Raw genomic sequence first — 57,671 nt, 5'->3', positions numbered from 1 at the left:
GTGTGGCGTTGCAATGTAAATCACGTCGACGTTCGGGTCAGCAGCGAGGTCCTCATACGAACCATGGGCGCGGGGAATTCCATGGGTTGCCGCGAAAGCCTCGGCTGACGCGAGAGAACGCGACCCGACTGCCGTCACCCGGTGGCCGTGGGCGATCAGGTCTTTCGTGAACGCTCCGGCGACGCCCCCCGTTGCGAGGATCCCCCAGCCAATCATCCCGTCAGATCGTGGGAATGGGTCCCGCATCCTCACGACGCCGCCCGGTAATCGAGGACTACTTGCAGCGCGTCCTCCGGCGACGCGTCGAGCATCTTGAAGGCGGCAGGAGCGTCCTCCGCTGGCATCGTATGCGTAATGAGCGAGGTGACGTCGAGTTGGCCGTCGCTCACAAGTCGGAGCGCCGTAGTTGACATGCGTAACTCGTTCCAGCGGTGCTGAAGCGCTGGTGAGACACCTGAAATCTGGGATCCGATGATGGAGATGCGATTGTGGTGGAATTCGTTGCCGAGTTGAACGGGGGTCGCAGCGCCTTGGAAAAACCCTCCGACAATGACGCGCGAGCTGTATGCCGCGGTGCGTACGGCCTCGTGAAGTGCATGATAGCTGCCACTCATTTCGATAGTTACATCGGCCCCACGATTCTCCGTGAGCTGACGGACTCGCTCTGCCACGTCGTCGGCGGCCGGGTCAAGCGTGAGGGAGGCGCCGAGGCGCTCTGCGAGTTCTCGGCGCCCCGGGAGCAGGTCGACGGAGACCACGCGCCCTCCGTTGAGCCGAGCAAGTTGTGCCACGATTTGTCCGGGGACGCCGGCTCCGAATACGACAACAGTCTCGCCGACGTGGATGTCGGCGTCGAGTACGGCATTGAGAGCGATCGCTCCGATCTTCGCAAAGATGCCTGCGACGGGATCGAGTCCGTCTGGCATGAGGCGGTCCATGACCCACGGCATGGGGCGAACGACGGACGACCGGTGGCCCCACGTTCCCCATACGAGGCGGCCGATCAGCCCTGTGTCCACGCCGTCGCCGACCGCTGTGATGGTGCCAACCTCTTCATAACCCCAGGCATCGAGCGGGTAGGAGTGCGTCGAGTCGCCCGGTACAAACAACCGGCGGCGAGCATCCCATTCGCTGTTAAGATACGGGTTGCTACCGCGGTACGCGGTGAGCTCCGTGCCGGCGGAAATGCCGGAATACAGGGTTTCGAGGCGCACCTCGCCGGCGCCAACGGGAGCGTCCTCAAAGTCGACGACTTCTGCCAGGCCGGGTGAAGTAAAACGAACGAGCCGTCCCATGTTCAGTTCCTTTCGGTTGTGAGGTTGGTGAGTAAGTCTGCACGATCAACGGCGACAAGCCTGAAGAGCAGGGCCTGCTCTGGATACAGCATGGGCGCCGGGAGCCCGATACGACCGAGGACGCTTCCGGAGAGGGCTACGGGCTCCGTCCACCACGACGGTGCTCCGCCCTTTACGCGCATGAGAGCTGAAGCGGACAGCTCAATCGGTTCGATGCGGTAGGTGACTTCGTCGCGCAGACCGGGGATTCGGATGCGACCGGGGTGCACAGCCACACTTGTGGCGAGTGCGACGAATGAGATGATCGCGCGGTCTTGGTCGGGGGCGACGTAGCCGTGTGCCCAGTACGCCTCATCCGGGTAGTCGCTGTGCACGGCAGTGCCGGTATGAATGAGTTCCCGCTCTTGTTTGTAGAGGTCAACCCAGGCCGCGAGCTGGTCAAGCTCCGTGGTTGATGCGTCGCGGAGGTCCCACTCGATCCCAAAATGCCCAAAAAGCGCCGTGGCCGCGCGGAACGCGAGCGCGTGGGTGCGGTGGGTCGTGTGCGCCGTCGCTGCGCCGACGTGCGACCCAACAAGCTCCGGGGGCAGGAGCAGCCCCGTCCAGCGTTGGATCTGCTGGCGCTCGAGGGCGTCGATGCAATCGCTCGCCCACACGCGCTGTGTGCGCTCGAGCACAGCGAGGTCGACTCGACCACCGCCGGATGAGCACGACTCGATCTCAAGTCCTGAATGTCGCCGATGCAACTCGTCCATGAGCGCATACGTCGCGAGGGTCTGTGCGTGCACGCGTGGAGCGCCTGTCAGGCGATCACCAGCTTCCACGAGGTCGCGGTTGTGGTCCCACTTGATGTAGTCGATGTCGTACTCGTTTATCAGGGAACTTATCGACTCAAGAATGTATTCGAACGCCGCAGGGATCGTTAGGTTGAGAACCTGCTGCGAGCGGCCAGGGATGGGGAGTCTGTTACCTGGCGCGAGAATCCATTCGGGGTGCGCTCGGGCGACCTCTGAGTCTTCGTTGATCATCTCCGGTTCAAACCAGAGCCCGAACTGCATACCGAGGGAGCGCACGACCGTGACGAGGGGGCCGAGTCCGTCCGGCCAGATGTTGCGGTCAACTTGCCAGTCACCGAGCCCTGCTCGATCGTGGCGGCGGTGGGTGAACCAGCCGTCGTCGAGGACGAACCGCTCCACGCCTACGTGTGCACCGAGCTCGGCGAGCCTCGCCAGTGAGTCGAGGTCTTGGTCAAAGTACACTGCCTCCCAGGTGTTAAGTACAACCGGCCGGGGGCTCACCGGGTGCGACGCTCTTCCGCGAAGATGCTCGTGGAACGACGCGGCGATGTCGTCAAGACCGTTCCCATACGCCGCGTAAATTGCCGGGGAAGAATAAGTGGCACCCGGCTTGAGGATCATTTCTCCGGGCAGAAGAAGTTCACCGCCGCCGAGCACACGCGATCCGGTGATTCCTAGCTCGGCGAAGGTGGAGTGATTGCCGCTCCAGGCGGTGTGAACTGTCCATACCTCGCCGGAGCGGAAGCCGAAGCCCGGCGTGCCGGCTGCGAGAAGGATGCTCGCGTCCGAGCCAGTGCGACCGCGCCGTCCTTCCCGGAGATGCGTGCCGACCACGAAGGGATGGCGTTGGGGAGTACGCTCTCGAAGATGCCGACCCGCAAAGTCGAGGAGCTCGCCGGCTTCGGCAGGGACAGGGAGGACGACGCGGAGTGCGTCGACCGAGTAATCGCTGTCCTGTGCGATGTTCGTTAGACGCGCCTCGAGACGGAGCAGCCCGGACGGCAGGAGTGTGATCGTGGTTGTGAGCTGCAACTCAGCGACGGTGTCCGTTGCCTCGGCCACCAGGGATTGAATCGAGCCAGCCGATCCGTCGATGCGCCAGCTCGACGCCGTGAACGCCGTCGAGAAGGATGTGCCACTTCGATGCCCCTCCAGACCCGGGGTGCCCATCCATCCCGCTGACTGCTCGGGAAGCAGCGTCGGCGACCGTCGGGTCTCAAGCAGATCGGCCCCACCCTGGGTCTCGGCGAGGGAGCGGAGGAAGGCTTGGTCGGTGGAGGTCGCAGTGAAGGGAGCGCCCCAATGGAGGATGCGTGGAATGCCGGAGGACACGTCGATCATTACACACGTTCCGCTGGCCTCGAGCGTGACCAGCTGCGCCACGTTTACTGCTGTCGATACACTCATCCGCGCCCCATTTTCACTCTTTTAGATTCCATGCTGGAACTATTAAACCAAAGTATGGCATACTCAAACGGCGCGACCACGGCCGCGAACATGGCAAGTCAGATAATTCTTGGAGAAGATCGGAGTTTGGCGATGGACGGTGTCGAATCCGACGTCAGCTCGCTGCTCTCCGCGCCGTCGAAGGCCGTTGCGATTGAGGTTCTCGTGCATGGCGCCCAGTCTCGAGCTCGGCTCGCGCGCCGTATGGGGCTCTCGCCAGCGACCCTCACGCGACTCGTAAAGCCTCTGCTCGAAGGGGGCGTGCTCCTTGAGTCGGACGCCGTCCGTTCTCCCGGTCGAGGACGTTCCTCCCTTCCCCTTGATGTGGTCCCTGACCGGTACAAATTCGTTGGCGTGAAGCTCACCGAGGAAGCCATCTACGCCGTCGTCACTGACGTGCGGTCGCGCATCAGCGATCAGGTTCGTGTGCCGCTCGGCTCCCTTGACGTGTCGGATGTCGTGGCTGCCGTGCACGACATTGTCATGGACTTCCAGTCGGGCATGGACCAGCCCCTCGATGCTGTTGGCGTAACGGTAGGCGGCCGGGTCGATGAGGGTGAGATTGTTGCGGATTCTTCCTTCCTCCAGTGGCGCGATGTGCCCTTTCGCTCCCTATTGGGGGCGGCCCTCAGAGTTCCCGTTTACCTGGATAACGACGTTGTCGGCCTTACCAAGGCCCAGCAATGGTTCGGTCATGGCAAGGGGTACTCGAGCTTCGCTTTGCTTACTGTTGGTGCCGGAGTTGGATATGGCCTCGTCATCAATGACCTGATGATTCCGACTTCTCTAAACCCTCTTAGCCACTATCCCGTTGATCCGTCGGGACCGCTGTGTCCGCTCGGGCATCGGGGCTGCATGACGGCATTCTTGTCCTCGAGCTCGATCACCGCGGCGGTGTCTGCCGCACATGGCCGTTTCATCGAATACGACGATGTTCTCGAGATGGCCAGGTCTGGGGATGCGCCAGCTGTTCGTGTCGTCCAGGAAGCCGCTCGAGCCCTCGGCCGTGCAGCATCCGCTATTACGGCGTTTACCGGTGTGAAGCGGATCATTCTTTCGGGCGAAGGAATCCACCTCGCCGAGGCGGCGCGATCGAGCGTTGACGAGGGTCTGTCTGAATATGACACCGACAGTGCCCTCCACAGCGAACTCATTGTGCGTCCCATGGACTTCACCGAATGGGCAAGAGGCGCGGCCGTTATTGCTATTCAAAAAACGTTTCCTAGAAGTTCACCCGGTGGGACTGCGGGCAGCGAAGCAGTCGCCTCAGTAGCGTATTCGACAGCTGTAATCGACTCTGAGTAACCATCTGACCGGCATTAGTGTCGCACCGACAGTGGTTGCCGTCTCCGCGAGCGCGGGCAGGGGTCCCTCATTTTCAGGCGTGAACCGTCGTAGCTGTTTGCAGTGAAGGCCTGTGCGTGACGGTTTTAGTTTCATAATAAAACTATATCAAGAGACCGAATGGGCGTCTGAGGTTGCGCGCAACACGCCGAATTCGTCCCGTCGACCGTAACGGCTGCCCCAGTTCGAGGGTGCGGGGCGCCGAAGTCGCAGCGTCCATGACCGGGCTCACGCTGAGTGTGCTGAGACGCACAGGCGGATCTGATTTGATGCCCAGTGCTCCGGATGGCACAGGGCCGTTGGTGTAGAGGGAGGCCCTGTCATTCCTTCTCGACGAGCCGCAGCGTTCGCGCCGTCAGCTCGTCGATTGTTATGCGGTCGAAGTCGCGCACGGCGCTGCGAACGCGAACGGGTTCGCTGATGAGCAGGGACTCCGGGATGGCGGCCGAGCCATGCAAGGCACCGAAGACGCTACCGACGGTGGCCGCGTTGGAGTCGGTGTCACGGCCGCCCTCGATGGCAATGCCCACCGCGCTGAGAAAGTTTTCTCCCCACAGAAGCCCTGCCGTAATCTGTGCGGCGTTGTTGATTGTGTGCACCCAGCTATAGTGCCCGAGCTCCCGGTCGATCGTGTCGAGTGCGACGACGTGGGTCTCGCCCTGATTGTGGAGGTCAAGCATCCGGTGAAGCGCCTCGGCAAGGCGTGATCCGCTGGGCACGACGGTGAGGGAGCGGTCGAGCGCTTCGCGGGCGGATGACGCGGCGAACGCCGCCGCTACCAGGCCCGCCGCCCACATTGCTCCGTACATGCCGTTTCCGAGGTGCGAGAGTCGGGCGTCGGTGATGGCCAGTGCAGCGGCCGGCCCCGGATTTCCCGGATGAATGTAACCGTAGGTGTCGACGCGAATGAGGGCGCCAATCCATTCCCGGTACGGGTTTCGGTGGGTCGCTGTGGCGGGCGGGGCGAGGCCGGCGAGGAGGTTGCGGTAAGCGGCGCGCTCCGCAGTGTACGTCTGAGTGAACGGCATGCGGTCGAGCCAGAGAGCGGCGAGCTGGTCGGTGGTGAACTCGCGGCCGTGCTGTTCGAGCGCGAGCATCCCGAGGATCGTCCAGTCGATGTCGTCATCGCGGGGAACATCCTGGAACCGGCCCTCGGTTGCGATGGGAGCAGAGGGATGCAGGTGGGCGACACCGTCGGGCAGTGGGCTCAGAAGCGGGAGATATCCGCGGAGGGGCCAGTGACCCGCGGCACGCAGGTAAATTTCCACCTGGGTTCGAGCGAGACCCTCGATTGGCTTGCCGAGCGTGTTGCCGACCACACGTCCGAGCCACGCGCCGCGAATCCGTTCGGGCAGCACCGCGGCGTCGAACTCGGTGCGGGGTGCAGCGTCACAGAGTGCGTAAAGCACGTGCTCGTCCCGTGGTTCGTCGTACGGCCAGTCGGGCAGGGGCCGCAACTCAGCGAGCCGAACCTCGACCGCCGTGAGGTGTTCCAGATCACCGTCTGCTGCCGCCCGTTTGGCTTCCTCGAGGAGGTCCCCGACGGGATAGCCGCTCACCTGTAATTCTTCGGCCTCGTCAGGCACGAGGTCCCGGGGATCGAGTACGTTGTGCATTTCTTAACCTTTCACTGCGCCGGAGAGGAATCCCTCGGTCACTTGACGTTGCAACAGGATGAACAGGAGCACGACCGGCAAGATTGTAATGAGCGCCCCGGCCGCCAACGGTCCGATGTCGACGGACCGACCTCCGACGAAAAGATACAGTCCCGTGGTCAGCGGGCGGTATTCGCCGCTGGGCAGGTACAGGAGGGGCACGAGAAAGTTGTTCCAGTTCTGCAGGAACGTGAAGACTGTCAGGGTTCCGATCCCCGGGGTGGCCAGCGGCAACATCACTTGCGCGAAGATGCGTGCCTCCGACGCGCCGTCGATTCGGGCAGCCTGCTCGAGCTCATCAGGCAGGTCAGAGAAGAATGCGCGCATGAAGAAGGCGCCGAACGCGAGCCCGGTCGTGCTGAGCACAAGGATCGTGCCGACGAGAGTGTCGAGCATTCCCATGGTGCGCAGCTGGAAATACAGCGGAATCATGTAAGCGAAGAACGGCACGAGCAAGCCGAGCACCACCGCGTAGAACAGGATGTTTCGACCAGGAAACGGCAATCGGGCGAACGCATATCCCGCCATGGTGGAGAGCACAACTGTGAGCACGGTGCTCGGGATCGTGAGGAGCACGCTGTCGAGCAGGTGTGAGCCGAACTCGCCGACGGTCCAGGCCTGCACGATGTTCTCGAACGAGAACGACGAGAAGAGGCCGAACGGATTGACCTTAACATCCTGCTCGGTTTTGAGAGCGGTAGAGAGGATGAGAATCACCGGGAACAACGACAGGAGCGAAAGCACAACGAGCAGCAGGTGGTGCGAGGCGCGAGTCGCGCGCTGGCGAGGCGAGAGGCGGATCCTCGAAATACTCATACGGACTCCTGAAACGAGAGCCTACGCTGCAGGCGGTTGAGTGCCACGGCGAAGGGAATGGCGAGCACGGTGATCACGAGCGCGAGCGCCGTGCCGTAACTGATGCGGTTGAGCTGAAAGGCATTGCTGTAGGCATAGGTTCCCAGAACTTCCGTCGCGTTCGACGGGCCGCCACCGGTCATGATGAAAACGATGTCGAAGACGCTGAATCCGCCGACGAGCGTCAGCGTGACGATCATCAGGAATACTGGCATGATTTGCGGGAGAACGATGTACCAGACGCGCTGTAGCGAGTTGGCACCGTCCATCCGTGCCGCATCGAGCAACTCCGCATCGACGTTACGCAACGATGACAGCAACACGACGAAGACGAACCCTGTCGTCGCCCAGACCGCCGTGACAAGAACTGCGCAGAGGGCGGTGTTCGGGTTGCCGAGCCACCCTGTCGCGAGAGCATCGAGGCCGACCGATCGAAGCAATTGGTTGAGCCAACCACGCATCGGATCGTAGATCCAGCTCCACACCACTCCGGCCGCAACGGCGGGGAGGATATACGGAATGAAGAGAGCGACGCGGTACAGCGTGCTGGCCCGGCGCACCGTCCACATCAGTAGGGCCAGCGAAAGTCCGATGACCACCGGTGCTGCCGTGCCGAGAACGATCCAGATGATGTTGTTCATGAATGCTGGGCCGAGTGCGGGATCGGTGGCGAGTTCGACGAAGTTGCCGAGGCCTACGAACGCCGGCGAGGGGTCGACTCCGTTGTAGTCGAGCATCGAGTAGTAGATGGCGTTACCGAGGGGGAAGAGGAAAAAAACGGTTACGAACGCGAGCAGCGGTGCCACGAGGGCGACGCCCAGGCGGGCCTGCGCTCGCCTGGTAACGCGGGGTGCTGAGTGACTTCTGGTCGGTGGATTCATCGTTCTGTTCTGCCTCTTCCCCCTCACGTTCGTCAGTTTCGTGCCGCTACTTCGAGTTCCTCGGCGACCTGCTCGGGAGTCTTCTGCCCGGTGAACAGTGCCTGGAATCCGTCGTACATGGTCTGGTTGAAGAGATCACTGGCGACCACGTCGATGTTCGTTCCGAGATCACTGCTGCCCGCGGCGAAGGTCGCGGTGTCCTCGATCACCTGGGCGAGCAGCGGCAACACTTCGAGATCCTTGGTCTCGATCGGGAAAGCAGGGATGGTTCCAAGATTTTCCACTGCCCACTGGCCGTGCTCCTCCGAGACCAGGAAATCAATGAATTTGATGGCCGCCTCCGGGTTGTCGGTGTTTGCGGACACCAGTGGACCGGACCCCAAGCCGGCCGTGAAGATTCCAGCGCCGTCTTCGCTGGGAAATGGGATGTAGCCAACCTCGAAGTCGGTGTTGGCCTCGACCTCCGGGATAAACCAGCTACCGGTCGGTAACATGGCCGCCTCTTCGGAGTAGAACAGTGCGGCACCGCCGTCGTAGGAGATTGCAGTGGGGAACTCCGGCAGGTAGCCCGCGTCGTTGAAACCGGCCCAGAGCGCCAGCGATTCGATTACTTCGGGCGACGTCCATGAGGCCTTACCGTCGATTAGGTCGGCGACACCCTGAGACCCCACTCGGCTCGCGAGCGTCATGCTCAGCAAGTGACCTGCCTGCCAGCCTTCCTGGTCACTCACTGCGAATGGGATGACTCCGGACTGCTTGATGTTGGCGGCTGCAGCCTCGAGTTCACCAAGGTTTTCGGGCTGGTCGATGCCGAGGTCATCGAACATCGTTTTGTTGTAATACACCCCGACGGTCTCGATGTCGCCGGGAACTCCGATTATTTTGCTATCGACTGTGACGCGGTCCTTCGCGAAGTCGTAGATCTGCCAGTCGTTCTTCTCGTAGCTCTCCGTTAGGTCATACAGGAGCCCCGCGTCGGCGAGGCTGCCGGCGAAGGTGGGACCCGAGCCCCAGTTGAAAACATCCGGTCCGTCACCCGACTGCAGTTGAGTCTGAAGAACCGTGCGCATCGTGTCAAAGGGCATCGCGTCGATTTCGATGAGGATGCCGGGGTTTCTCTCCTCGAACTTCGCGATTCGGGCCTCGATCATCGGCAAGAACTCCGGGTCCTCCTGCTGCTCGACCAGGTAACGGAGGGTGCTGTCTCCCTTACCCGAAGAGGCAGTCGAGCTAGCCGGTGTGCATCCGCTGAGCAGCAGCGCGAGTGCGCCGAGGCCGGCGACAGCGGCGAGTGAATGTCGAGATGTCATTGTTGTCCTTCGAATGTTGCAAGCGGTGGCGAACGGATGTCCGGTTGCCCGGCGGCCTTCGCCGATAGTTTTGATTTGAAACTATTGCGACCGGATCAGGCTCTATATTCTGACTTATTTCTTCCTGGATCGGGGAGATTCGACATTAACAGAGGGTAAATAGTTTTGGACCAAAATTATTTAGAAGTTGGAGAACCCTTTACGCAGTGTCCCCGCATCCCCCCCGTCGAAGTTTGTTGCCCTTTAGCTCAGCCGTACTCTCGGTCGATCGCCGGGTATGCGCACAGGCCATCACCATTCCGGCGATGGTGGCGCGGTCGATCGTTGCGACCGGGTGACTGCGACGACTGACCCACCCGTTGAGCATCAGCAGCGGGAGCAACTGCGCTTCGTTCTTGACCGGCATTGGTAATGGTTTGGCCAAACCCGTGGTCCTGAAGACTCAACCGACGCTCAAGGCATCGCCGCAAACGAACGCATGACGCGCAGCGACCCCCGCCATGCGCTTCGCTCGGGTTGGCGGAGTCTTGGCTTGCCGGCAATGGCAACCCGAGTAGTTAGTCTGACTAACCAGCATGACAATATAATCATGCAACCCAATCCCTGGCTAGCCGATTGGATGCGCGCCGCCCTCGGCGTGCTCTGCACGCTCGCGCCCGGCTCGATCTACGGTACGCGATCGCCACCGCCCGGGAGTTTCTCGCCGATGCCGGCACCAGTGCCGCGGAATGCTTCGGCAGTCCCAAACTGCTACGCCGCCGAGCTCAACCTGCCGACCATTCCGCAACGCACCGTGAATAGTGGGGACTGCGGGAGGGTCTCGGACTGCTCGGACTCCTGGGGTTCATGGTTTCAGCTCTGCCTCTCGTGCAGGGTGAGCCGGTCAGCGTCGACCTGCCCACACTTTCGATGTTCGCGGTCGTGATCATCGGCGCGATGCTGATTCCGACTTTTTTGTCCTCCCTTGTGAGGGTGCGCCCTCGGCGCCTGGATGGTCGTGGTTGCCGTCTTGCGGGGCTTCGCCCTCCCCATCGTCCTGCGCCTGTAGACGGACTCTGCGCAGTCGCTCTTCACCGTGCCCGCGCTCTTTGGCGAGCCGCTCGAGTGCTAGGCGTCCGTGGCCGGGGAAGCCTCCACCGAGCCCGGAGTTTCACTCCGATGCAGCCGCCAAGCCGTGTGCTTGACCCCGATTTGAACGGCAAAGTCACGGGTCGGTGCTAACCCAGGACCTGATATCCGCGGAGAACGCCCAGCAGCGCACTCAGCCCGACAACCACGCCGAGCACGGTCAGCACCGCGGCGGCCATGGCCCAGTCGGTGCGGGTGAGGGGGATACGCCGCCAGGTGCTGCGCGGGGTCAGGCCGAGGCCGCGCGACTCGAGGGATTGCGCCATCCGCTCGCCCTTACGAATCGACAGCACCAGCAGGGCGAAGGCCGCCCGGCCGTATTGACGGAGGCTGCGAGGCGGCTTGCCATTGGCGCGGAGGGGAACGCGCACCGCGTGCGCGTGGCGGATAGTCTGCCACTCCCTCGGTAGGTCCTCGAGCATGCGGTAGCCCGCGAGCACGGCGTAGGTGAGGCGCGAGCCGAGCCGGGCGTGCTGGTGCAGGCTGGTCATGAGGGCGACGCCGTCGGTCGAGAGGACAAAGCCGATCGAGAGCACGCCGATGACGAGGGTGCGCAGGGCGAGAGCGGCACCCACGAGCAGCCCCTCGGTGGTCACGCGCAACGCGCCGGCCTGCCAGAGCACGTCTCCGGGACGGCTGAGGGCATTGACGATCAAAAGGCCGAGGGCGAATGCTAAAAATGGAATATGCGCCAAAACGAATGCCTTTACGGGAATGCGAGCGGTTGCAGCGATCGCACCCAGCGCGAGCAGGTACAGCACCAGTGGTGTGATCGGATCGAAAATGAACATGAGCACCAGGGACACGATGAACAGTAGCGCGAGTTTGATGGTCGGGTTGCGCCGTGAGAGCAGGTTGCCGGGCGGCCTCGTCGGGGCAGCGCCGGTTCGCGTGGTGATGAGTTCGGAGGTCATTTAGTGCCTTCGCCCGTGGTAACGGCAGCATCGAGCTGCCCGAGCACGCGCCGAATCTGCGCATCGGAGCTAAATTCTTCGAGCAAATGCCGAATCAGCGGCGGCAGCACGAGCCCGGCCCGGTTCAGTACCTCATTCAAGCGCAGCACCTCGAACACCGGCCCGTCGGCGATCACCGTGCGGTCGGCCAGCACGATCACCCGGTCGGCCAGGGTCGCAACGGTGCGCAGATCATGACTTGAAAAGAGGATGCTGCACCCCGCGTCGGCCGCCCGGCCGAGCGCTGCCAGGGTTGCGATGGTGTCACGTCGGTCGAGTCCAAAGGTGGGTTCGTCGGCGAGCAGCACCGGCCGATCATGGGCGAGCATGGCGGCAACGCTGAGTCGCCGCTTCTCGCCGCCGCTCAGCCGAAACGGGCTCTGCTCGGCGAGGTGCGTCAATCGGTGCCGCTGCAAAATGGCACGCAGTTCGTCATCGTCCAGAGTGAGCCCATGCCGGATCTCGGCGCGCACGGTGTGTTCCACGAATTGGTGCTCGGCATTCTGAAAAATCATGCCGGGTCGGGCGCCGGTGACGGTACCGGCCGATGGCCGGGACAGCCCCGCTAGCGTGAGTAACAGGGAGGTCTTGCCCGCGCCATTGCCGCCGAGCACCGCCACGATTTCGCCGCCCCGCAGGGTGAGGCTCACCCCGGCGAGAACCGGTGTAGCCGTCCCGCTCGGCGCGCGGACGCAAGCTCCACCTCCGCGATCAATGGTCAAATCCGTAGCGGTCAGAACGTTCCGGCCGAAGTTCTGGCGTCTCCCCAAAGCTCTGACCGGCTCGCCGAGTGACCGAATGCCGGCGCGCACGGCGGGCTCCCCCAACCCGCCGGAGCAACCGGTGACGGCGAGCAATTCAGTTTCGAGCGGCAGCCAGCATCCGTTTCGATTAAGCGACGGCCCGTGCTGGGCGAGCACGTCGACCGTGGGGCCATCGGCAATGACGGTTCCGGCCTCGCCGAGCACGAGGGCGCGCGGCGGCAGCCCAGCGATACCCCCCGTGCCTGCGAACTCGTCGATGCGGTGTTCGACCAGCACGACGGCCGGCCGGTAGGTGTCGACGGCCGAACGGATGGCGCGGCGCACGGCGCCAAGGCCCGCCGCGTCGAGCATCGAGGTGGGTTCGTCCAGCAAGAGCACGGCCGGTTCGGCGATGAGGGTGGCGGCGAGGGCAATGCGCTGGCCTTCCCCACCGGACAGCTGCGCGGTGGACCGGTGTCGCAGCATTCGTGCCTGCACAGCGTCAAGCGCGCGATCGATGCGAGCTGAAATGAGCGCCGGGTCGATACAGCGGTTTTCGAGCGGCAGCGCGAGTTCCTGTTCGACATCGGGCAGGCAGACCGACGACGAGGGGTCTTGCGCGACCACGCCGACGAGCCGGGACAGCTCGACGACGGAGGTATCGGCGGTGAACGTCCGGCCCAAGCGCACACTGCCGCCGAGGGAGGCCACGACCGAGTGCGGAATGACACCGGTGATGGTCTGCAACAGGGTTGATTTACCCGAGCCGGAGGCGCCGACCACGATGAGCTGCTCGCCCGGTGCGAGGCGCACCGACACGTCGGTCAGTACCGCATCCTGCCGACGCGGGAATCGCACCGATACGTCCTGCAGCGTCAGGATATCGGTCTCAGGCACGGGCGAGACGGTCGCGGCCGATCGCGAAGTTGTCGACGACGCCGGTCTTGTCGAGGGCATCGACGATGATTTTGGCGAACAGCCCGCCGATAATCACGCCGGAGATCAGCTGGATGGCGAGGCGCAGCAAAAAGATCTCCTGGCCGTACCAGCCAGAGCGAAATGCCGAGTAGAAGAACACCAGCCCGGCGCCGAGCAGCCCCGAGAGCGCGTAGGTTCGCCAGCTGTAGTTGCGGTATCGGGTGAGAGCGAACGGAATCTCGCTGCCGGCGCCCTGAATGGCGGCGCCGACGAAGAGCAGCGGCCCAACCATGGAACCGAGAAAGACGACCTCGATCACCGAAGCGATCACCTCCGCAAAGATGCCGGCGAACGGGCGTCGTACGATGGCGATCGCGATCGGGGCGACGAGCAGCCAGGAGCCGAGCAGAAAGTGCTGCGCGAGGTCGCCGGCCGGACCCATCGCGATCGACAGGGCGGTCCAGGCCTGCACGAAAATCCAGTACAGAAAGCCGAACACGACACCGAGCACGACGACAAGAACGAGATCTTTCAGGCTCCAACGCTTATTGTGAGCGGATGCCGGCCGGCTTAGGTCAGGACGCATTGGAATTCACGCTCGGGCTGTTGATGGAAATCGTCGCGTGGGTCGCCACGTGCTGCACGGTTCGGCCGGCCACGATCCAGCCGGCGGCGATGACCTGCAGCACCAGGGCGAGGTCGCCCTCGAGCCGGGTGACGAAGTGTTCGCTGTGCACAGCGAGCCCGGAGGTCTTGGCGCTGTCGATCGCAGCGTAGATGTCGCGCATGTGATCTGCGGAACCGGCGTCGTCTTCCAGTGGATAGAGTGCCCATTCCGCGACGGCGTGCACGCCGGTGGGGGCGAGGTCCACGACCTCGGCGAACAGTCCGCCGGTGGGCGGCAGGGCGCAGGTGACCTCGCCGGGGCATCCTCGGGAGAATTGCACCGTTGCCGTCACGTGGGCGCCGCTGCGGCTTGCGCCCGCCACGACCTGGCTGACGTAACGCAGCAGGTCGGGTTCGGCGCCCGATAGGTAGGTGCTGACGACGCCGGTCTGGGTGGTGAGCCCGGTGGAGTCGGCCGCCTTCAAAGCGCCGAGAATGACGGCGGCATAGTCGTCGCGCATGACGGCGAGGGTGAGGCGCGCGCCAATGCCGAATTCTGCCGGGGTGGCGGTGAAAATTGGAGTTGGAATGATCGTGCCCATTTCTTTCGTGGGGGCACGGGAATGACGAGTCAGCCTCCCTGCGCTGGCATGATCCAGATCAGGTTCGACGGTCGAAGCCTCTGCAGCTTCCTCTCAGCCCGATTAATCGGACTCCCGTGTTGATACAACGCAAGTATGGCATGCCCTAGCCGGGTCGAGGTCGCAAAGGTTGGTGGCCCGGGCTCGGCGCGCGAAAGCCGAGCCGGGCAGGGGTGCCGAGGCCATGGTTCGAGTAGACAGTCTGGCTAACTAGTGAGACTATGTAGTCATGCAACCGAAATCCTGGCCAGCCGAGTGGATGCGCGCCGCCCTCGGCCTCTGCGTGCTTCGCACGCTCGCGCCCGGCCCGACCTACGGTTACGCGATCGCCTCGGCGCTCGAATCCGCCGGCTTCGGCGTTATCAAGGGCGGCACTCTCTATCCGCTACTGACCCGCTTTGAAGCCGCGGGCTGGATCGCCGCCGAGTGGCGACCGGGCGCCGGGGGACCGGGCCGCAAATACTTCGCGCTCACCGACTCCGGGCAGCACGAGCTCTCTGACCAATCCGGTCAGTGGAAGCTCTTCGCTACCACCGTGCATGACCATTTGCAGAAAGGGCCGGCTGCATGATGACCAGCAACCACCACGATCACGACAGCAGCGATTCGGGCAGAACTGAGGGAGGCCCCGCTGGTTCAGGCGGCGCCGCTGCGAGTGACGTCGTTTACAGCACAGCTAACGAGGAGCGCGCCGTTGCTGGTAGTGCGGGCTCGATCAGCGGCCCGGCGGGCATCCGCTCGGCTGAAACCGAGCGCGAGAGCGCAAACGCGGCCTGGCTCGATGATTTCACGATCGAACTGCGCCTGCTCGAGGTTTCCGGCAGCCTCATCGGCGATGCCGTGGCCAGTGCGGGGGAGTTTCTCGAAGATTCCGGCACGACGGCCGAGGAGTCTTTTGGCAGCGCCCAGCGCTACGCGGCCGAGCTCGACCTGCCGGCCGTTGCGAAAGCCAAGACCAATGAAGTCTTGCTGATGAGCGGCATCGGGGTGATCGGGCTGGTCGTTCTCGGCCAAACTGCGTTCCCCCTCGCGGGCGGCGACGACGGCCTAGTTGTCAGAGTGTGGTTGCTCGTGTCCCTCGTGGCGATGGCTTTGATATTGTCCTTGATACCGAGAGCCATTCCGGTGCTGCTGCGCGCGCGTTCACGCCCCTTAGTGCTGGGGATGATCTTCGCCGGAATTGTGTTTGGCGGTGCCGGTCCCGTTCTGCTCAGCGTGTGGCAGGGCCAAACGGTGTTGTTCACCGTTCCCGCGCTGCCGGTTGCCATCGCCGCCGGAATTCTGCTGGTGGTGCCTGCCATTTGGAATCAGGTGCGTCACAATCTCAGTGACGACCCCATTCTGGAACCGGGCGCGGAGCCTGATCAGCGCCCATCGCTGGGGTCGCGCCTTTTCATCGTGGTCACGAACTGGATCCTCGTATTTTATGGCGCCGTCAGCATCGTCCTCGTCTTCGTCCTCTACCCGGACAACCAGTAATGCCCGATCTCGCAATCGAAAGGCTCGGCCCAAGCATGATGACCAGCACTTCACGCGATCATGAAAGTGGCCGAAGGGGCATCCGCTCTGAACAGACGGCCACCAACGATGCCACCTGGTTCGATGAATTCACGATCGAACTGCGGCTGCTCGCCGTGCGCGGCAACGACATTGGCGACGCCGTGGCCAGCGCCCGGGAGTTTCTCGCCGATGCAGGGTCGAGCGCCGAGGAATGCTTCGGCAGCCCTAAGCGCTATGCCGCCGAGCTCAACCTGTCGACCGTTCCGCTAAAAGCGGTGAACGGTCTAGGCCTTCGGGCCGGTCTGGGGGTGTTGGGGCTTTTCGGCTTCACGCTCTCGGCGCTGCCGCTCGTGCAGGGTAAGGCGGTAAAGATCGACCCGGCAACACTTGTGGTCGTTGCTGCCGTGGGCATCGTCGCGGTACTCCTCCCGACATTTCTCAAGGTGTTCGTGCGGATGCGCCTGCGCATCTGGATGATCGTGGTCGCGGCCGTCCTGGGTTTCGGTCCCTCCATTGCGCTCAGCCTGTGGGGCGGCGCAAGGGTGCTCTTCACCGTTCCCGCACTGCCAATCGTGATCGTTTCCACGCTGCTCGTGCTTGTTCCAGCGATCTGGAGCCAGATGCGCCACTCTCCGCACGATGACCCAATCATCGAACCGGGTGGGGCAGCGGAACTTCGCCCCACGGTATCGACCCGGCTGTTCCTCGGGATGATGACCTGGTCGATGGTGAACCTGTCGATTGTTGTCTGGCTGTTCGCGCTGTTGGGTGAGCCGCTCGAGCGCTAACGAGCTCAGGGGTACCCCACAAACCAGAGCAGCACAATCGCGACCGGCTGTAGCGCGACAGAAACAGCGAGCAGCCCACGCCGCAGCGGCTTCGACCTGGCGATCGCCGGGTCGCCGAGCAGCGGCGCGAGTGGCAGCAGCAGCCGAAACAGGCTTTGCTGCGGCAGAAATACGGCCACCAAATAGAGTCCGTAGCTCGCCGAATACGCGACGATTTCCGGTCGAAGCGGATGCAGCGCTCGCCGCGACAACCACCACCCAAACCCGGCCACGAGCACGAGCACCAGCACAGTGCCGGCCACGCCGAGGTACTGTCCGGCCATGAGAAACCACGGCGTGAGCGGCACGAACTCGACCCGGCCGACGAAACCGGTCCACCAGGACAGCTCCGTATCGAGGTACGCGTCGGACGCCCCGGTGACTGCGCCGGCCACGAGCGGCCAGGCCAGCCCGGCCGCGGCGATAGCCAGCCCCGCGACCACGATCGACCAGCGCTCGCGCCAGGCAAAGCGATCTCGCTCGCGCCAGCGCAGCACCAGCAGGATCGCGAGGGCGAGCGACAAGGCGAGCACGCCTGGCCGAGTAAACGCGGCCACCACCGCAAGCGGAATCATCAGCAGATAGCGCTTCGACAGCATCAGGCCCAGGCTCGCAAAGACCAGGAACAGAAACAGACTCTCGGCGTAGGCTACCTGCAAAATGAACGACAGCGGCCCGAAACAGAACAGGGCGACTGCCCACAGCGCGCAATGCTCCCCCACCCGCGGGGCGAGCAGCCGGTACAGCATGAGCGCCGCTCCGACCCCGAACGCAATCGCCACGAGCGTGCCAGCGACGTAGAAATCGAGGGCGGTCACCGCCGAGACGCCGCGCACGAGCCACGGAAACACCGGCAGAAAGGCCCAGGCATTCGGCTCGACCTGGCCGGCAGCATCCGTTGGCAGCTCGCTGGGATACCCGTGCAGCGCAATCTGCCGGTAAAAAGAGCTGTCCCAGGAACCCGAGAAGGTGAAGAAATTCGGGTCGCTCCGATAGCTCGCGAAGGGCCAGTCCAAACGAGTCGCGACGGCGAACAGGGTGGCTAGCAGTGTCGTTGTGAGCAGCCGCGAGCCGGCCCAGATCAGCAGCACGAGCCCCCACGGCGGTAGCCGGCCGAGCCAGGGGTGCAGCGCGCGCAGGCGCTGCACCCCTGCCCCCGTTCGTCATCGCCCCAGACTAGCGGCGCGGCGGGCGAGCGCGGGCCACCCGACCGACGTGCGGCTGGGTGGGCCGCATCCGATCAAGCAGCAAAGCTAGCAGCAGCGCCCCTGCGGGTTCTGGTCCTGCCGGTCGGTCTGATCCCGCCAGAATTCGCGCGCCGTCATCAGCGGATGCTGCGCGCCGTCAAAGTCGGCAGCATCCGTTTCGCAGCAGGCCGCGTGATGCGCCACATATTTCTCGTAGGCGTCCTCACCGAGGACGCCCTTGAGATACCAGATCACGCCGCGGGCGCCCTTGCGGACGCCCGCCAGAACGGTCATCAGCGGCCCTTGACCTTGATCTTCTTTTCGACCGGAAGGGCATCCCACTCTGCCTGCAGCACCTTCTCTGGCGCAGTCATGATGAATCCGGCCGGGGCGTAGATGCCGTGGTCAATCGACAGCGCCGCGACGAGGGCCATGATGGCCACGAGCGACTCCATGAGTATGCCACCGTAGCCGATGAAGCGAGTCTGGCGTTCCTTCTGAATGAGCTTGGGCGTGGTGCCAGAGGCGATGAGTGCGTGGAAACCGGAGAGGGCGCCGCAGGCGATCGTCACGAACAGAAACGGAAACAGCGTTCCTGCCACGACGGGTCCGGTGCCGGTGGTGGCGAAGCCGCTGACCGCCGGCACGCTGATTTCCGGACGAATGATGACGATCGCCACGGCGAGCATGCCGATCGTACCGATCTTCATGAAGGTTGACAGGTAGTCGCGCGGTGCGAGTAGCAGCCACACGGGCAGAATCGCGGCGATGAAGCCGTAAATGATGATGCCCCAGGCGATAGTAACCTTGTCGAGCAGCAGGTAGGTCTGGCCCCATTCGGTGCCGTTGACCATGCCGCCGCCAACGATGGCGGCGATCAGCAGCACGAAGCCGATGATGGAGATCTCAGTGATCTTGCCCGGGCGGAAGAAGCGCAGGTAGCAACCCATGAACAGCGCAATGGGGATGGTCATTCCGACCGAGAAGACGCCCCACGGGCTCTCGGCGAGGGCATTGGTGACAACGAGCGCGAGAATGGCAACGATGATGACCATAATCACGAGGGTCGCGATGAGGGCAGCGGTGCCGCCGATCACGCCGAGTTCGTCGCGGGCCATCTGTCCGAGGGAACGGCCGCCGCGCCGCATGGAAAAGTGCAGTACGAGGTAGTCCTGTACGGCGCCGGCAAGCACTACGCCGACAATGGTCCAGATCGTACCCGGCAGATAACCCAGCTGGGCGGCCAACACGGGGCCGACCAGGGGGCCAGAGCCGGCGATGGCGGCGAAGTGGTGACCGAACAGAACGTGGCGGTCGTCGGGGCGAACGATGTGCTTCTCGATGAACTTCGAATAGAAGCGGTAGCCGATGAGATAGGTGCAGATCGCGGCGAACACGAACCAGATCGCGTTCACGGTCTCACCGCGCACGACGGCGAGCATGACCCAGCTGAGGCCGCCGAGCAGAGAAATGACCGATCAGATCGCGTTCTTCAGCGGCGTCCACTGGCGATTGTGGGCTTCAAGTTCTTCCGGATTCAGGGCGACCGCGAGGTCGTGCGGAATCCGTTTCAGAGCGGTCGGTGATTCAGTCGTGCTGGACGTGGCGCCCATTTCTCCTCGTTGAGCCAAGACAGATACTGTCAATCTGCACTCTTACGTCACTGCGGCCGGAGCCCCGCCCAGAGGCGGCGCGGGAACGACGGGCGACGTGAGCGCGTAAAATGGACATCCGGGCACTCGCCCGCATTCTGCGCCTTCGACCATTGGAGCCACCGTGGCCGCACCCACTCATCTTGATTCCGTCATCGCCCTCGCCCGCCACCGTGGCTTCGTTTTTCAGGCCGGCGAGATCTACGGCGGTTCCCGCTCCGCCTGGGACTACGGACCCCTCGGTGTCGAGCTCAAAGAGAACATCAAGAAGCAGTGGTGGCGTTCGATGGTCACGAGCCGCGACGATGTCGTCGGCCTCGACTCGAGCGTTATTTTGCCTCGCCAGGTCTGGGAAGCATCCGGTCACGTTGAGGTTTTCAGCGACCCGCTGATCGAGTGCACGAGCTGCCACAAGCGTTTTCGCGCTGACCACCTCGAAGAGCAGTATGAAGAGAAGAAGGGCCGCCCGCCCGAGAACGGTCTCGATGACATTGCCTGCCCCAACTGCGGCAACCGTCACATCTGGACCGAGCCACGTGCCTTCTCCGGTCTGCTCAAGACCTACCTCGGCCCGGTCGATGACGAGGCCGGCATGCACTACCTGCGCCCCGAAACCGCGCAGGGCATCTTCGTGAACTTCGCCAACGTGCTGCAGGCGTCGCGTTCCAAGCCGCCGTTCGGCATCGGCCAGATCGGTAAGAGCTTTCGCAACGAGATCACTCCGGGAAACTTCATCTTTCGCACCCGCGAGTTCGAGCAGATGGAGATGGAATTCTTCGTCGAGCCCGGCACAGACGAGACCTGGCACCAGTACTGGATCGACACCCGGATGAAGTGGTACACCGACCTCGGTATCAACCCCGAGAACCTGCGCCTGTTCGAGCACCCGGCCGAGAAGCTCTCGCACTACTCCAAGCGCACAGTCGACATTGAATATCGCTTCGGATTCACCGGCACCGAGTTCGGCGAGCTCGAGGGCGTGGCAAACCGTGGCGACTTCGACCTGTCGACACACGCTAAGGCATCCGGTAAAGATCTGTCCTACTTCGACCAAACGAAGAACGAGCGCTGGACGCCGTGGGTGATCGAGCCCGCCGCTGGCCTCACTCGCTCGCTCATGGCTTTTCTGGTCGACGCCTATGTTGAGGAAGAGGTTCCGAACGCCAAGGGCGGTGTCGACAAGCGCACCGTGCTCAAGCTTGATCCGCGCCTGGCACCGGTCAAAGCCGCGATCCTGCCGCTGTCGCGCAACGAGCGCCTGTCGCCGATGGCGCGTGAGCTCGCGTCGAGCCTGCGCCAGCTCTGGAACGTCGACTTCGACGACGCCGGAGCGATCGGCCGCCGTTACCGCCGCCAAGACGAGATCGGCACACCGTTCTGCATCACGGTCGACTTCGATTCCCTCGACGATCAGGCCGTCACCGTACGTGATCGCGACACGATGGCACAGGAGCGCGTGCCCCTCGCTGAGCTTGAGGCCTACCTGACCGTGCGGCTGCGCGGCGCCTAGTCCGCTTTGAGAACGGATGCTGGCGGCCGAGTCTGGCCGCCAGCATCCGTCGGGCAGACTGTAAACCATGAAAGCGGTCTATTTCGAAGAATTCGGTGTGCTTCCGGTGCTGCGAGAGGTACCAGAGCCGCTGCTCAGCGCAGCCGGCGTGATCGTGCGGGTCGAGGCGACCGGACTCTGCCGCAGTGACTGGCACGGCTGGCTCGGCCACGACGCCGACATCGCGTTGCCGCACGTACCCGGCCACGAACTGGTCGGCGTGATCGATGCGGTCGGGCCGCTCGTGCGCCGATTTCGCATTGGTCAGCGCGTAACCGTGCCATTCGTCTGCGCCTGCGGCGAGTGCCCGGAGTGCGACGCCGGCAACGGGCAGGTCTGTCGCAACCAGACCCAGCCCGGATTCACCCACTGGGGTTCCTACGCCGAGCGGGTCGCGCTGCACAACGCCGACGTGAATCTCATCGCCATCCCCGATGCCCTCGACGCCGGCGCTGCCGCGCTTCTCGGCTGCCGGTTCGCCACCTCATACCGCGGACTTGTGCACCAGGCGGGGCTGCAGGCGGGTGAAACTCTCGTGGTCGTCGGCTGCGGCGGAGTCGGCCTGAGTGCGGTCATGATCGGGCAGGCGCTCGGCGCGATCGTCATCGCCGTCGACATCAATTCCGACGCGCTCGGAGCGGCGAGCCGGGTGGGAGCCGCTTACGTGGTCAACTCGGCCGGGCTGCCCAACGACGAGGTGGTCGCGCGCATTCGGGCGCTCGTATCAGGGGGTGCAGACGTGAGCCTCGAGGCGCTCGGCCGGGAGAATACGGTCGCCATCGGCATCCGTTCTTTGGCTACGCGCGGACGGCACGTGCAGATCGGCCTGCTTGCCGACGATCCGCGCCTGCCGCTCGGCACGGTGATCGCGCGCGAACTGACTGTGCTGGGCAGCCACGGCATGCCCGCCCGGGACTATCCGGCGCTGCTTGAACTCGTATTGAACGGACGATTGCGCCCGGGGGACTTGATCAACCGCCGAATCAGCCTCGCTGAAGCGCCGGAGGCCCTCGCTGCAATGTCATCGCCCGGGGCGCCCGCCGGAGTCACCCTGATCGAGGTCGCCAGCCCGATATGACCCAGTCCGGCCCGCGCTGTGTGGCTAATTCAGGCAATGCGGGTCACCGTGTGCGGTCGAGTGCCCTGACTCCTGGGTTGATCAGCCTGTACCGGGCCGATTTCCTGAATAGCCACAGGAAGCGCCGGTGACCGGTCGTCAGGGTGAGCTAGGAGGCGAGCTCCTCGGTGCCTCCGGCGTCCGCTGCGCCGGCGGCGGGCAGCGTAACGTCGATGCTGAACAGGGCATCGAGCCCGGTGAGGTAGGCCTTTTGTTCGCCGGCCCGGGCGAGCTCGCGGGCGCGCACCATGGGGGTGTGCAGTAGTACGCCGGCCAGGTGGCGCAGGGCCGACTCGGTCGCCTCGCTCGAGTCGCCGCGGTTGCGGGCCCGGGCGATTTCGGCGTCGCGCAGCTCGAACACATAGCTGCGCAGGGCGACGACAGCCGGGGTAAGGCTCTGTTCCTCGGCCACATCCGAGAACTTGCGGGCGGCCTTGCCAACGATTTCGCGGGCCTCGGTCGTGGCGTTCAGCTCTTCGAGCGGCGCATGGATGCTGATGGTCTCGAGGTCGAGCAGCTCGACGCCGGGCACCAGGGTCACGTCCGGCGCCACGTTGCGGGGCAGGCCGAGATCGATGATGAGCTGTGGCGGCGCTTCGGGGCCGGTATCGGCCGGGCAGAGACGGGCCGGGGCATCGGCGGTGGCGCCGGCAATCGCGAACGGATCCACGCCGATCTCGGCGCGGCCGCGGGTGATCAGGGCCGCATCGATGACGTGATCGTCGCGCAGTGTGCAGGTGACGACGACGTCGGCACGGGCGACTTCCGCGGCGAAATCGGCCGTGGCAACGGCGTCGATGTCATGGGAGGTGGCGAACCCGACGGCGCGACCGGACGGCGAGTAGACGCGCACGTTCTCGGCGCCGCGGTCACGCAGCGCGGCGAGGGAGGCGCCGGCGTAGCGGCCGGTTCCGACTAGCAATACTCGAGCGCTGGACCAGTCGCTGACCCGGCTTTCGGCTAGTTCGAGGGCGAGACGCACGATCGAACGCCCGGCTGAGCCGATGCCGGTGCGGTTCTTGACTCCGCGCGATGTTTGGGAAGCCCGCTGAAACAGACGCTCCAGTTCCGGACTCGTGGTGCCGTCGGCGCGAGCCTGCTCCAGCGCGCGGCGCACCTGGCCGGCGATCTCGACCTCGCCGACAACGACGGATTCGAGGCCGCTCGTTACGGCGAACAGGTGCTCGGCAACGCCATTGCCGTGCACGAGGGTGAGATTGTCGCGCAGGGTGTCTTCGGTGACGCCAGTGCTGGCGCTGACGGCCTCGATCGCGGCGTACACGGCGGGCAGCGGTGACACGCCATAGGGCTCATCGAGATCGAGGTAGGCCTCGAAACGGTTGCAGGTGGCGACGACGACCGCACCGCTGAGCGGACTGTACTGCTCGACCATGCGCATGGCCGAAGCGCCGCCGCCGACAGACAATTTCTCCAGCACATCGAAGGTGGAGTTTTTGTGACTGGCCGACAGAAGAATGAGCACTAGCCGATTCTACGACTTATTGCTGTACGCTCCCGGCACACATCGTCAGGGATGTTTGAGAGAATGGGCGGGATGATCCTCGACGCGCAGCATCCACTCTCCTCCGGCCTCACCGCCGACTCCCGCCTAATTCAGGCCTATCAAGGCGTTCGGCCCGACGTGACGCCGGTGTGGTTCATGCGTCAGGCCGGGCGATCATTGCCCGAATACCGTGAACTGCGTGTCGGCACGCGCATGCTCGACGTGTGCCTCGACCCCGAACTCGCGAGCGAAATCTCGCTGCAGCCGGTGCGGCGCCACAACGTCGATGCCGGAATCTTCTTCAGCGACATTGTCGTTCCGCTCAAACTCGTCGGTGTTGACGTGGCGATCGTGGCCGGCAAGGGTCCGGTGCTCGGCAAGGCGGTGCGCACGTCAGCGGATGTCGACGAACTCACCGCTCTGGACCCCGCCATTCTCGACGAGGCCCTCGCGCCGATTCGCGACGCAGTGTCCCGCGCGGTGTCCCAACTCGGATCGACCCCGCTGATCGGCTTCGCCGGCGCGCCGTTCACCCTGGCCGCATACCTGGTCGAGGGTGGTCCGTCGAAGGACCACATCCACGCCCGCACGCTCATGCACGCCGAGCCCAAAGCATGGGCGCGGCTTATGGCGTGGACCGCCGACGTTACCGGTCGGTTCCTGCGCGCCCAGGTGCTCGCCGGCGCCAGCGCTGCGCAACTGTTTGACTCGTGGGCCGGCGCGCTTTCGCTGGCCGACTATGCGGCATCCGTTGCGCCAGCTTCGGCGGCGGCGATCGCGCACGTGCGCGACCTGACTTACAGCGTGAACAACGTCCAAGGCAATGTACCGATCGTGCATTTCGGTGTGGGCACCGGCGAACTGCTGAAGGAAATGCACAACATCGGCGCCGACGTCGTCGGCGTCGACTACCGGGTGCCGCTCGATGAGGCCAACCGCCGACTCGGCGGAGCCGTTCCGGTGCAGGGAAACGTCGACCCGGCCCTGCTGGCGGCGCCATGGCCCGTGCTCGAAGCCCACGTGCGCGACGTACTCGAACGTGGACGCAGCGCGCCCTCGCACGTGCTCAACCTCGGTCACGGCGTTCCGCCCGACACCGACCCCGACGTGCTCACCCGCCTGGTCAGCCTCGTGCACGACGTGAGCGCGGCCGAGTAACCCGGTCCCACCATTTGCGGGCAACGTAGTATTCGTCCTGTAATTTTGGAGGGAGTCGCCGGGCGCTGAACAAGAAGGAACTCTGAAATGACCAGACCAATCGACGTTCTCGTCATCGGCGGGGGAGTGGCCGGCCTGGTCGCCGCCCGCGAATGCGCCCAAGTAGGCCTGGCCGTGACCATTATCGAAACAACGGATGCAGTCGGCGGCCCGGTCGTCGGCCATGTTCTCGACGGGCTCACCCTCGACAGCGGTGCCGAGAGCTTCGCTGTGCGCGGAGGCACGGTCGCGTCGTTCATCGAGGATCTCGGGCTCACCGACCAGGTCGTGGCGCCCAACGTCGCGGGGGCATGGCTGCACTTGCCGGCCCTCAAGCAAGCGGATGCCGCGGTGAGCGTTCCGCTGCCCAAAGCCGGCGTTCTCGGAATCCCCGGTTCACCGCTCGCCGACGATGTACGCCGGGTCATCGGCTGGAAGGGGTCGCTGCGCGCTTACGCCGACCGGCTCATGCCCGTGCTCACGATCGGCCGCGAGCACAGCCTCGGCGACCTCGTGAAGAAACGCATGGGCCAGCGCGTGCTCGACCGGCTGGTGGAACCCGTCGCGTCCGGCGTCTACACGACGAGCGCTGTCGACCTCGAAATCGATGTGGTCGCCCCAGGACTCAACCGTGCCCTCACCACGGCCGGCTCGCTCTCTGGCGCGGTTTCGGCCCTGCGCACTGGCGCCCCGGCCGGGTCCAACGTCGGCGGACTGCTCGGCGGAATGGCCAGCCTGCCCGCCGCGATCGTGGCCGCCCTGCAACGCCACGACGTGGCAATTCTGACCGGAACCACGGCCACAGCACTGGCCCGCTCGGGCACCGACGACACGCCGACCTGGTCTGTCACAGTCACCCGGCAAGCGGATGCCGCCCCCACCGACCCGCAGGTGGTCCCGACCGACGGCGCCGCGCCCACTGACGCAGGTGCGCCGACCGGCTCCACCGCGTCGCTTGCTCGACCGATCGCACGCACACACACCGACGGCACCGAGCCCGCCGCCGAGCTAACCACCGGCATCCTCACCGCCCGTTACCTCATCGTTGCGACCCAGGGCGCGCAGGCACTGCGCCTGGTCAACCCGCTCGGTGACCAGTTCGACGCCCTCGCCGAGCTCGACTGGCCAGCACCGACCGCCGTCACCCTGACCACGCTCGTGCTCGACGCGCCAGCCCTCGACGCTCACCCACGCGGCACCGGTGTGCTCGTCTCGGCCGATGCCCCCGACGTCACCGCGAAAGCGCTCACCCACGTCACGGCGAAGTGGGCCTGGGTCGCCGAAGCGGCCGGCCCCGGCCGCCACGTCGTGCGGCTGTCCTACGGCCGCGCCGGCCAGCCCAACCCGACCGACGATCTGAGCGATGAGGAGTTGCAGGCCCTCGCCCTGCACGACGCGAGCGCCCTGCTCGGTGTGCCGCTGGCAACGGCCTCGGTGCGCGCATTCGCCCGCACCGAGTGGCGTGACGCCCTGTCACCGGCCACGCTCGGCGCGCCAGAGCGTGCGCAGCAGGTGCGCGAGGCCGTCATGGCGACCCCGGCGCTCGAGATCACCGGCGCTTGGTTGGCCGGTACCGGCCTCGCCTCGGTCATTCCGCACGCTCTCGCCGCCGGCGACCGTATTCGGCACGCTGCGCTCGGCTTGACCATCGCTGCGCCGGACGCGTAGTCCCGGTACCGAACTGCCAAGATTCTTCCGTTGAGCAGCGCGGATACCGGTGTCTCCGCAGATACGCACAGTGCCCCCGAACGGTCGGCGCGCAGGTACCCCAAACTGTGCACTTCCTGTATTGACACGACCGGTGCAGACTTGCCGAACACCACCGAGACCGAAACGGCGAACCGGGTTACTCTGGGAAGACCTTACGAAAGTGGAGACTCAATGCGCGGAAAGCTTCTGTTCATCACGGGCGGACTCGTTGGTTATGTGCTCGGTGCACGCGCCGGCCGCAAACGTTACGACCAGATCGCCGCCGCCGCCAATGACCTCTGGAACGCCAAACCCGTGCAACGCCGGGTGACCGAGGTGCGCGACGCCGCCCTCGAACTCGTCGGCGACGTTCCCGTTGCGGTGTATAACGCCGGAAAGAAGGCCGTCACGCAGGCTGTCGCCAAGAAGAAGGCGGCTGCCCAGACCTCGACAACGTCAGCAAAAGCAGATGCTCTCACCCCCGCCGGCAAGGCCAGCACCACGACGAGCCGCGCGGCCGCCGCTAAGCCAACGCTGAGCGAGAAGCCGACGCTGACCGAGAAGCCGACGCCCAAGGCCAAGCCTGCGGCTGACGACGCCCAGTAGCTCGTAGCATTCCGACACTCGTTACACCGCCAGGCGCGACAACCCGGCGACACCCGAAGACAGGGAAGGCAATTCGTGACTAGCAGTGGATTCAACCCGAAGAGCAAACGTCCGTTGCTCGCGCTGATCGGGGAACTGCCCGGCCAGATCAGCGCCCTCGTGAAAGCCGAACTCGATGCCTTCAAGGCCGAGTTCACGGCCAAAGCCAAGAACTTCGGCATCGGTGCCGGCCTCTTCATCGTGGCCGGGGCTTTTCTGTTCTTCGCGCTCGGGGTGCTCGTCGCCCTCTTCGTGATCTTGCTGGCCCTCGTGCTGCCGCTCTGGCTTGCCACGCTCATCGTGCTGGTCGTGCTCCTGCTCATTGCCGCAGTCCTCGTGCTCATCGGCGTCAACCGGGTGAAGGCGGCAACGAAACCCGACCCGGAGGGCGTGCACGCGAGCATCCGTCACGACGTCGATGCATTCAAGGGAGTTGGCGAATATGACCACAAATGACCTGCGCGCCGAAGCCCGGCACGCTCGCGCCGAGCTCGCCTCGACGCTCGATGCGATCGAGTACAAGCTCAATATTCCCAAGCAACTGCGCATCAAGCGCCGCCGCCTGACCCACGCCTTGCGCCAGCTCGGCGAAGACAGCCCGGGCGCCCTCGTGGGCATTGCGTTCGGCGCGGCGACCGTCGTCGGTGTCATCGTCTGGTTCGGTGCCTCCGCGGTGGCCAAAAACCGGTAACCACCAGGATCGGTTCACAGCAACCGCACGGCTCATTTTGGTAGCGGGGGCAATACAGAGCAAACTAGACCCATGACTCACCCGGCTGCCGGAGAGGCAGTAACCAGCGTTCAGCCCACCACCCCCACCGATTCCGAGTTACCCGCGGCTTCGCCGCAAGGATTCACCCTCTTCACCGTGCTGCGAAGGGACCCGCACAATCCCGACGACCTCGACGGCCGCGATGTTCCGCACGCCGTGAACGAGCTCGACGACGTGGTGGCCTTGATCGAAGCCGAGGGCGTCACCGTGCGTGGCTTCTATGATGTCTCCGGCCTCAAGGCCGATGCCGACGTCATGATCTGGACCCACGCGCCCGAGGCAGAGACCCTGCAGTGGGCAAACCGTGAGCTGCGCCGCAGTCGCCTGCTCAAGAGCCTCTTACCGACCTGGAACGCCATGGGCGTGCACCGCGACGCCGAGTTCAACAAGAGCCACGTGCCCGGATTCCTGCGCGGACTCGAGCCCAAGGCCTGGATGACCGTCTACCCCTTCGTGCGCAGCTTCGAGTGGTACCTGCTACCCGACGAAGACCGCAGCCGCATGCTCGCCGATCACGGACGCAAGGGCGCCGCCTATCGCGGTGCGATCGCGAACACCGTTTCCGCCTTCGCCCTGGGCGACTATGAGTGGCTGCTGCCGATCGAGAGCGACGAGCTCACCGAGCTCGTCGACCTCATGCGTGGCCTGCGCGACACTGAGGCGCGTCGCCATGTGCGCGAAGAGATCCCGTTCTACACCGGACGCCGCATCTCGACCGCCGAGCTCGTAGAGGTTCTGCAGTAATGGCCCAGTACGACGCCGTTTTGCTGGCCGGTTTCGGCGGCCCAGAGGGCCAGGACGACGTGATTCCGTTCCTGCGTAACGTCACCGGTGGTCGCGGCATCCCGGAGGCTCGCCTCGAAGAGGTCGCCACCCACTACCGCCACTTCGGTGGCGTGAGCCCGATCAACGACCAGAACCGGGTGCTCAAGGCGGCCCTGCAGGTCGAACTCGACCGTCGCGGCATCAACCTGCCCGTCATTTGGGGCAACCGCAACTGGGCACCATATCTGCGCGACACAATCTCCGACGCCCACGAAGTCGGCCAAAATCGCCTGCTCGCGATCGCGACGAGTGCCTACAGTTCCTACAGCGGATGCCGCCAGTACCGTGAAGACTTCGCTGCAGCGCTGACTGACAAGGGCCTGAACGACACGGTCCACATCGACAAGATCCGCCAGTTTTTCGACCACCCCGGCTTCGTCACCCCGTTCATCACCGGTGTCACCCAGGGACTCAAGGATGTCGTCGCAGCCATGCCCGGTATCGACGTCGACACCGAGGTCGAGATTCTGTTTTCGACCCACTCGATCCCGATGACGGACGCGAACAAGAGCGGCCCTGCCGAGCGCGGCTTCGGCGAGGGTGGCGCCTACGAGGCGCAGCACCGCGCCGTCGCCCAGGTCGTTATGGATGCCCTCGTGGAACCTGGAGACGCGGCCACCCCGCTCAAGACGCAATGGCAGCTCGTCTATCAGTCCCGCAGCGGCCCGCCCAGCATGCCGTGGCTTGAGCCCGACATCAACGATGCGATCGCCCTGTTGCCGCGACAAGGTATCCGTGCTGTCATTATTGTGCCGCTCGGATTCGTGAGCGACCACATGGAGGTCATGTGGGATCTCGACAACGAGGCCATGGAGACGAGTGCGAAGTTCGGCATCCACGCCGTGCGGGTGCCGACCCCCGGAGTCTCGCCCGACTTTGTCAGCGGCCTCGTCGATCTGATCGAGGAACGCCTGAACGACACCCCGAGCGAAGACCGTCCGGCCGAAACCGACCTCGGCCCCTGGTACGACGTGTGCCGCCCCGGCTGCTGCGAAAACGTGCGGCTCGGCTTCAAGCCGGCCGTCGCGGGAATGGCGCCGTGACCGTGATCCGCGTGGGAACGCGTGCGAGTGCCCTCGCCTTGGCGCAGACCCAGACCATCGTGAACCGCATCGCGGCATCGGCCGGTGTAGAGGTTGAAATCGTGCGTGTCACCACACACGGTGACACCTCGACCGCGCCGCTCTCGAGCCTCGGTGGTACCGGTGTCTTCGCGAGCGCCCTGCGCGAAGCCCTCTTGAATGACGAGTGCGATGTCATCGTGCACTCCTTCAAGGACCTGCCTACCGAGCCTCACCCTGGCTTGCGTATCGGCGCAACCCCCAAGAGAGCGGATGCCCGCGACGTGCTGGTCGCACGCGCCGGCTTCACTCTGGACACCCTGCCCGAGGGTGCCCGGGTCGGCACCGGCTCGCCCCGCCGCGTCGCCCAGTTGCTGGAACGTCGCCCCGACCTGACCGTCGTCGACATTCGCGGCAACATCGACACCCGCATTGGGCGCGTCGCCGAGGGCGACCTCGATGCCGTCGTGCTGGCTGCGGCCGGACTCGGCCGACTCGGCCGTCTGGAATTCCTCGCGCCGGAGTTTCTCGAGCTGTCGGCCTGGCCGACCGCTCCCGGCCAGGGTGCGCTCGCGATCGAGGTTCGTGACGGCAAGCCGGAGTGCCTGCTCGGCGTGGCACTCGCGGCGATGAACCACGGCTCTACTCAGGCGACAACCACCGCCGAACGTACCGTGCTGGCCCGCCTGGAGGCCGGTTGCGCCGCGCCGATCGGCGCCACGGCCGTGGTTGACGATGGACTGCTCTTTCTCACCGCAACCGTGTATAGCCCGGATGGTTCCCGCAAGATCACCAGCTCGCACGCGGCGACGCCGGATTCCCACTCTGCCCTCCATCTCACTGACGCCGCGCTCGACGTGGCCGAACGTGTGTCCATAGATCTTCTGGCCGGTGGCGCGGCCGAGTTCGCTCCCCTGAAAGTGACTGAGTGACCACGTGACTAATCGACTGACCAAGCCCCTCGCGGGCTGGCGAGTTCTCGTTCCGCGAGGCGGCCCCTGGGGCGACCAGGTCGCAGCAAACCTGCGCGCCAAGGGTGCGCATCCCATCGTCGCTCCCATGATCAACTTCGCCGCGACCGACGACGCCCCAGCCCTCGACGCGGCGCTGACCCGCCTCGCCGCCGGCGACTTCGACTGGATGACGATCACCAGCGCGACCACCGTGGACGTTCTGTCGTCGCACCGCGCCGTTGTCGCGCCCGGAACCCGTATCGCTGCCGTCGGTGAGACCACCGCGGCCGCACTCATCGCGGCCGGCTACCACGTGGACATCGTTCCGTCGGAGGACAACTCGGCGCGCGGCCTGCTCGAGGAGTGGGAGACGGCCACCGCGGGCGTCATTCCCCTGCGCGTGCTGACCCTGCGCAGCGAGATCGCCAAGCCACTGCTCAGCGAGGGACTGCGTCGTGTCGGGCACGATGTGGAATCGGTCGTGGCTTACCGCACCATAGGTGTTCCGGTCAGCGATCAGGTCGTCGCCGACGTTAAGGCCGGCCTCGTGCACGCCGTGCTCGTGACGAGCGGCAGCGTGGCACGCCAGGTGCGCGACCAGTTCGGGGACATTCCCGAGCGCACTCTCGTGGCCTGCATCGGTCCGCAGACCGCCAAGGATTCCCGGGCTCTGGGCTTGCGCGTTGACGTTGTCGCCTCGGAACGTAGCGCCGAGTCGCTTATCGAGGCGCTCGTCTATGCGGCGCTCGCTGGGAGCACGCCGGCCGCGTGACCAGGGTGGCGGCATCCGCGCAGGCCGTGCCGCAGGCGTGTGCCGCCTTCTGGGGCGTAGAGGTAACGAGCGGATAACGAAACGCACAGCCTGGCAGCGTAGGCTGAACGGGTGACCAAACCCGTTATACGCCCACGACGTCTGCGCACCAGCCCCGCGCTTCGTCGTCTGGCCAGTGAGATTCGTGTCCATCCGGCGGAGCTCGTGCTCCCCATGTTCGTGCACGAAGGCGATGAGGCGCGACCAATCAGCTCAATGCCGGGCGTGGTGCAGCACAGCATCGACAGTGCCCGTCGCGCTGTGGTACAGGCAGCCGCAGCAGGCATCGGTGGCGTGATGCTGTTTGGGGTGCCCGAAGTGCGCGACGCGACCGGAACCGGCGCGACCGATCCGGGCGGCATCCTTAACCTGGCCACCCGCGCCCTGGTCGACGAGATCGGCGACGCGCTCGTGGTGCAAACCGACCTGTGCCTGGATGAATTCACCGACCACGGCCACTGCGGCGTACTCGCCGTCGATGGCCACGTCGACAACGACGCGACCCTTGAGCGCTACCGCGATATGGCGCTGGCCCAGGCGACGGCTGGCTCAGCGCTGCTCGGCCTCTCCGGCATGATGGACGGCCAGGTCGCCGCCGTGCGCGAAACCCTCGACGCCAACGGTTTCGAAGACACCGCGGTGCTGGCCTACTCGGCCAAGTACGCCTCCGCCTACTACGGCCCGTTCCGCGAGGCCGTCGCCTCCACCCTGGTCGGCGATCGCCGTACCTACCAGCTCGACCCCGCGAACCGCCGCGAGGGCGTGCGCGAAGCGCAGATCGACATTGACGAGGGCGCCGACATCGTCATGGTCAAACCGGCCGGCAGCTACCTCGACGTCCTAGCCGAGGTCGCCGCTATGAGTGATATTCCGGTTTGGGCATATCAAGTTTCCGGCGAGTACGCCATGATCGAAGCTGCAGCTGCACAGGGCTGGATTGACCGGCGCCGAGCCGTTGAGGAGTCGGTGCTGAGCATCCGTCGGGCCGGCGCCGGCGCTGTACTTACCTATTGGGCCGTTGAATTGGCCACTTGGCTCAAGGAGGAGCGAGCATGACCGACACGATGTCGAACCCCATGCAACACCAAGCCAGCCATAACGATGAGCTGTTCGATCGCGCTCGGCGAGTCATCCCCGGTGGGGTTAACTCACCGGTGCGAGCCTTCGGCTCTGTCGGCGGCACCCCGCTGTTTCTGGTGAAGGCCGCTGGTGCTTACGTCACCGACTCCGACGGCCGCGAATATGTCGACCTCGTCAACTCCTGGGGACCGGCGATTCTGGGCCACGCCCACCCCGAAGTCATCAAGGCCGTTCAGGATGCCGCAGCTCTCGGTTTATCCTTTGGCGCGTCGACGCCCGCCGAGACAGAACTGGCTGAGCTCGTCGCCGAGCGGGTCGGCGCGGTCGAAAAGCTGCGCTTGGTGTCGACCGGCACCGAGGCGACTATGACCGCCATTCGACTGGCCCGCGGCTTCACAGGTCGGGACCTGCTGATCAAGTTCGCCGGGCACTACCACGGTCACTCCGATGGGCTGCTCGCGCAGGCCGGTTCCGGTCTCGCGACCCTCGCCCTGCCCGGTTCGGCCGGCGTCACGGCCGCGACCGCCGCGCAGACCCTCGTGCTGCCCTACAACGACCTCGATGCCGTGCGCGCCGCCTTCGAGGCGCACCCCGGCCGCATCGCCGCCGTCATCACCGAGGCTGCCGCCGCCAACATGGGCGTCGTAGCACCGGATGCCGGCTTCAACGCGGCCCTGTCGGCGATCGCGCACTCGAACGGCGCCCTGCTCATCCTCGACGAGGTGCTCACCGGTTTTCGGGTGAGCCGCTCGGGCTTCTGGGGCCTCGAGACCAGCAGTCTCGAGTCGGCCGGTGAAGAGTTTTACACGCCTGACCTGCTCACCTTCGGCAAGATCATCGGCGGTGGCCTTCCCGTTGCCGCCCTCGGTGGTCGGGCTGACGTGATGGACTTTCTAGCGCCGACCGGCCCGGTCTACCAGGCCGGAACATTGTCGGGCAACCCAGTAGCCGTTGCGGCCGGCATCGCGACTCTCAACCTGCTCGAGGAGAGCGTCTACGACCGGCTCAACGCAACCGCCATCATCCTCTCTGAGGCTGTTTCTGCCTCGCTGGCCGCCGAGGGCGTCGCTCACCGGGTGCAGCGGGCCGGCAACCTGTTCAGCTTCGTGTTCGGCGAGGAGGCGCAGGGTTCAGCTCCGCGCACCTATGCCGACGTGCAGCGTCAGGAGGCTTTTCGCTACGCCCCGTTCTTTCACGCAATGCTCGATGGCGGCGTCTCGCTGCCGCCGAGCGTATTCGAGGCCTGGTTCGTTTCCGATGCACACGATGAGAGCGCGATCGGGCGCATCTTCGAGGCACTGCCCGCCGCAGCCAAAGCTGCAGCGGCTGCCCAGCCACAGTCCTAATTGAGCGTCACGATCGCGGCCCGGCCGGGAGTATGACGATTCAGTTGTGGAGTTCCTGCGCTGGGACGTTATTGCTTTGTGAGTTAAAGACAACGGGTTTTCGGGCCGGAACGGGCAGACTGGAACAATGGCTTCCCTGAGCGTGCATTCCGACCGGCTCGAGATCCACCTGACGCGCGCGGAAAGAACGCTCGCGCTGCGGCGCGACTCGATCGTGGTGCAACGAGAGAACATCCGCTCGGTGATCATCACCGCGGATCCGTGGATCTGGCTGCGCGGCATCCGCTCGCCCGGATCGATGATTCCGCTGGTTCTGGCGGCCGGAACCTGGAAGTTTCACGGTGGCAAGGACTTCGTCTCGATCAAGCGCCACCGCCCGGCCGTGGTGATCGACTTGGTCGACGAAGAATTCGCCCGCGTCATTCTGACCAGCCAGCACGCAGCCGACTTCGTCGACTCGCTCAAACTTCCAGCCTGACCCCCTCGGGCAGCACCCGGAGGGTCGACGGGGATTTAGGTGTCAAAAACGCTGCTTCATGTCTAACATCGCCAGCTATCAGTATCGGTCGAGCGCCGGCATGGCTCGACCAGTGTTTTCGTTGGTCCTAGTACGCGGTCTCGGCGACCAGTGCGGGGTGGAACAAGCGGGCTCCGCCAGATGCTTTGGCCTGATCGTCGTAGGCGGTGCCGTCGGGCGACGAAACGATCTCCAGCTGCATCCCCCACGGAGCCATGAAATAGCACCACGTGAGCCCTAGGTTGGGACCGGAATCATAGACGGTCGGCTCACCCAAGACCGTGACGTCGTTCTCTTTGAGGTAATTAATAGCCGCGGAGATGTCGTCAACGTAGAAGGCCAAGTGGTGTCCACCAATGTCGCTATTCTTCGGCTGGATCGGGTTCTGGTCGGGGGACTCGTACTCGAAGACCTCAAGGTTGCTGCCATTCCCTAGACGCAGATACCGAAACTCTTTGATGACGGCGCGCGGGTTGACCCGAAGGTGCTCGGCCATCCAGTCAGTGTCGTCGTTCCGGAAATCCGTTGCTGCAACAAAGAGCGTCTGAGCTCCAAGAATCTTCTCGAAGAAATCACACGCCTCGTTGATGTCGGGGACCGTAAAACCGATGTGTTCCATGCCGCGAATACCTGGGATTGCCATCATTAGCTCCTAGTCATGTTTCGTATTTGTATCAGAAGTAGCGGGTTATTTCCGGGCCACAGATGCTGCGTGCAATTCAGCAATTTCCGAGACGATCATCGAGAATGAGATTGCACCCGGGTCAGCAGAGCCGACCGATCGCTCTGCCAGTACCCTTGCTCGTCCAATGAGTGGCACGAGCGCTGCTGTGGCGTCCGCTGCGTCCTTAGACGTTTTGGCTGCTACCTTCCACGCATCGGATGCGGACGCGCCGTGCGCAACTGCCAACTCGAAGGCATCGGCAAACGGAACTTGGGCATCAACCATCGTTTTGTCACCGATGGATGCGCCTCCAAGCTGAATGATCGAGGCGACGAATGCCCGGATCGCGCGGGATTGGGCTGCAGCGTCCGGCAGCGCATCATCGCCCAGTGCGTTACCGGCGGCGGTAAGTGCGGCGCCCCACAAAGCACCTGATGCACCACCGGCTTGTTCAGACCAACGATCACCAGCGCCTACAAGAGCAGTCTGAGCGCCGGCACCCTCTGATACCAGCCACTGAACAGCCTCGGCGGCGGCGTGGGATCCCCGAGTCATACCTATGCCGTGATCGCCATCGCCCGCGATTGCATCCAAGTCACCGAGCATCTCGGCATTTTCGGCGATGAGATCTCTCACCCGACTAAGGCCTACGGAGATGAAAGCGGCGGCCGTGCAGGATTGGTTTCCTCCCCGCGTGTGTACTTTCAGCGGCTCCGCTGCTGTGTTGAAAATGCGGTCAGCGGGCAGCTGATTCGCTGTCATGGGGGAACGCTGCACTGCTGGCGTGTCGCACGGCGCAAACCAATACTTTTCGATCTCATCGTCGAGCCAGATCAGCGAAAGTGATACCCCACCCATGTCGAGCGACGTCATGAACTCTCCGACTTCACCGTCGACAACGTCGAGCCCAGCAGCTTTTAGTCGAACATTCACTGAGTGGTAGGTGACGAACAGCTCTTCATACTTGGCCGACCCAAGACCATTGAGAACGGCGATAACGCGCTTTCCTGGGTTCGCGGGGACGTCTTCGAGAAGCTTATCCACGAGGAGTTTAGCCACGTCGTCGGCAGTGCCGAGATCAGTTTCGTAGATGCCAGCTTCGCCGTGTACACCGAGGCCGACACCGATTTTACCCTCGGGCACTTCGAACAGGGGGTGGTCAGCGCCGGGGAGGGTGCAGCCGGAAAAGGCAGCGCCGAAAGTACGTGTGCGGTCGTTAACGTTATTGAAAACCCGCACGACCTCGTCGATATCGAGCCCAGCTTCAGCGGCAGCAGCAGTGACTTTCAGTACGGCCAGTCCGCCCGCGATGCCGCGGCGTTTGGCATGGTTCTCTGTAGTGGCGGATGCGACGTCGTCGGTAATGACGCAGGTTCGCACCTCGAGACCATCGGCTCGCAGCCGCTCTGCTGCCTGACCGAAGTGCAAAACATCGCCCGCGTAGTTAAGGAAGGCGATTATTACGCCGCCACCTTGATCGGCGGCCCTGGCCACGCTGCAAGCCTGAGAGGCGGAGGGGGAGGAGAAGATGTTGCCAGTGACGGCACCATCGAGCAGACCGGTGCCAACCCACCCCAGGAACCCCGGGTAGTGTCCAGTGCCACCGCCGGAGATGACGGCCACCTTTCCCGGTCGTGATTCCGTGCCGCGAACGACGCCCCCAAAGACTTTGCGCACGTAGCGCGAATTCGACTCAATGAATCCCTCGACAAGTTCAGCCGGAAAGTCCGCGGGATTGTTAACTAGGCGCGTCATGACGCGACCTTCCTGTTGTAGTGAACGTGCGTTTCATGCTTGAAACGAGGTGCAGCGAGGATTCGGCTGAGATCAATGAGCGAGACAAGGGCTCCGGGCCCTATCCGCAATGGATCATTGAGTACTCGAGTCGTTTCGCCAGGTGACGGATCACCGAGCGAGGATACGACGAGCGATGCATCGGAGAAGTCTTCATCTACGGTAAAAGTGCTCACCGTGACGACGGTGCGTAGACCCGCGCCAACGGCGGCCCTCAGACCGTTGTTACTGTCTTCTATGACGATCACATCGTCGGCATCAACTCCAAGCTCATTAATGGCAAGCAGGTAGATATCAGGGGCAGGCTTCTTGGCTGGCACGACATCCCCGGCGAAGACCGAAAACTGTGCAGCGAGATCAGCCCCAACAGCATGCGAGAGCACGGCGCGAACGGAAGCTTCTGCAGAGGTTGAGGCGCAGGCTAGATTCCAGCCGGCCGTGCTCGCCGCATGCACAATCCGCGCGATGCCGGGGCGGGGCGGCATCACTCCGTCCGCGACGAGGCTCGTGTAGATCTCGGTCTTCTTGCGGTGCCAGGCCGCGACAATTTCCGTCTGACCGGCGATGTCGCGGGGCAAGCCGGCATCCACAACGAACTCGGGGGTGAGAAGACTCTTCAGTCGTTCCTTGCCTCCGCCGATGCGGACCTTTTCGGCGTAATCGACGACGCTCCAACGCGCTGGTAGATCATAGAACGCGAATGTCTCGTTGAAGGCTCTGAGGTGGCCATCTTGCTCGGTGTCGGCGAGAACGCCATCGCAGTCGAAAATAAGCGTGGGCACCGCTGTCACCAGGCCTTTCCTGCACTGCCGAACTGCTGGGCGAGGCCTTCTACGAGGTCGGTGAGGTCGCGGCTTACCGACGTAAACAGCGACGGCGGGTCCCACTTATTGGCTTTTTCTGTCTCTCGAAGGAATGAAAGGTTGGCCTTCATGTATGCCTCTTTCATGGCGGTAGAGATGTTGACCTTGGCGGCACCCCGGGAGATTAAGTCCTGGAACTGCTCCGTGGTCAGCCCACTGCCGCCGTGCAGCGCGATGGGGATCGGGCGACGCTCCACGATGTCGGTTACGCGCTGGACGTCTAGGACCGGGGCGCTTTTGTAACTGCCATGGGCATTACCGATGGATGGGGCAAACACGTCGACTCCGGTAGCTTCGATGAAGCGCAACGAAGTTTCGAGTGATTCGCGGGCAGCCTCGGTATCGGAGCCGTGTCCGTCTTCGACTCCCGTAATCGCCTCGATTTCGCCTTCAACGTCTGCGCCGAATGACCGAGCCTCCTTAACGACCTCGATCGTCTGGCGTTGGTTCTCAGCAACGGGCAGTTCCGATGCATCGAACAGCACGGAATTCCAGCCCTCACGGAGACAGGTCGAGAGAACTTCACGGTCGGGGCAATGATCCAGGTGCAGTGTGACCGGAATAGTGATGCCATCCGTCATAGAGCGCCACATGCTGGCCAAAGCCTTGGGACCGATGCTACGAACGGTCTTGACCGACGTCTGGACGATGACGGGCGAGTTCGCCCTGACCGCACCAGCCAGCACAGCTTCCAACGTCAGATCGTTGAAAATGTTGATGGCCGGTACGCCATACCGCTCTCTGAATGCTCGATCCAGAATTTCCCTCAGTGGTACGACTCCCACAGCAACCTCCTTGTTTGACTGCCCTCACACTAAGAGAGGTAGCCAGTCGGGGGCTATTAGGAGTTCCCCCTCCGTGCGGAGTAGGGGAATCCTCTATAGGGCGGGGTAGCCGGAGTTCTGCATCGCCGAGCCGTTCATGCTCACCAACATCGTTCGATTGCGAGCTCCAGTCTTTCGCAGCAGAGATCCGACGTGCTTCTCGACGGTCTTGACGGATATCTCGAGTAGGGTCGCGATTTGCTTGTCGGGCAGCCCCTGGGTAACCATTTCGCGCACTTCTCGTTCACGAGCAGTGGGAGTGTCTGTCCCGCCGAGTCCGGCGCGCGAAGTTTCCCTGAGGTGCTCAAGCATGGTGCCGTCAATCAATGCATCGCCCTGAGCTGCGGCCACGATGATGCGCACGATAGCGTCGACATTTGACCCGCGCTTAATATACCCCCGCACACCTGCTTGGGTCGCGAAGCGCATTTGGTCTGCTGTTGGATTGTCTGTCAGCACGACGATGGCGACCTCGGGGTCAAGTGCGCGGACCTTGCCTATCGTGCCGGAAAGGTCGCTCTGGAGCATTTGAAGATCGACCAAGAGTACGTCGGGACGTAAAAGCTCGTAGGCGTCGAGTAGTTGGGCGAGTGTGTTGACCTCGGCGGTTACATTGATGGCGGGCTCATTGAGGTGTAATAGCCGCACGAGGCCGGCACTGACAATTGGCTGGTCATTGGCGATCAGTACTTTCCAACGCGGCTGGACCGCGCCGCCGGGCCCTGGCCCGACATCCGGAATTGTTGCCCGAACCTTTGTACCCCAACCGGGAGTGGTCTCGATGTTCAGCTCTCCACCCAAGTGGCTAACCCGTGAAGCCATCCCATGCAATCCGAGGCAGCCTGAGGGAAGAGAAGAATGGTCACCGTGGGCAGCTTGCAAATCGAAGCCACGGCCGTTATCTTCGATCAGGACAGAGACCTCGTGTGTTCTGTAGATAAGACCGACTCGAACGGTACTTGCCCTAGCGTGCGTGACGACATTACTCAGTGCTTCTTGGACGATTTTGAACGCCTGGTGCGCGATCTCGGGCGGGAGTTCGCGCGGGGTGCCCACAACGACGAGGGCTGTCGCTGCAGCGCTCATTGACTCGACCCAAGTCAGCTCCGTCCCGACTGCCTCTGCCAAAGTGCGCCCGGCGAGGGAAGTTGGACCCAGACCGAGCGCTGTACGCCGTGTCTCGGCCAGCGCATCCAGTGCGATGGCGCGTGCGGTGCCAATGTGCTGCTTGGCCGGTTTGTCGTCTCTAATGTCCTCTTCGGCCTCATCAAGGCTGAGAAGGAGTGATGCCAGGGAACGGCCAACCGTCTCATGCACATCACGCACGGATCTCTCGCGTTCTTCCGCGATTGCAGCCTCACGTTCGCGCTCGGAAGCTCGGCTATGGAGGCGGGAATTAGCCAGCGCGATCGCGGCATGATTGGCGAACAGCTCGGCCAGGCGTGCATCTGCCTCGGTGAACACGCGACCAGGGCTCGCGCTGAAGATTATGCAGCTGCCAATCACCTCGTCGTCCCAGAGAATAGGCACGCCGATAACCGAGCAGTGCCATCGCGGGTCATCGGCGGAGATGTGTCCGGCGCGTACTTGCGAGTATTCGTCCAATATTATGGTGCCTCGTTTACGCACGACTTCACCCGTGAAACCTTCAGAGAGCGGGAATGTCTGGCCCTCCTGGCAGCCGACGCCAACGTCAGCCTTTTTCGTGTAAGTTCCGAGTTTTTCATCTACGAGCGAGATTGACCCCGAATCGCATCCTAGGAGTATCGTGGCGTGGCGCAGGATGCGCTCGAGAAGCGGGGAGAGTTCGAAACGTCCAGCGAGGTCGCGTGCTAGCTCGGTCACGGTGTCGAGCTGCTGCTGGAGGCTATCGAAGGTAGCCGAGTCCACGTCTAGTTTGCTCTGCATCTTTGCTGTTCCATCCGACCGACGTACGCGTTGAGGACGATGAACATCCCTCACGGCCTCGGTGCCGGGAGAACGAGCGTTACGTTATTTTCACATTAGACCATTGATTGTTGTGCTGGTTTACCCTCATCGCTGGGTCGGGGAACTCCTCATGGTTACAACCTCAGCTACGTGGTTACCTGACGTGGTCGCCGCCGCAGAAGGTCGCGACCACGACGGTATCAAGAGAGTAGTGGGTAACGACTGATGGCGCGCATAGGAATTCTGACCAGTGGCGGGGATTGTCCCGGACTCAACGCGGTGATCCGCGCCTGTGTCTTGCGCGGTATTCGGGGGCACAAAGATGAATTCCTCGGGCTCCTCGATGGATGGAGGGGAGTGGTCGAGCAGAACGCCATCGAACTCGACTGGAAAAGCGTGCGTGGCATCGCGAAGCTTGGCGGCACCATTCTTGGTACCTCTCGTACCTCGCCGTTCGACGATGGAGGCACCGTCCAAAAGGTTGTGGCTAGCTTGCGTTCAATGCGACTCGACGCACTTATCGTGATCGGTGGTGAAGGCACCTTGACGGTGGCCAAAATGCTGAGCGATGAGGGCGTGCGCATTATCGGAGTGCCCAAGACCGTGGACAATGATATTTCAGCAACGGACTACACTTTTGGCTTCGATACGGCCGTTGAGATCGCTACCGAAGCGATCGACCGATTGAAGACTACGGGAGAGTCGCATCATCGTTGCATGATCGCCGAAGTCATGGGCAGGCACGTCGGCTGGATCGCCCTTCACGCGGGGATGGCGACCAGCGCACACGCCATCCTAATTCCCGAACAAAACGCGACGATCGACGAGATCTGCGATTGGGTTGGCAAGCCATTCCAGCGTGGCCGTCCTCCCCTGATCGTGGTGGCGGAGGGATTCGTGCCCGAAGGCATGACGCGCGCGCATTCCGCACGCGGACTCGACGCCTTCTCTCGGCCCCGTCTCGGTGGAATCGGCGAATTTCTCGCCCCCACCATCGAAGAGCGCACCGGAATCGAGACCCGCTCCACCACTCTCGGTCACATCCAGCGCGGTGGTGTACCGAGCGCTTCCGATCGAGTATTAGCTACCAGACTGGGCATGGCTGCAGTCGACGCAGCGCACGACGAAGACTGGGGCCAGATGGTGGCCGTCCGCTCTACCGAGATCGTTCGGGTTGACCTCAGCGAGGCGATCGGCCAGCTCAAGACCGTTCCGCAGAGCCGTTACGACGAGGCCTTAACTCTGTTCGGATAGCGGTGAAGTCGATGACGTAGGGGCTTCCCTACCGTCAGAGATAGGGGGAAGTCCTAATTTCTGTCGCTCACGCCCGCCTATAGCGTTGGTGCAACGGCACCGATCAGGTCGCCGAGTTTCGCAGAGTCCCCATCCTGCGCGTGAACTGCGAATCACCACCTTTCTTCACTATGCAGCGCCGAGAGTAAACGAGGAATCGATGCCCAGTACTAAGAACCTTCAGCCAGCGTCCCCCTGGGTCGAACTCCGGGCCACGCAGAAAGATTGGGATGCGGCCGACCCTGCACTGCTGAAGAGCATGCTCACTCAGATGCACTTGGTTAGGGCGTTCGAGGAGACCGTGCTCGTTCTCGCCGGGCAGAAGCTGATAAATGGTCCAGCGCACTCCAGCATCGGTCAGGAGGGCGGCGCGGTCGGTTCGATCATAGGGTTGACGGCCGCCGACCAGATCAATGGTTCGCACCGCGGCCATCACCAGTTCCTCGCTAAGGCGTTGGGCTTTGTCTCGCCCACTGGCTTCGATCCCACCGCAGAATTCTCTGACGACGTACGCACTGTGTTGCGACGTGGCCTTGCCGAGATCTGCGGATTGGCAGATGGGTACTGCGGTGGTCGAGGCGGTTCCATGCACCTGCAGTGGATCGAGGCGGGAGCGATGGGCACCAATGCGATCGTCGGTGGCGCGGTTCCCTTCGCCGCTGGATTTGCTTGGTCGAGCAAGCACGCGAAGACCGATGCCGTCTCGGTGAGCTATTTCGGCGACGGCGCCATGAACATCGGCTCAGTGTTGGAGTCGCTCAACCTGGCCTCTGCCTGGAAACTGCCGGTCTGCTTCTTTGTGGAAAACAACCGTTACGCCGTGTCGACGACTGTCGAAGAGGCCACCGGCGAGCCCCGGCTGTCGGCCCGCGCGCTTGGGTTCAACATAGCGAGTTGGCGCGTTGACGGAATGGATCCCTTGGCCGTGCATCTCGCTATGGGTGAGGCGCTTCAGCACATGCGCGCCGGTAAAGGCCCGACCATGATCGAAGCCAATGTCTACAGGTACTTTCACCAAAACGGTCCGTTCCCCGGCAGCGCTTTCGGCTACCGGGAGAAAGCCGAAGAGACCGAGTGGCGTGAACGTGACCCCTTGCGGATGGTCGAGTCTCATCTTTTTCGGAGAAATTTGCTGTCTGAGGACGAAATCACCGAGCTTCGTGCAAAAGCCAAGAAAATCATGGCGGACGTCTCGAATAACTTGCTTGAGGCAGATCCTGCCGGTCAGGGAACGCAACGTTTTCGTCCAGAGCTCTGGCCCGATGCAAGCCTGATTGACACCGGAATCCGCGGCGACCTGAGCGAGTTTACCGGGGTCGATTTTAAGGAAGCGAAGGACTTCGCTGGCAAAACAGTCACGAAGAAGTTCGTCGACGTTGTGGCTGCGGTTATGGGTCGTCGGATGGAGAAGGACGACTCGATCGTCGTTATGGGCGAGGACGTGCACAAAATGTCCGGAGGGCCGCGAGGTGCGACCAAGGGGCTGAAAGATGCGTTCCCTGACCGGGTGCTCGGCACGCCGATCAGCGAGGCCGGGTTTACCGGTCTTGCCGGTGGCATGGCCCTCGACGGGCGCTACCGCCCCGTGGTCGAGCTGATGTACGCCGACTTTATCTGGGTTGCAGCGGACCAGATCTTCAACCAAATCGGCAAGGCCAGACATATGTTTGGCGGTAAGCACGACATGCCACTCGTGATGCGGATCAAAATTGGAACGCGTACCGGCTACGGCTCGCAGCATTCGATGGATCCGGCGGGAATAATGAACACGTCAGTGGGCTGGCGAATTGCCGCGCCTTCGACGGCCTTGGACTACATCGGTATGATGAACAGCTCACTTCGTTGCAATGACCCGGTCGCTGTGCTTGAGCACGACTCCGACCTCTACAAGACGTCATTCGACGTGCCGGAGACGGACCTAGACTTCTATATCCCGATTGGCTCGGCCGCGGTTCGGCGCGAAGGCAAGGCCGTCACGATCATCACGTACCTAGCTATGGTGCAGCAGTCGCTCGATGCGGTTGAGGCTACCGGTATCGATGCGGAGGTCATTGACCTGCGGTGGCTTGACGCGGCCAGCATCGACTGGGACACGATCGGCGAGAGCATACGCAAGACAAATAATGTGCTTCTGGTCGAGCAGGGGTCGCACGGGACGTCCTACGGTGCGTGGCTGAGTGATGAGATCCAGCGCCGATTCTTCGACTGGCTGGACTCCCCCATTGCCCGAGTGACCGGCGCTGAATCGTCACCGAGTATCAGTAAGGTGCTCGAAAAAGCTGCGATCGCTGACACTGACACGGTTATCGCCTTGTTGACCGAGCTTTTTGGTGCACGTAAGGGCGTGAAGTAGATGGCTTCGCTCTTGCGCATGCCCGGCATTTCGGCGGATGCCGAAGAGGCCGTCCTCCTCGAATGGTTGATCCAGGAGAGTGGAGAGTTCCACCCTGGCGACGCGTTGGCCACAGTGGAGACCGAGAAAGCGAACGTTGAAATCGAGGCGGACCAGAACGCCGTCCTGTGGCGGACCCTCGCCGAGCCCGGTACTTCTGTTGCCGTCGGCGCGCCGATCGCCGTGCTCATCGCAGTCGGTGAAATCGTCGCTGACGACGCGTCAGTTTTCGTTGCACTCGGATTGTCCGTGCCAGGAGGCCCAGGAGCCACGGTGTCGGCAGCACTGGACCCGCTTCCGGACGCTCCGATTGATCGGGCTGTGTCGGTTGCGACCGTGCCGAAGTCGGTCACCCACGACCGCATCTTCGCCTCGCCCCTCGCGCGCAGGATCGCTCGGGAGAACAACGTCGATGTTGCCGATATCGAGGGCACAGGGCCTGGCCAGCGCATTGTACGAGATGACGTTCACCGTGCTATCAGTGCCCTGGCTGAGCGAGTCATAGCGCCTGACGCAGCAGTTATCACGACACCGCTGACACCCGCAGCGCCGTCCCAGAAGGCTCCGGCCCGAGTCGAAGCGCTCGGCACGGGATATACCGATATTCCGCATAGCGGGATGCGCCGGGCGGTTGCCCGCTTCTTGACGCAGAGCAAGCGTGATGCCCCGCATTTCTACCTCAATGCGACCTGCCGAGTAGACGCGCTGCTTACGCTGCGGCATCAGCTCAACGCGGATGCCATGGTTCGCGTATCCATCAACGATTTCGTCGTGAAAGCGGTCGCCAAGGCGCTGGCTGAGGTCCCCGAGATGAACGTGATCTGGATGGACGATGCCGTCCGGCGGTACGACTCGGTCGATATCTCCGTGGCAATCGGAAGTGAAAAGGGGCTAGTGACCCCTGTTATTCGATCGGCGGAAAAACTTAGTCTGACCGAGATTTCCAATCAAGTACGTGACTTCGCAGTGCGTGCCAATGAGGGCAGATTGAAGCAGAATGAACTTGAAGGTGGCTCCTTCACCGTTACAAACCTGGGAATGTTTGGCGTAGAGAGTTTCTCGGCCATCATCAATCCGCCACAAGCCGGAATTTTAGCGGTCGGTGCGGTGATTCAACAGCCCGTGGTCGTTGACGGGGAACTCACAGTAGGCAGCACCCTCACGGTGACGATCTCAGTCGACCATCGCCCGGTCGATGGCGTGCTCGCTGCGCGGTGGCTGCAACGGTTTAAAGCGCTCATTGAGAATCCGCTTCTGATCCTCACTTAATCAGGGGAACTCGCCGCGCATCAGATATCCATATTCCAGCACGCCCCGAATGGCATATCGGGGCGTGCTGTATTTAATTAAGGCAGGAAGCGGGCGTGAGTCAGTACGTAGGGAGTTCCCTACCGCTCCATAGGGAAAGTCCCAATTTTGGCTGATCGCGTGCATGCATAACGTTATTTCAGGCACTCAAGAGGCCTCAACGGTCGACTACGGCCACACTCACAGTTCAAAGGAGAACTCGAATGATCACTACGCGTAGGCTAATCACGGGAATGGTGGTCGCGTTCGCTACCGTCGCTATGGCAGCCGGCTGCAGCAGCGTCGGCGACGTGGGAGGGGACTCAGCCAAGCCCGCCGCTGGCAACTCGGAGGGCGCGTTCCGCATCGCGACCGTCTCTAAAGTCGAGGGCATCACCTGGTTCCAGCGAATGAGCGAGGGTGTCACCATGTTCAATGACGACAACTCTGCCACCGTTGAGGCGTGGCAAACGGGACCAGACACGGGGGATTCTGCCAAGCAGGTTGCCATCGTCGAAGACCTCATCGCACAAGGGGTCGACGCCATCATCGTTGTGCCCAACGACCCGCTGGGAATCGCGCCCACCCTGAAGAAGGCCCGTGACCAGGGAATCATTGTCGGCACGACGGAGGCGGCCGCACTCGTCGGCACCGACTCCATTGACTTCGACATCGAAGCATTCGACAATGTGGCCTTCGGTGAGGGATACGCGAAGGGACTGGCAGAAGCGATGGGGGGCGAGGGGGACTATGTCGGCAGCGTTGGCTCATTGACAAGCGAATCCCACATGACTTGGTTCAACTCGGCGGTCGCTTACCTCAAGACGAACTTCCCCGACATGCACCTTGTGGCGGAACAGCCCTACGAGAACGACAACGATGACGCCAAGTCGCGTGCGTCTGCCCAGGAGATAGTAAACGCGTATCCCAATTTGAGGGGGTTCCTCGCAACGACGCCGTCTGGCGGCTCCGGCATGGCGTCCGTGCTCAAGGAGAAGAACATTACAGACATCGCCAACGTAAGCCTGAGCTTGCCGTCTGTTGCCGGGCCGGATCTCGAAGCCGGCTGGATGAGCTACGCCCAGACCTGGGACCCGGCTGGCTGGGGTTACGCCCTCAACGCGGTCGCGCTCGCCATGCTCAACGGCGAGACGGTGGCAACCGGTGACGACCTTGGCTACGACGGCTACAACAGCGTCACCGTCGACGGCCAGCTCATTCTGGGCAACGCCACGATGGAGCTTCGCAAAGGCGACCCGGCAGCTCCATACGCCTTCTAGCCAGACGGCACACGCGTGCGGGGAGGGCTGTCTTCTGGCTCTCCCCGCAACCTATTTCTCTTCCCAATCTCGCATTTCGCGACAGTATTAGGACGGTCGATTATGATCGGTAAGCCCCTACTCACAGCCTCAAACATCTCTATTTCGTTCGGCGGCGTCAAGGCGTTGCGCGGCGTGGATTTCACAATCGGCGAGGGAGAGATTCTCTGCCTCGCCGGCGAGAACGGCTGCGGAAAGTCAACCTTCACGAAGATCATCTCCGGCGTCTACACGCCCGATGCCGGTGAAATTAAGATCGGGGACGAGACCGTAGGTAGTTTGACCCCGCGAAGTGCCATCGCTGCAGGCGTGCAGGTGATTTACCAGGACCTTTCACTCTTTGGTCATTTGAGTGTGGCCGAGAACATTGCTGTCAATCGAATGATGCACGACGGCTCTAAGTTCGTGCGGAGCAGGGCGATGCGTGACATCGCTCGCCAACAATTAGAACGTGTCGGCGTCGAACTCGACTTAGACGTTCCCGTATCAACGCTCTCAGTCGCAAACAAGCAAATTGTCGCCATCTGTCGGGCGCTCAGCATGGAGGCGCGCCTCCTCTTTATGGATGAGCCAACCACCGCGCTCACCGGGCGAGAGGTCACTCGGTTGCTGTCAATAATCCTCGAGCTCAAGGCGCGGGGCCTGTCGATCGTTTTCATCAGTCACAAGCTCGACGAAGTATTCAAGATCGCTGACAGCATCACCATTTTCCGCGACGGTCGAAAGGTCGGTGATTTTCAAGCGAACGAGCTCGACGAGCTCAGCCTGAGTCGTCATATGACAGGTCGCGACGTGACGTACACGAGATACCATCGCACTCGCCCCGAGTCGGAACCACTGCTGGAAATCAGTAACCTCAGCCGCAAAGGCAATTATTCGGGCATCGACCTTGCTGTGCGCCCGGGCGATATCGTAGGCCTCACGGGACTGCTCGGCTCAGGCCGCACAGAAATTGCACTGACACTCTTCGGGTTGAACAAGCCGGACGGTGGCGAGATCAAGGTCAACGGCAAGCCGGTTATCCTCAAAGCCCCGTGGGACGCTATGAAACACGGCATAGCCCTTCTGCCCGAGGAGCGGGGAAGCCAAGGCCTCTTCGCGACACAGTCTGTCGAAGCAAACATCTCGGTCACGATGCTTGACCGCATCCTGACTCCAATGAAGATCCTCAATCACAAGACGGAGAAGGCTCTAGCGACACGAGTGGTCAACGAGATGGGCGTCAACAACAAGGACACTTCGCTCGCCGTGGCCAATTTATCGGGTGGCAATCAGCAGAAAGTTGTACTTGGAAAGTGGATCGCCCGCGAACCTCAAATCTTCATCCTTGACAGCCCTACCGTCGGCATCGACATTGGCTCGAAATCGGAAATTTACGACAAGATTCATCGCCTCGCCGAGAGCGGCGTGGGTGTAATTTTTATCTCCGACGAGCCAGAAGAAATTGTGGCGAACTGCAATCGAATCGTCGTCATGCACGACGGCGAGATCCTCGAGAGATTCGACGAGTCACAGGTGCGAGCCGACAACTTCAAGGACGAACTCGTCCAAATCATCAACGATCCCGAATATCGGGTTCACCAGGCCGCGGGTGAGAGGTAACAGCCCATGCAACGACGATCCCTCTTCCGGCGCGCATTCGATCGGCCGATGACTTCCATGGAGAAGTATCTCCTCGCGATCATCTTGGTCTACATCGTGATCGTGGCCGTGAAAAACCCACAGTTTTTCAGCCTCGAGACACTTTTTGACATGATCAGAAACGGGTCGGGAATCATGATCCTCGCTCTAGGGGTGCTAGTGGTTCTCATCTCTGGTGGCATCGATGTGTCGTTCACAGCGATTGCAATCGTGTCGGGATACACCTCAGTACGGCTCATGAAAGTACTTGGATTCGACAACCTATTGTTCGTCATCCTCGTTGCCGTAGTCATCGGGGCGGCGCTCGGCTCGATCAACGCGCTTCTCATCCATTTCTTCCGGCTGCCAACGCTGATTGTTACCCTCGGCACGGCCAGCGCTTTTCATGGGCTCATGGCAATAGTCCTCGGCACGAAGACCTATACGGCGATCGATGTTCCGCAGTCGATGCTCGACTTCGGCTCGACGAGCCTCCTGACGATCAGTGCGGAACGCTCGCAATACTCACTTTCGGTCTTTTTTCTGATCGTGCTCGCTTGCATCGTGCTTACCTGGTTTTTGCTCTACCGAACCATGTTGGGTCGTACGGTATTCGCCATTGGAAGCAATCAAGAGTCGGCATCGCGTATCGGTATCAGCCTCCTCCGAACCAAACTCTTCGTCTATTGCTACTCCGGGTTTCTGTCGGGGCTGATGGGCATCATCTATTTCAGTGGTCTCTCCTACATCAATCCTGTTTCACTCATCGGAACCGAATTGATGATCATCGCTGCAGTCGTGATCGGTGGTGCGAAACTCACTGGCGGGGAGGGCACGATCTTGGGCGCCGTTCTTGGCATCATCATCGTGCAGCTCTTCCAGTCCACCCTGGTCTTCCTCGGATTGGGCGCGTCGTGGAACAACCTCTTCTTTGGAAGCGTGCTCATGGTTAGCCTCGGCGTCATGTACTACCGCCAGCGACAGCTGAACAAGCGGTCCCTTGTCTTCTCGTCGAATTAGTATTGGATAGGAACCCGATGCGCTCACTACGAAACCTGGTCCTCCGCGACAAGGAACTCGCCGTGCTCGTCTTTATGACAGCCTGCGTCATCCTCGTGCTCTACATCACGCTCGGCCAACGGCTCTTCTCACCCACGGGTCTGCAATCGATGTCGGTGCAAGTCAGCGAGTTTGGCTTCTTAGCGCTCGCCATGGCGATCGCTATGCTTACCGGGGGAATCGACCTGTCTGTGGCCGCCGCTGCGAGCCTTGCCGGCATAATGGCAGCTCTCGTTATGTCTGGCCAGATAATCCCCGTGACAGATGAAAACTCAGGAATTTTATTTGCTCTCGGGATCGTTGCCGCTCTCGTTACAGGACTGCTATGCGGCCTTCTTAACGGCTTCCTCATCGCGAAGATCTCTGTGCCGCCGATCCTTGCAACGCTCAGCACGATGATTCTCTTCGCGGGGATTGGAATGGCCATCACGACCGGCCAGAGCGTTCCTGTCCTGGTGCCCTCCTTCGCTCAACTCAGTACCTCGGCAGTCGGCAACATTCCGATTATCTTCATCATGATGGTCGCCGCGTTCCTCATCGTCGCGTTTGTCTTGGGCCGGACCCGGTTGGGCCGCCGCATCTACCTCTTCGGCGAGAATGAGGTTGCGCTGCGGTTCTCAGGGGTAAGAAGTGAACGAGTTATTCTGATGAGTTACGCGCTTATCGGGATTCTCGTGGGAATCGCAGGAATCATTATGACCTCACGTGCGAACTCGATGCGCGTCGGCGTGGGCGATTCCTATCTGCTTCAAGCCATCCTCGTCGTCGTGTTGGCAGGATTCAACCCGTTCGGTGGCAAAGGACGCATTATCAGCCTCGCGGTCGGACTCGTTCTGCTGCAGCTGTTGTCGACAGCGTTCAACGCGCTCATGTTCTCCCCCTACGCCAAGAACTTTGTCTGGGGTGCCATTCTCTTGCTCGTGATGGTGCTCAATCACTACGTGCGTCACTGGCGGCTGCGGCAGCCTCCCGAGAAACCATCGCCACCGGCATCCATTGACGAGGAAGAGTCCCGACCTTCGACAATATTGGTATCGGATCGATGAGCGCCAAAATTCCTCAAGCCCCGTTCATTCTGGGCTCCAGCCTCAAAATGTATATGGGCCATCAGTCGACTTTGGACTGGGTGCGCGGCGTGCGCGACGCCTGCCAAAACCACCCAGCGGTTCGCTCTGGTCTGGCAGAGGTTTTTCTCTTACCCAGCCACCCGGCGATCGTTCCGAGTCGGGATATCCTGGTCGGTTCCGATATCAAATGGGGTGCCCAAGACGTGTTCTGGGAGGACTCGGGCGCATACACCGGAGAGGTGGGGGCCCCGCAGTTGCGTGAAATTGGATGTACCTACATAGAACTTGGGCACGCCGAGCGACGCCGTGTCCTGGGCGAGACGGATGCGATCGTGTCGGCTAAGACGTATGCCACATTTCGCAACGGACTCATCCCCGTTCTTTGCATCGGTGAAGATTCCTTGGTGAACGCCGACGCGGCGTCCCTCGAGTGCATCCGACAGCTCGACGCTTCACTTGAAAAGAGTCGTGAGGCAGGTGCAGTCGGGCCGGTCGTTATCGCGTACGAGCCCAAATGGGCTATCGGTGCGGCCGAATCCGCTCATCCCGAATATATACGTGACGTCGTTGGCCGCATTCGTGGCTACCTCACCGCGGATGCGAGCCTGGTGGGAAGTCGGGTGATTTACGGGGGAAGCGCGGGTCCCGGCCTCCTAACCCGCCTCGGCGACGGGGTAGATGGACTCTTCTTGGGCCGATTTGGCCATGACCCCGACGCCTTCGCGTTGATCCTTGACGAGGCATGGGAGTTCAGTCAAACGCTTGCCAACCAGGTGTCCTAACCGCTCGTATCGGTACTGTGCAGAGAAAAGAGATCCAGGGATGACGCTAAAACCATTACGAATCGTGATCGGCAGCGATGACGCCGGACATCAGTACAAAGAGGTCCTCAAAATGGACCTTTCGGCCAATAATCTAGTGAGTTCGCTGATTGACGTCGGCGTCGATGATGATGGCCACACCGGGTACCCCACGGTTGCAGTTGCGGCAGCAGAGATTGTTGCACGTGGTGAAGCTGACCGCGCTCTGCTGTTCTGTGGAACTGGAATCGGCGTAGCAATTGCAGCGAACAAGGTCGTTGGCATTCGTGCAGCGTCTGCCCACGACAGTTTTTCGGTCGAGCGCCTTGTACTGAGTAACAACGCACAGGTGCTGACCATGGGACAGCGGGTGATTGGTATCGAACTTGCTCGACGCCTCGTTCGAGAATGGCTCACCTATCGATTTGATGAGAATTCGGCATCACAGAAGAAAGTGCAACTCATCGATCAGTACGAAGAGACAGGATCTTGCTGATCCAGAGGTTAACGCCGACGTCGATGACCCGAGAGAGGTGGTTTTGTGGCAGCCACTCTGCCAATGATGGCGGTACCAACATCACAGGCGCCGGCTCGAACGTTCGAAACCTCTTATTCACACCGGCACCAGCCCCAACCCCAGGCCCGGGAAATCCTCCAGCGTTTTAAGCTTTGCTACTACTGACTCACGCTCCTAGGTCACGTCCTTCCTCCAGCTCACCGCGTACCCGATGACTGTGGCCACGATCGCGTAGCCGAGCAGCACGAGGCCGCCCTGCCACCAGTCCAGGGGCGCGGCGCCGGCCGGGGTCATGAGGTTGAAGATGCTCGCGCCGACGAGGGCATCGGAGGCGGCACCGGGCAGAAAGTTGCCGATCTTCGCGGTGACCTCTAGAAAAGAGGCCGCGAGCCGCAGCAACGGTTCGACGAACTGGGTGAAGGCGAGCACGATCACGATCGAGGCGACCTGGCTCGGCACGAGCACGCCGAGGCCGACGCCGATCGCCGCCCACAGGGCCATGGCGAGCACCGAACGAGCAACCAGCAACCAGGTTTCCGGATCGAGGAGCAGCGCATCCACACCGAAAGCGCTCATGATGCCGCCGCCGATGCCAACGGATGCCGCCAGCGCGATGAGTCCGAATGCCGCGCCGACCAGGAGGAGTGTGACCGTCTTGGCGCCGAGCACGACCCCGCGGCGCGGTGTCGCTAGAAACGTCGGGGTCAGCGTCTGGTGGCGAAACTCGCCGGTGGTCGCGAGGGCACCGATCAGCACCGGAAAGACATAACCGATCGAGGAGGCGAAGCTATAGATGATGGGTGGGAGGCTCCCGAAACCGCTCAGCTCGCCGCCGCCGGTATTCACCGTATCGGGGCTGATCACACCGGTCTGAAGCCCGGAAAACAACACCGCGAGGCCGCCGGCCAGCAGGCCGATGTATCCAAACAGCACGAGGGCGAGAATCCACCACAGGCGGGTGGTGAAAATCTTGGCGAACTCGGCGGCAATGGAACGCAGGAACGAAATCATAGTGAGTGGCCTCCACCGACGAGGGTGAGAAACGAGTCTTCCAGGCCGGCTTTCTGCCGATGCAGCACGCTGAGTTCGACCCCGGCTTCGAAGGCGAGGTGGCCGAGAAGCGCCGGGTCGCTCGTTGCGGCGAGCAGACCGGTACGGCCGATCGAGAAGGAGATGCCGGCCGTCGTCAGGGCGGCGGCTAGGGCGTCGCGGTTGGGTGAATCCACGATCGTCTGGGCGGCGGCATCCGTGTCGAGGCTGGAGAGCGGGCCGAGGTGAATCAGCTCGCCGCGGGCGATGATCACGACGTCGTCGACGCTCTGCTGCACCTCGGAAAGCAAGTGCGAACTAACCAAAACGGTGCGTCCTTCGGCGGCCATGTCGCGGAGAAACCCTCGTATCCAGCGGATGCCCTCGGGGTCCAGCCCGTTGATCGGCTCGTCCAGCACAAGCACACCCGGGTCGCCGAGCAGGGCATAGGCCAGGCCGAGGCGCTGGCGCATGCCGAGCGAGTAGCCGCCGACGCGCTGCGCGGCATGGGCGGCAAGGCCCACCTGGGTGAGCACCTCCAGCACCCGGGTACGCGGCAGTCCGGCGGCGATCGCGTAGACGCCGAGGTGGTCGCGGGCGCTGCGGCCCGGGTGAAAAGTCGCCGCTTCGAGGGCTGCGCCGACCGTTTGAAGCGGATGCGGCAAGTCGCGATAGCGCACGCCGCCGAAGGTGGCCGTTCCGCTACTCGCGGCGACCAGCCCGAGCAGAATACGCAGGGAAGTGGTCTTCCCCGCGCCGTTCGGCCCGAGAAAACCGGTGACCCGGCCGGGTTTGACCGTGAAGGACAGATCGTTGACCGCGGTGACACCGCCAAAGCGTTTGCTGATGTTCGTGAACTCGATGAGCGCGCCGGTAGGCATCCGACTCCCCTCTGTGCTGCTTCAAGATATAGTGCTCCCAGCCTATTGCCCGCTTGGTCGTTTTAGGCTGCCGACCGGGGTTTATTTGGTGAGGGCGTGCTCTGCGCAGGTCGGCGCAGCCAAGGTGACGCAGTGGGTACAGACCACCAGCTGCTCCCGGCAGGAGGCATCGCGACAGTTGAGCATGTTTGTGGTCGGTGCCGCGCAGACCTGACAACTACCCAGTACGGCAGCCTCCGGAGCGAAGTCGATGGACATCCGCTGATCGAAGACATAGAGCGAACCCGACCACAACCCATCGTTGCCGAAAGCCTCGCCGTAGCGCACGATGCCGCCGTCAAGCTGATACACCTCGCCGAATCCGCGCGATTTCATGAGGCCGCTCAACACCTCACAACGGATACCGCCGGTGCAGTAGGTCACGACTGGCTTGCCCTTGAGGTGGTCGTACTTGCCGCTGTCGAGCTCGGCCACGAACTCGCGGGTGTTGGCCACATCCGGCACGACCGCATCGCGAAAATGACCGATCTCGGCCTCGAAGCGATTGCGACCATCGAAGAAGACGACGTCGTCGCCGCGCTCGGCGACGAGCGCGTTGAGCTCGGCCGGCTGCAGCTTGGTGCCGCCGCCGACGACCCCGCCGGCGTCGACGCGCAGCTCGCCGGGGGCGCCGAAGCTCACGATTTCGTCGCGCACCTTGACCACGAGCCTGGGAAAGTCGAGGCTCTGGCCGTTCTGGTCGAGGCCGGTGCCCTCGCTGAACTTGAAGTCGATGTTTTTGAATGCGGGGTAGTCGCGGGTTTTGCGAATGTACTTCTTGATCGCGGGCAGATCGCCGCCGACCGTGCCGTTCAGGCCGTCTTTGGAGACCAGGATGCGCCCGCGCAGGCCGAGCCCGGCGCACAGGTCGCGCTGCCAGAGCCGCACCGCATCGGGATCGGCCAGGGGCGTGAAGATGTAATAGAGAAGAATCTTCGCAATGGCCATAAGCCCATTTTAGAAGAGCGCGCGTAGGCTAGCCGCACTGTCTGTACTGCAACAGAGCCACCGTATCAAGGAGACCAGCTGTGACCCAGGATCCGCTCGCCCGCTTCGGCGCGGTGCCCCAGTTCGTTCTGACCAGCACCGATATGACCGACGGCGGCCCGCTGCGGGCGGCTCAGTACGGCGCCGGCGCCGGGGGAGCGGATGTTTCCCCCCAGCTGTCTTGGACCGGTTTCCCGCCAGAGACCGAGAGTTTCGCCCTGACCGTGTACGACCCCGATGCTCCGACCGGCTCCGGATTTTGGCACTGGGCCGTCGCGAATCTTCCGGTAACCGTGACCGAGCTTTCTGCCGGAGTTCACGCCCTTCCGGCTGGCTCGCTCGTGCTGCCCAACGAACAGCGACTGACCTCGTTCTCCGGTGCCGGTCCGCCACCGGGAACGGGTACCCATCGCTACCAATTCATCGTGCACGCCGTCGACGTGCCGTTGCTCGACCTCGATGCCCAGTCAACGCCAGCCGTTCTCGGTTTCAACCTGCACTTTCATACACTCGCGCGTGCGGTGCTGGAGGCGACCGGGGTCGCGGGCGGGGCATCCGCTGCCTGAGTGATCTGAAACAGGGAGTTACCCCCAAATGGGGAAACTCCCAGCGGGGATTCGAGGGAGTCGACATAACCTCAATTAGTGAGTCATATAAGTTCTGTGTTCGACATTGTTCGTCCCACTGCCCCCGCAGCACACACCTCGACTTCGGTGGGCAGTGCCCGCCCTGGCCGCTCGGCACCGGCCTGGCTGCACGGCATTCGTCTGCACGCCGACGGGGTGACCGTTGACCGGTCTGCGCATCGGGAGACAGGCATCCGTCGGCTGCCGGTCTGGGCGTGGCGTGCCCTCATGCTGCGTCGAGCGACGCCGGTGCACAAGTTCAACCTGCACCCGATCAACTCCGTGGAGTATGACCTCGATATTGACTACATCGGCGACGGGCAGAAGATTCACCGGCTCGACGTCATCGTGCCCAAGCGCACGGACGTCATTGCACAGCCTCTGCCGGTCTACGTGTATTTTCACGGCGGCGGCTGGACCTCGGGCGACAAGGATCCGCTGACCAAGTACTGTGCGAGCCAGGCCGCCGAGGGCATGATCGTCATCAACGCCAACTATCGCATGGCGACCCGGTTTCAGCTGGGCCATATGATGCAGGACGGCAACGCGGTGCTCGACTGGGTCGCCCGCAACGTCGCGGCCTACGGCGGCGATCCGACGCGCATCGTGCTCGGCGGCGACTCTGCCGGTGGTCACATCGCCGCGCTGATCACGGCCGCCGCCTATGCGCCCGAACTCGCCGCGCATTACGGCATTCGTCCCCGGATCGCCGCCCGCCATCTGCGCGGTCTGGTGCAGCATTGCAGCATTGCAGACTTTTCGGTGCTGTTCGACCGCGGTTTCGTGTTGAGCCTCAACTTCGTGCGGATGCTGCTGCCCGAGCGAGGACGAGGGCTGCACCTGCGCACCGCCGCACGGTTCATGTCGCCAATCGAATGGCTGGACCGGGGCTTTCCACCGGTGTTCGTCACGACGTCCGAGCGCGACTATTTCTACCGCGCTAACCTCAACTTCATCGAGGCGCTGCGCGCGCGCAAGATCTGGGTCGACACCCTCATTTATAGTCGGCGCAGCGTCAACACCAAGCACACCTGGCAGCAGGATGATTCGCACCCAGAGTCACAGGAGGTCTACCGCCGCCTCGGCGCCTTCGTGCGTGCGGTCGCACCGCGTGCTGTGGCCGCGGTTTAGGACCGTGCGCCGGTCGCGGCGAGCACCCCGCCGAGGCCGATCATCATCACGCCGCCGGCAGAGGACAGGTTCTCGACGCGCTTCGGTGATTTCGCGAACCAGACCCGCGCCGTGCCGGCCGCGAGGGCCCAGGTGCTGTCACCGAGCAGAGCAAGCACCACGAACGCCAGCCCAAGCACTGCGAGCTGCAGCGGCACATCGCCAGCCCGGTAGTTGACGAACTGCGGCAGTACCGCGATAAAGAATACGAGTGACTTCGGATTGCTCAACCCCACCACGAACCCCTCGCGCACGAGGCGCCACTTGGTTTTACGCGCCACGCGGGCTTCGCTCATCCTGGCCGCCTTATGTCGGTTTCGAATAGCCTGCACGCCGAGATAGATGACGTATGCGGCACCGGCGAACTTCACGATCGTGAAGAGCAGCACGGACTGGGTCACGATCGCGCCGAGTCCGAGCGACACCGCGATGATTACCGGAACCAGTCCGAGAGCGTTGCCGAGAACGCTGAGAAAGCCGCCGAGGCGTCCGAGCGCGAGCGAGCGCCCGATCACGAACAGCACGGTCGGGCCAGGAATGACGATGAGCGCGATCGACGCGAGGGCGAAGGTCAGGAGGGTGGGCAGGGAAACCATGTTTGAGCATATCGTGCAGGCAAGCCGGTCTGGGGGGGTGCCCCTATGTTTTTGTCAAGCAGCGAGTTGGTGTTCAGTTTCGTAGAGGGTGCCGTCTCGCAGCATGGCGAA

General features: G+C 62.9%; 52 protein-coding genes, 1 pseudogene and 1 riboswitch (1 of these 54 running past the window's edge). Of the genes and pseudogenes, 29 read left to right on the top strand and 24 right to left on the bottom strand.

Annotation, left to right across the window (positions count from 1 at the left end; translation table 11 throughout):
- The 3 genes in view from CXY73_RS13410 to CXY73_RS13400 are tightly spaced (at most 32 nt apart) and all read right to left on the bottom strand, a layout consistent with a single transcriptional unit that may run on beyond the window.
- On the bottom strand, positions 1-216 hold the beginning of the coding sequence (locus CXY73_RS13410; RefSeq protein WP_104133917.1) for a Gfo/Idh/MocA family protein. It extends 759 nt beyond the left edge of the window; 216 of the gene's 975 nt are visible here — the first part of the coding sequence; the start codon lies at positions 214-216; its stop codon lies off the left edge, out of view.
- 32 nt (positions 217-248) lie between these two features.
- Positions 249-1,295, bottom strand: coding sequence for a zinc-binding alcohol dehydrogenase (locus tag CXY73_RS13405; protein WP_104177994.1), 1,047 nt, complete (start codon positions 1,293-1,295; stop codon positions 249-251).
- A gap of 2 nt (positions 1,296-1,297) precedes the next feature.
- Entirely contained in the window at positions 1,298-3,499 is a 2,202-nt protein-coding gene (locus CXY73_RS13400; protein ID WP_199185372.1) for an alpha-galactosidase, read from the bottom strand.
- Positions 3,500-3,631: 132 nt separating this feature from the next.
- On the opposite strand from CXY73_RS13400, the gene CXY73_RS13395 reads away from it, so the two are divergent.
- On the top strand, positions 3,632-4,843 hold the full coding sequence (locus tag CXY73_RS13395) for an ROK family transcriptional regulator (protein ID WP_158252931.1): 1,212 nt from the start codon (positions 3,632-3,634) through the stop codon (positions 4,841-4,843).
- Positions 4,844-5,202: 359 nt separating this feature from the next.
- Here CXY73_RS13395 and CXY73_RS13390 read toward each other — a convergent pair whose 3' ends face one another.
- The 8 genes from CXY73_RS13390 to CXY73_RS13350 all read right to left on the bottom strand — a co-directional run bounded on the left by CXY73_RS13390 (position 5,203) and on the right by CXY73_RS13350 (position 14,533).
- Positions 5,203-6,498: an ADP-ribosylglycohydrolase family protein gene (locus CXY73_RS13390; protein WP_104177993.1), complete on the bottom strand. Its 1,296-nt coding sequence runs from the start codon at positions 6,496-6,498 to the stop codon at positions 5,203-5,205.
- Between the two features lie 3 nt (positions 6,499-6,501).
- Complete coding sequence (locus tag CXY73_RS13385) at positions 6,502-7,353, bottom strand: carbohydrate ABC transporter permease (RefSeq protein ID WP_104133922.1); 852 nt, start codon at positions 7,351-7,353, stop codon at positions 6,502-6,504.
- Entirely contained in the window at positions 7,350-8,273 is a 924-nt protein-coding gene (locus CXY73_RS13380) for a carbohydrate ABC transporter permease (RefSeq protein WP_104177992.1), read from the bottom strand. Before CXY73_RS13380 ends, CXY73_RS13385 begins: the two co-directional genes overlap by 4 nt.
- 32 nt (positions 8,274-8,305) lie before the next feature.
- Complete coding sequence (locus CXY73_RS13375; RefSeq protein WP_104133924.1) at positions 8,306-9,583, bottom strand: extracellular solute-binding protein; 1,278 nt, start codon at positions 9,581-9,583, stop codon at positions 8,306-8,308.
- Between the two features lie 1,217 nt (positions 9,584-10,800).
- On the bottom strand, positions 10,801-11,625 hold the full coding sequence (locus tag CXY73_RS13365) for an energy-coupling factor transporter transmembrane protein EcfT (protein WP_104136923.1): 825 nt from the start codon (positions 11,623-11,625) through the stop codon (positions 10,801-10,803).
- A complete protein-coding gene (locus CXY73_RS13360) occupies positions 11,622-13,304 on the bottom strand; it encodes an ABC transporter ATP-binding protein (RefSeq protein WP_158254126.1) in 1,683 nt (560 codons plus the stop codon). The genes CXY73_RS13365 and CXY73_RS13360 overlap by 4 nt, the downstream gene beginning before the upstream one ends.
- Positions 13,297-13,911 (bottom strand): ECF transporter S component, encoded by a 615-nt coding sequence (locus CXY73_RS13355; RefSeq protein WP_104177989.1) that lies wholly within the window; start codon positions 13,909-13,911, stop codon positions 13,297-13,299. Before CXY73_RS13355 ends, CXY73_RS13360 begins: the two co-directional genes overlap by 8 nt.
- Positions 13,901-14,533, bottom strand: coding sequence for a YkoF family thiamine/hydroxymethylpyrimidine-binding protein (locus tag CXY73_RS13350; RefSeq protein WP_104177988.1), 633 nt, complete (start codon positions 14,531-14,533; stop codon positions 13,901-13,903). Before CXY73_RS13350 ends, CXY73_RS13355 begins: the two co-directional genes overlap by 11 nt.
- 17 nt (positions 14,534-14,550) lie before the next feature.
- A riboswitch (TPP riboswitch) is annotated at positions 14,551-14,661 on the bottom strand.
- Between the two features lie 140 nt (positions 14,662-14,801).
- On the opposite strand from CXY73_RS13350, the gene CXY73_RS13345 reads away from it, so the two are divergent.
- Genes CXY73_RS13345 through CXY73_RS13335 form a run of 3 tightly spaced genes read left to right on the top strand, consistent with a single transcriptional unit; the run spans position 14,802 to position 16,860 of the window.
- Positions 14,802-15,143, top strand: coding sequence for a PadR family transcriptional regulator (locus tag CXY73_RS13345; RefSeq protein WP_104177987.1), 342 nt, complete (start codon positions 14,802-14,804; stop codon positions 15,141-15,143).
- On the top strand, positions 15,143-16,051 hold the full coding sequence (locus CXY73_RS13340; protein ID WP_233198335.1) for a hypothetical protein: 909 nt from the start codon (positions 15,143-15,145) through the stop codon (positions 16,049-16,051). The genes CXY73_RS13345 and CXY73_RS13340 overlap by 1 nt, the downstream gene beginning before the upstream one ends.
- Positions 16,051-16,860, top strand: a complete 810-nt coding sequence (locus tag CXY73_RS13335) for a hypothetical protein (protein WP_104177985.1) — start codon at positions 16,051-16,053, stop codon at positions 16,858-16,860. Before CXY73_RS13340 ends, CXY73_RS13335 begins: the two co-directional genes overlap by 1 nt.
- A gap of 5 nt (positions 16,861-16,865) precedes the next feature.
- Here CXY73_RS13335 and CXY73_RS13330 read toward each other — a convergent pair whose 3' ends face one another.
- The 3 genes and pseudogenes from CXY73_RS13330 to CXY73_RS13320 all read right to left on the bottom strand — a co-directional run.
- Complete coding sequence (locus CXY73_RS13330) at positions 16,866-18,047, bottom strand: hypothetical protein (protein ID WP_104177984.1); 1,182 nt, start codon at positions 18,045-18,047, stop codon at positions 16,866-16,868.
- Positions 18,048-18,152: 105 nt separating this feature from the next.
- The gene (locus tag CXY73_RS13325) at positions 18,153-18,380 is read right to left on the bottom strand and encodes a YbdD/YjiX family protein (protein WP_104177983.1); all 228 of its coding nucleotides are present in this window, start codon (positions 18,378-18,380) and stop codon (positions 18,153-18,155) included.
- 68 nt (positions 18,381-18,448) lie between these two features.
- Positions 18,449-19,699, bottom strand: a pseudogene (locus CXY73_RS13320) (carbon starvation CstA family protein); the annotation flags it as partial.
- A 163-nt stretch (positions 19,700-19,862) separates the two neighbouring features.
- On the opposite strand from CXY73_RS13320, the gene CXY73_RS13315 reads away from it, so the two are divergent.
- The gene (locus CXY73_RS13315; protein WP_104136902.1) at positions 19,863-21,248 is read left to right on the top strand and encodes a glycine--tRNA ligase; all 1,386 of its coding nucleotides are present in this window, start codon (positions 19,863-19,865) and stop codon (positions 21,246-21,248) included.
- A gap of 67 nt (positions 21,249-21,315) precedes the next feature.
- Positions 21,316-22,365, top strand: a complete 1,050-nt coding sequence (locus tag CXY73_RS13310) for an alcohol dehydrogenase catalytic domain-containing protein (RefSeq protein ID WP_104177982.1) — start codon at positions 21,316-21,318, stop codon at positions 22,363-22,365.
- 148 nt (positions 22,366-22,513) lie between these two features.
- Here the strand turns inward: CXY73_RS13310 and CXY73_RS13305 are convergent, their stop codons facing one another.
- The gene (locus tag CXY73_RS13305) at positions 22,514-23,887 is read right to left on the bottom strand and encodes a glutamyl-tRNA reductase (RefSeq protein ID WP_104136900.1); all 1,374 of its coding nucleotides are present in this window, start codon (positions 23,885-23,887) and stop codon (positions 22,514-22,516) included.
- A gap of 72 nt (positions 23,888-23,959) precedes the next feature.
- Between CXY73_RS13305 and hemE the strand changes: the two genes are divergently transcribed.
- The 12 genes from hemE to CXY73_RS13245 all read left to right on the top strand — a co-directional run bounded on the left by hemE (position 23,960) and on the right by CXY73_RS13245 (position 34,765).
- A complete protein-coding gene (hemE, locus tag CXY73_RS13300) occupies positions 23,960-25,066 on the top strand; it encodes a uroporphyrinogen decarboxylase (RefSeq protein ID WP_104136897.1) in 1,107 nt (368 codons plus the stop codon).
- 87 nt (positions 25,067-25,153) lie between these two features.
- Entirely contained in the window at positions 25,154-26,773 is a 1,620-nt protein-coding gene (locus tag CXY73_RS13295; RefSeq protein WP_104177981.1) for an NAD(P)/FAD-dependent oxidoreductase, read from the top strand.
- A gap of 213 nt (positions 26,774-26,986) precedes the next feature.
- The gene (locus CXY73_RS13290) at positions 26,987-27,400 is read left to right on the top strand and encodes a hypothetical protein (protein ID WP_104136888.1); all 414 of its coding nucleotides are present in this window, start codon (positions 26,987-26,989) and stop codon (positions 27,398-27,400) included.
- Between the two features lie 75 nt (positions 27,401-27,475).
- On the top strand, positions 27,476-27,895 hold the full coding sequence (locus CXY73_RS13285) for a phage holin family protein (protein ID WP_104136886.1): 420 nt from the start codon (positions 27,476-27,478) through the stop codon (positions 27,893-27,895).
- Entirely contained in the window at positions 27,882-28,130 is a 249-nt protein-coding gene (locus CXY73_RS13280; RefSeq protein WP_104136883.1) for a DUF3618 domain-containing protein, read from the top strand. The genes CXY73_RS13285 and CXY73_RS13280 overlap by 14 nt, the downstream gene beginning before the upstream one ends.
- A 72-nt stretch (positions 28,131-28,202) precedes the next feature.
- Positions 28,203-28,955, top strand: a complete 753-nt coding sequence (hemQ, locus tag CXY73_RS13275) for a hydrogen peroxide-dependent heme synthase (RefSeq protein ID WP_104136880.1) — start codon at positions 28,203-28,205, stop codon at positions 28,953-28,955.
- Positions 28,955-30,079 carry a ferrochelatase gene (locus CXY73_RS13270; RefSeq protein ID WP_104136877.1) on the top strand — a complete coding sequence of 375 codons (1,125 nt, stop codon included), beginning with the start codon at positions 28,955-28,957 and terminating at the stop codon, positions 30,077-30,079. The genes hemQ and CXY73_RS13270 overlap by 1 nt, the downstream gene beginning before the upstream one ends.
- Entirely contained in the window at positions 30,076-31,029 is a 954-nt protein-coding gene (gene hemC / locus CXY73_RS13265) for a hydroxymethylbilane synthase (protein ID WP_104177980.1), read from the top strand. The genes CXY73_RS13270 and hemC overlap by 4 nt, the downstream gene beginning before the upstream one ends.
- Before the next feature lie 4 nt (positions 31,030-31,033).
- A complete protein-coding gene (locus CXY73_RS13260) occupies positions 31,034-31,822 on the top strand; it encodes a uroporphyrinogen-III synthase (RefSeq protein ID WP_104136870.1) in 789 nt (262 codons plus the stop codon).
- 111 nt (positions 31,823-31,933) lie between these two features.
- Entirely contained in the window at positions 31,934-32,917 is a 984-nt protein-coding gene (gene hemB, locus CXY73_RS13255) for a porphobilinogen synthase (RefSeq protein ID WP_104177979.1), read from the top strand.
- The gene (gene hemL / locus CXY73_RS13250) at positions 32,914-34,287 is read left to right on the top strand and encodes a glutamate-1-semialdehyde 2,1-aminomutase (protein ID WP_233198334.1); all 1,374 of its coding nucleotides are present in this window, start codon (positions 32,914-32,916) and stop codon (positions 34,285-34,287) included. Before hemB ends, hemL begins: the two co-directional genes overlap by 4 nt.
- 127 nt (positions 34,288-34,414) lie before the next feature.
- Complete coding sequence (locus CXY73_RS13245) at positions 34,415-34,765, top strand: hypothetical protein (RefSeq protein ID WP_104136865.1); 351 nt, start codon at positions 34,415-34,417, stop codon at positions 34,763-34,765.
- A gap of 127 nt (positions 34,766-34,892) precedes the next feature.
- Here CXY73_RS13245 and CXY73_RS13240 read toward each other — a convergent pair whose 3' ends face one another.
- From CXY73_RS13240 to CXY73_RS13220, 5 genes are all read right to left on the bottom strand, one after another.
- A complete protein-coding gene (locus tag CXY73_RS13240) occupies positions 34,893-35,447 on the bottom strand; it encodes a VOC family protein (protein WP_199185371.1) in 555 nt (184 codons plus the stop codon).
- Positions 35,448-35,492: 45 nt separating this feature from the next.
- Positions 35,493-37,223 carry a dihydroxyacetone kinase family protein gene (locus CXY73_RS13235; protein WP_104177977.1) on the bottom strand — a complete coding sequence of 577 codons (1,731 nt, stop codon included), beginning with the start codon at positions 37,221-37,223 and terminating at the stop codon, positions 35,493-35,495.
- Positions 37,220-38,053, bottom strand: coding sequence for an HAD-IA family hydrolase (locus CXY73_RS13230; protein ID WP_233198333.1), 834 nt, complete (start codon positions 38,051-38,053; stop codon positions 37,220-37,222). The genes CXY73_RS13235 and CXY73_RS13230 overlap by 4 nt, the downstream gene beginning before the upstream one ends.
- Positions 38,050-38,910, bottom strand: coding sequence for a class II fructose-bisphosphate aldolase (locus CXY73_RS13225; RefSeq protein ID WP_104136857.1), 861 nt, complete (start codon positions 38,908-38,910; stop codon positions 38,050-38,052). The genes CXY73_RS13230 and CXY73_RS13225 overlap by 4 nt, the downstream gene beginning before the upstream one ends.
- A gap of 93 nt (positions 38,911-39,003) precedes the next feature.
- Positions 39,004-40,857, bottom strand: coding sequence for a GAF domain-containing protein (locus tag CXY73_RS13220; protein ID WP_104177976.1), 1,854 nt, complete (start codon positions 40,855-40,857; stop codon positions 39,004-39,006).
- A 246-nt stretch (positions 40,858-41,103) separates the two neighbouring features.
- Between CXY73_RS13220 and CXY73_RS13215 the strand changes: the two genes are divergently transcribed.
- From CXY73_RS13215 to CXY73_RS13175, 9 genes are all read left to right on the top strand, one after another.
- Positions 41,104-42,132 (top strand): 6-phosphofructokinase, encoded by a 1,029-nt coding sequence (locus CXY73_RS13215; RefSeq protein ID WP_104177975.1) that lies wholly within the window; start codon positions 41,104-41,106, stop codon positions 42,130-42,132.
- A 199-nt stretch (positions 42,133-42,331) separates the two neighbouring features.
- Positions 42,332-44,524 (top strand): thiamine pyrophosphate-dependent enzyme, encoded by a 2,193-nt coding sequence (locus CXY73_RS13210; protein WP_104177974.1) that lies wholly within the window; start codon positions 42,332-42,334, stop codon positions 44,522-44,524.
- Entirely contained in the window at positions 44,525-45,832 is a 1,308-nt protein-coding gene (locus CXY73_RS13205; protein ID WP_104177973.1) for a dihydrolipoamide acetyltransferase family protein, read from the top strand.
- Between the two features lie 242 nt (positions 45,833-46,074).
- On the top strand, positions 46,075-47,130 hold the full coding sequence (locus CXY73_RS13200; RefSeq protein ID WP_104136843.1) for a substrate-binding domain-containing protein: 1,056 nt from the start codon (positions 46,075-46,077) through the stop codon (positions 47,128-47,130).
- 102 nt (positions 47,131-47,232) lie between these two features.
- A complete protein-coding gene (locus CXY73_RS13195; protein WP_199185369.1) occupies positions 47,233-48,771 on the top strand; it encodes a sugar ABC transporter ATP-binding protein in 1,539 nt (512 codons plus the stop codon).
- 48 nt (positions 48,772-48,819) lie between these two features.
- Positions 48,820-49,809, top strand: a complete 990-nt coding sequence (locus CXY73_RS13190; RefSeq protein WP_199184321.1) for an ABC transporter permease — start codon at positions 48,820-48,822, stop codon at positions 49,807-49,809.
- 17 nt (positions 49,810-49,826) lie between these two features.
- Positions 49,827-50,894 carry an ABC transporter permease gene (locus tag CXY73_RS13185; protein ID WP_104136838.1) on the top strand — a complete coding sequence of 356 codons (1,068 nt, stop codon included), beginning with the start codon at positions 49,827-49,829 and terminating at the stop codon, positions 50,892-50,894.
- Positions 50,891-51,697, top strand: a complete 807-nt coding sequence (locus CXY73_RS13180; protein ID WP_104177972.1) for a triose-phosphate isomerase family protein — start codon at positions 50,891-50,893, stop codon at positions 51,695-51,697. The genes CXY73_RS13185 and CXY73_RS13180 overlap by 4 nt, the downstream gene beginning before the upstream one ends.
- A gap of 40 nt (positions 51,698-51,737) precedes the next feature.
- Complete coding sequence (locus CXY73_RS13175; protein WP_104136832.1) at positions 51,738-52,211, top strand: ribose-5-phosphate isomerase; 474 nt, start codon at positions 51,738-51,740, stop codon at positions 52,209-52,211.
- Between the two features lie 195 nt (positions 52,212-52,406).
- On the opposite strand, the gene CXY73_RS13170 is transcribed toward CXY73_RS13175, so the two are convergent.
- The 3 genes from CXY73_RS13170 to CXY73_RS13160 all read right to left on the bottom strand — a co-directional run bounded on the left by CXY73_RS13170 (position 52,407) and on the right by CXY73_RS13160 (position 55,129).
- On the bottom strand, positions 52,407-53,243 hold the full coding sequence (locus CXY73_RS13170; protein ID WP_233198332.1) for an ABC transporter permease: 837 nt from the start codon (positions 53,241-53,243) through the stop codon (positions 52,407-52,409).
- Positions 53,240-54,142, bottom strand: a complete 903-nt coding sequence (locus CXY73_RS13165; protein WP_104136827.1) for an ATP-binding cassette domain-containing protein — start codon at positions 54,140-54,142, stop codon at positions 53,240-53,242. Before CXY73_RS13165 ends, CXY73_RS13170 begins: the two co-directional genes overlap by 4 nt.
- Positions 54,143-54,223: 81 nt before the next feature.
- On the bottom strand, positions 54,224-55,129 hold the full coding sequence (locus CXY73_RS13160) for a rhodanese-related sulfurtransferase (protein WP_104177971.1): 906 nt from the start codon (positions 55,127-55,129) through the stop codon (positions 54,224-54,226).
- 80 nt (positions 55,130-55,209) lie between these two features.
- On the opposite strand from CXY73_RS13160, the gene CXY73_RS13155 reads away from it, so the two are divergent.
- Both CXY73_RS13155 and CXY73_RS13150 read left to right on the top strand, forming a co-directional pair.
- A complete protein-coding gene (locus CXY73_RS13155; protein ID WP_104177970.1) occupies positions 55,210-55,734 on the top strand; it encodes a YbhB/YbcL family Raf kinase inhibitor-like protein in 525 nt (174 codons plus the stop codon).
- A 96-nt stretch (positions 55,735-55,830) separates the two neighbouring features.
- A complete protein-coding gene (locus tag CXY73_RS13150; RefSeq protein WP_233198331.1) occupies positions 55,831-56,925 on the top strand; it encodes an alpha/beta hydrolase in 1,095 nt (364 codons plus the stop codon).
- Here CXY73_RS13150 and CXY73_RS13145 read toward each other — a convergent pair.
- A complete protein-coding gene (locus CXY73_RS13145) occupies positions 56,922-57,560 on the bottom strand; it encodes a LysE family translocator (protein ID WP_104136822.1) in 639 nt (212 codons plus the stop codon). The two genes, CXY73_RS13150 and CXY73_RS13145, sit on opposite strands and share 4 nt — an antisense overlap.
- Between the last annotated feature and the right edge of the window lie 111 nt (positions 57,561-57,671).

This window comes from Cryobacterium sp. Y50 (assembly GCF_002929805.1).
Taxonomy (GTDB): domain Bacteria; phylum Actinomycetota; class Actinomycetes; order Actinomycetales; family Microbacteriaceae; genus Cryobacterium.
The sequence above is the reverse complement of the archived record's forward strand: the minus strand, read 5'-3'. Positions and strand labels throughout refer to the sequence as shown.

Excerpts from the sequence above, each read along its gene's own strand:
- CXY73_RS13355 (WP_104177989.1), bottom strand. The coding sequence starts at position 13,911 with ATGCGTCCTGACCTAAGCCGGCCGGCATCCGCTCACAATAAGCGTTGG.
- CXY73_RS13200 (WP_104136843.1), top strand. The coding sequence starts at position 46,075 with ATGATCACTACGCGTAGGCTAATCACGGGAATGGTGGTCGCGTTCGCT.
- CXY73_RS13340 (WP_233198335.1), top strand. The coding sequence starts at position 15,143 with ATGACCAGCAACCACCACGATCACGACAGCAGCGATTCGGGCAGAACT.
- hemQ (WP_104136880.1), top strand. The coding sequence starts at position 28,203 with ATGACTCACCCGGCTGCCGGAGAGGCAGTAACCAGCGTTCAGCCCACC.
- CXY73_RS13210 (WP_104177974.1), top strand. The coding sequence starts at position 42,332 with ATGCCCAGTACTAAGAACCTTCAGCCAGCGTCCCCCTGGGTCGAACTC.
- CXY73_RS13335 (WP_104177985.1), top strand. The coding sequence starts at position 16,051 with ATGCCCGATCTCGCAATCGAAAGGCTCGGCCCAAGCATGATGACCAGC.
- CXY73_RS13345 (WP_104177987.1), top strand. The coding sequence starts at position 14,802 with ATGCAACCGAAATCCTGGCCAGCCGAGTGGATGCGCGCCGCCCTCGGC.
- CXY73_RS13380 (WP_104177992.1), bottom strand. The coding sequence starts at position 8,273 with ATGAATCCACCGACCAGAAGTCACTCAGCACCCCGCGTTACCAGGCGA.
- CXY73_RS13290 (WP_104136888.1), top strand. The coding sequence starts at position 26,987 with ATGCGCGGAAAGCTTCTGTTCATCACGGGCGGACTCGTTGGTTATGTG.
- CXY73_RS13385 (WP_104133922.1), bottom strand. The coding sequence starts at position 7,353 with ATGAGTATTTCGAGGATCCGCCTCTCGCCTCGCCAGCGCGCGACTCGC.
- CXY73_RS13185 (WP_104136838.1), top strand. The coding sequence starts at position 49,827 with ATGCGCTCACTACGAAACCTGGTCCTCCGCGACAAGGAACTCGCCGTG.
- CXY73_RS13295 (WP_104177981.1), top strand. The coding sequence starts at position 25,154 with ATGACCAGACCAATCGACGTTCTCGTCATCGGCGGGGGAGTGGCCGGC.
- CXY73_RS13180 (WP_104177972.1), top strand. The coding sequence starts at position 50,891 with ATGAGCGCCAAAATTCCTCAAGCCCCGTTCATTCTGGGCTCCAGCCTC.
- CXY73_RS13160 (WP_104177971.1), bottom strand. The coding sequence starts at position 55,129 with ATGGCCATTGCGAAGATTCTTCTCTATTACATCTTCACGCCCCTGGCC.
- CXY73_RS13270 (WP_104136877.1), top strand. The coding sequence starts at position 28,955 with ATGGCCCAGTACGACGCCGTTTTGCTGGCCGGTTTCGGCGGCCCAGAG.
- CXY73_RS13215 (WP_104177975.1), top strand. The coding sequence starts at position 41,104 with ATGGCGCGCATAGGAATTCTGACCAGTGGCGGGGATTGTCCCGGACTC.
- CXY73_RS13325 (WP_104177983.1), bottom strand. The coding sequence starts at position 18,380 with ATGACCGTTCTGGCGGGCGTCCGCAAGGGCGCCCGCGGCGTGATCTGG.
- CXY73_RS13165 (WP_104136827.1), bottom strand. The coding sequence starts at position 54,142 with ATGCCTACCGGCGCGCTCATCGAGTTCACGAACATCAGCAAACGCTTT.
- CXY73_RS13145 (WP_104136822.1), bottom strand. The coding sequence starts at position 57,560 with ATGGTTTCCCTGCCCACCCTCCTGACCTTCGCCCTCGCGTCGATCGCG.
- CXY73_RS13205 (WP_104177973.1), top strand. The coding sequence starts at position 44,525 with ATGGCTTCGCTCTTGCGCATGCCCGGCATTTCGGCGGATGCCGAAGAG.
- CXY73_RS13280 (WP_104136883.1), top strand. The coding sequence starts at position 27,882 with ATGACCACAAATGACCTGCGCGCCGAAGCCCGGCACGCTCGCGCCGAG.
- CXY73_RS13190 (WP_199184321.1), top strand. The coding sequence starts at position 48,820 with ATGACTTCCATGGAGAAGTATCTCCTCGCGATCATCTTGGTCTACATC.
- CXY73_RS13195 (WP_199185369.1), top strand. The coding sequence starts at position 47,233 with ATGATCGGTAAGCCCCTACTCACAGCCTCAAACATCTCTATTTCGTTC.
- CXY73_RS13395 (WP_158252931.1), top strand. The coding sequence starts at position 3,632 with ATGGACGGTGTCGAATCCGACGTCAGCTCGCTGCTCTCCGCGCCGTCG.
- hemL (WP_233198334.1), top strand. The coding sequence starts at position 32,914 with ATGACCGACACGATGTCGAACCCCATGCAACACCAAGCCAGCCATAAC.
- CXY73_RS13375 (WP_104133924.1), bottom strand. The coding sequence starts at position 9,583 with ATGACATCTCGACATTCACTCGCCGCTGTCGCCGGCCTCGGCGCACTC.
- hemE (WP_104136897.1), top strand. The coding sequence starts at position 23,960 with ATGATCCTCGACGCGCAGCATCCACTCTCCTCCGGCCTCACCGCCGAC.
- CXY73_RS13365 (WP_104136923.1), bottom strand. The coding sequence starts at position 11,625 with ATGACCTCCGAACTCATCACCACGCGAACCGGCGCTGCCCCGACGAGG.
- CXY73_RS13240 (WP_199185371.1), bottom strand. The coding sequence starts at position 35,447 with ATGGCAATCCCAGGTATTCGCGGCATGGAACACATCGGTTTTACGGTC.
- CXY73_RS13390 (WP_104177993.1), bottom strand. The coding sequence starts at position 6,498 with ATGCACAACGTACTCGATCCCCGGGACCTCGTGCCTGACGAGGCCGAA.
- CXY73_RS13405 (WP_104177994.1), bottom strand. The coding sequence starts at position 1,295 with ATGGGACGGCTCGTTCGTTTTACTTCACCCGGCCTGGCAGAAGTCGTC.
- CXY73_RS13350 (WP_104177988.1), bottom strand. The coding sequence starts at position 14,533 with ATGGGCACGATCATTCCAACTCCAATTTTCACCGCCACCCCGGCAGAA.
- CXY73_RS13175 (WP_104136832.1), top strand. The coding sequence starts at position 51,738 with ATGACGCTAAAACCATTACGAATCGTGATCGGCAGCGATGACGCCGGA.
- CXY73_RS13245 (WP_104136865.1), top strand. The coding sequence starts at position 34,415 with ATGGCTTCCCTGAGCGTGCATTCCGACCGGCTCGAGATCCACCTGACG.
- CXY73_RS13235 (WP_104177977.1), bottom strand. The coding sequence starts at position 37,223 with ATGACGCGCCTAGTTAACAATCCCGCGGACTTTCCGGCTGAACTTGTC.
- CXY73_RS13310 (WP_104177982.1), top strand. The coding sequence starts at position 21,316 with ATGAAAGCGGTCTATTTCGAAGAATTCGGTGTGCTTCCGGTGCTGCGA.
- CXY73_RS13220 (WP_104177976.1), bottom strand. The coding sequence starts at position 40,857 with ATGCAGAGCAAACTAGACGTGGACTCGGCTACCTTCGATAGCCTCCAG.
- CXY73_RS13400 (WP_199185372.1), bottom strand. The coding sequence starts at position 3,499 with ATGAGTGTATCGACAGCAGTAAACGTGGCGCAGCTGGTCACGCTCGAG.
- CXY73_RS13170 (WP_233198332.1), bottom strand. The coding sequence starts at position 53,243 with ATGATTTCGTTCCTGCGTTCCATTGCCGCCGAGTTCGCCAAGATTTTC.